This is a genomic window from Dryocola baronae (assembly GCF_051297175.1).
Taxonomy (GTDB): domain Bacteria; phylum Pseudomonadota; class Gammaproteobacteria; order Enterobacterales; family Enterobacteriaceae; genus Dryocola.
Window position 1 is genome coordinate 1607683 of record NZ_JBINNY010000001.1, and the last position, 56887, is coordinate 1664569.

Consider the following 56887-nt stretch of genomic DNA (forward strand, 5'->3'; position numbering starts at 1 on the left):
GCTGAAGCAGACGATGTTCCCGGATTTGCTGAAGTAAGCGTAAAGCACTAAAAAAAACCCGCCGAGGCGGGTTTTTTGTTTTCTTAGTCTGCGCGGCCCATAGAGCGCTTTTCGGCGATATGAATGCGGATTTTCTCACCGGTCACCATATATTCCGGCACCTGAATAACAAGGCCGGTGGACATGGTGGCAGGCTTGGTGCGGGAGCTTGCTGAAGCACCTTTAATGCCGGGCGCGGTTTCAACGATTTCCAGGTCTACCGTCTGCGGCAGTTCGAGCGCCAGCAGCTGGCCGTCCCAGGTCAGAACCTGCATGTCCGGCATGCCGCCTTCCGGGATGAACTGCAGCTCGTCTTCGATCTGGTCTTTGGTAAAGATATACGGGGTGTAATCTTCTTTATCCATGAACACGTATTCGTTGCCATCGATATAGGAGAAGTCAACGAAACGGCGGGTCAGGGTAATGGTGTCGACGATATCGTCGCCCTTAAAGCGCTCTTCGACTTTCTGGCCGGTGCGAACGTCAGAAAAACGCATTTTGTAAAGGGTTGCCGCGCCGCGTGCGCTTGGGGCCTGGATATCGATATCTTTCACAATCAGCAGCTTGCCGTTGTAATTCAGTACCATACCTTTTTTGATTTCGTTAGCTCTTGCCATCGATGTTTCCTGTGAAATTTGAGGAGCGAAAATATTGCGACAAATTACTCGCGAGGTGCACTTCAGGCAAGCGGAATTCATCGCCCGTGCGACAAGCTTTGCGACAAAGTATAAATAGCATAGTAAAGCCCGTGCGGGACTGATACAGTCCGCCCATTAGCCAGCCCACCGGAGTATTGCTGATGGACTGTCGTCCTGACTGCGGCGCCTGCTGTACCGCACCTTCTATATCAAGTCCGATACCCGGCATGCCCAACGGCAAGCCCGCCAATACCCGCTGCGTTCAGCTTGCCGACAACCTGATGTGCAAGATATTCACTTCGCCTCTGCGGCCGAAGGTTTGCGCCAGCCTGCAGGCCAGCCGCGAGATGTGTGGCACCACGCGGCAGCAGGCGATGGCGTATCTGATTTATCTTGAGGCGGCGACCGCCCCCTAAACGTCCTTAATGCGCAGCATGCACCAGGCCGTAACGACAATCATGGCCAGCGCAATAAAGAAGACGGTGTGATAGTTCCAGATTTCAGCCACCACGCCCGCCAGTGAACCGGCGATGATCCAGCCCACTCGGGTTGTATTGGTGTACAAGGTTGTGGCCGCACCCGCCTGGCCCGGCATCAGATCCTGGAAGTACAGCATCCCAATCCCCGCTAGAATCCCGATAAATATTGCGTTCAGCAGCTGTAGGCCAAGCAGCATGTATTCGTTATGCAGCGTCAGCATGCCGACGTAGAACAGCAGCCCCGCGACCAGCGCGATACGCATCAGGAAGCGCTTCCCAAAACGTTTGGCGTAATAGCCCGCAATCAGCATGGTTGGAATTTCCAGCCCAGCGGCGGTGCCCATCATCACGCCAGCCAGCTTCTCGGGCAGATGCAGCTCATGAATGATGTAAAGCGGCATATTGATGATGTACAGGCTGTTGCAGCCCCACATCATGGTGCAGGCGACAAACAGCAGCAGTGCATCACGGCGGTTGCGGCGCGGCGCTTCAAGCTTAGCGGTTGTGGCAAGCGGCTCTTTGCGCATCGAGGGCAGGAACAGCCAGACCATCAGGCTACAGACGACAAACGCGAAGGCGGCGCTGAGATACATGGTGGTGAAGCCGAAGCCAAGAGCGAGCGCATAGGCGATTGGCGGGCCGATAACCCAGGCCAGCGACACCTGCGCGCGCAGTATCGAACTGAACATGACGGCTTCGCGGCCCGTGCGGTCGGCGTGTTCGCGGGCAAGGGCGAACATCTGCGGGTTGGCGGTCGAGCCGAAGCTGCTTAAGAAGACGCCCACAAAAAGCAGGACAAAATAGTTACGGTTCCAGGCAAACAGCACGCACGCCAGGGCACCCAGAAGGCAGCAGACGAAAATCAGCGATTTGCGATCGCCTTTGCGATCCGAACGCCCGGCCAGAAACTGGCTGACCAAAATGCCGATAACGGCGCTGCCGGTGAAGAAGAAGCCAACCATCGCCGGACGGACGTGGACCTCCTCGCTCAAAAACAGGCTTAGCGTCGGAGTTTGCAGGGCACCAGCAATACCGGTTAAAAAAGCTACAATCAAAAAGGCGGAAGACGTCAGATCAAGTGGCTTACGGCCCGCGGCAACTGGGGTGTTTTGCATGAGATAAGGATCGTTTGATAGGGAACGCGCGGAGTTTACGCGCCTTAGCGGCAAATAAACAGTCGTTAAAATCAAACGCAACACGAAAAGTCAAAACGGTGTTCCACATCGCTCATAGCGAATGCTGAAGTCTTGCTGATAGTCATTCCGTGCTGTTCAGCTATTGGCGAAAGATTTAAGGAAAATGTGCGTAATCTCTAAATTTCGACACGCAGATCTTGCCAGTAATGTTGAAAATATCCACACTACTTGAAACGTTTCAGCGTCGTCTTATTTTCAAACAGGAGTGGGGTGACGCTTTTTTTCTCACATTAGCTGAATCGTTTCAATTCAGCAGGAGAGGGAACCATGTTTCAGTTGTCTGTTCAGGATATTCATCCCGGCCAAAGCGCCGGGAACAAAGAAGAGGCTATCCGCCAGGTTGCCGCTGCGCTCACGCAGGCGGGCAACGTTAGCGAAGGCTATGTAGACGGCATGCTCGCACGCGAGCAGCAAACCGCAACCTACCTCGGCAATGGCATCGCCATTCCACACGGCACCACCGATACCCGCGATCTGGTGCTGAAAACCGGCGTTCAGGTTTACCAGTTCCCGCAGGGCGTGGAATGGGCTGAAGGCCAGAAAGCCTACGTCGCCATCGGCATTGCGGCAAGCTCCGACGAACACCTCGGCCTGCTGCGTCAGCTGACGCACGTGCTGAGCGATGACGCGGTTGCCGAGCAGCTTAAAACTGCCACCACCGCCGAAGAGCTTCGCGCACTGCTGATGGGCGAAAAGCAAAGCTCCGCGCTGCTGTTCGACAACTCCCTTTTAGCGCTGGACGTGACCGCAAACGACCTGATGACGCTGCAGGCGCTGAACGCTGGCCGCATCAAGCAGGCGGGCGCGGCTGACGCTGCTTTCGTAAGCCAGGTTATCTCCAGCAAACCGCTGTACCTCGGGCAGGGCATCTGGCTGAACGACAGCACCGAAGGCAACCTTGCCAGCGCGGTGGCTATCAGCCGTCCGGCAGCAACCTTTGAAACCGAAGGCGAGCCGGTTTCCCTGCTGATGACCGTGGCCGTCGCCGACGACCAGCCGCTGCAGGTGCTTAATCGCCTGAGCGATATGCTTATCAACAACAAAGCCGAACATCTGCTGAAAGCCGATGCCCCAACTTTGCTGACGCTGCTGACCAGCGACGAGCTGCCGGCTGAAAATCTGCTGACCGAAGAGTTCACCATTCGCAACGAGCACGGCCTGCACGCGCGTCCGGGCACCGTTCTGGTTAACACCATCAAACAGTTCACAAGCGAGATCACCGTCACCAACCTCGACGGCTCCGGCAAACCGGCCAACGGGCGCAGCCTGATGAAAGTGGTCGCGCTGGGCGTGAAAAAAGGTCACCGCCTGCGCTTTACCGCTCAGGGCGATGACGCACCACAGGCATTGCAGGCCATCGGCGATGCCATCGCTGCCGGTCTGGGCGAGGGGGCAGCATGACCAGACGCGTAGCAACCATCACCCTGAACCCGGCCTATGACCTCGTGGGTTATACCCCGGAAATCGAACGTGGCGAAGTGAACCTGGTGCGCACCACCGGTCTGCACGCCGCGGGTAAAGGCATTAACGTTGCCAAAGTGCTCAAAGATTTAGGCATCGACGTCACCGTTGGCGGCTTCCTCGGTAAAGACAACCAGGACGGTTTCCAGCAGCTGTTCAGCGAGCTGGGCATTGCTAACCGTTTCCAGGTGGTGCAGGGCCGTACCCGCATCAACGTTAAGCTGACCGAAAAAGACGGTGAAGTGACCGACCTCAACTTCTCCGGCTTTGAAGTAACGCCGTCAGACTGGGAGCGCTTTGTTGCCGATTCCCTGAGCTGGCTTGGCCAGTTCGATATGGTCTGCGTGAGCGGCAGCCTGCCTGCTGGCGTTACGCCCGAAGCCTTCACCGACTGGATGACGCGCCTGCGCAGCCAGTGTCCGTGCATTATCTTCGACAGCAGCCGCGAGGCGCTGGTAGCAGGTCTGAAAGCCGCGCCGTGGCTGGTGAAGCCTAACCGCCGCGAGCTGGAAATCTGGGCCGGTCGTAAACTGCCCGACATGAAAGACATCATTGAAGCCGCGCACGCGTTACGCGAGCAGGGCATCGCACACGTCGTTATCTCGCTGGGTGCCGAAGGCGCGCTGTGGGTTAACGCTTCGGGCGAATGGATTGCTAAGCCACCGGCTTGTGAAGTTGTCAGCACCGTTGGTGCCGGGGATTCCATGGTTGGCGGCCTGATTTACGGCCTGTTAATGCGTGAATCCAGCGAGCACACCCTGCGCCTGGCAACGGCCGTAGCCGCACTGGCGGTGAGCCAGAGCAACGTTGGTATCACGGATCGCACGCAGCTGGCCGCCATGATGGCCCGTGTCGACCTGAAACCGTTTAACTAACAGCAGGAGAGGAACAATGAAAACGCTGCTGATTATCGATCCTACGCTTGGCCAGGCGCGCGCGTACCTCGCGAAAACCCTGCTGGGTTCCGCGGCTCAAAAAGCGCATCTGACGATTATCGACAACCCTAACGAAGCCGAACTGGCGATCGTCGTGGGTAACGCCATTCCTGCGGATACCGCGCTGAACGGCAAAAACGTTTATCTCGGTGATATCGACCGTGCGGTGCTGCACCCTGAGCTGTTCTTAAGCGAAGCAAAAGCCAAAGCCAAACCGTACACCGCGCCAGCGGTCGTTGCGGCACCGGCTGCGGCTGCTAAAGGCCCGAAACGTATCGTTGCGGTCACCGCTTGCCCAACCGGCGTAGCGCACACCTTTATGGCTGCTGAAGCCATTGAAACCGAAGCGAAAAAACGCGGCTGGTGGGTGAAGGTTGAAACGCGCGGCTCCGTCGGTGCAGGCAATGCCATCACGCCTGAAGAAGTTGCCCAAGCGGATCTGGTTATCGTAGCGGCCGACATCGAAGTGGACCTGGCGAAGTTTGCCGGTAAGCCGATGTACCGCACCTCTACCGGTCTGGCGCTGAAGAAAACCGCGCAGGAGCTGGATAAAGCCGTTGCTGAAGCTAAGCCTTACGAAGCGACCGGCCAAAGCGCTGCGTCTGCAAAAGAGGGTAAAAAAGAGGGCGCTGGCGCTTACCGTCACCTGCTGACCGGCGTTTCCTACATGCTGCCGATGGTGGTTGCGGGCGGCCTGTGTATCGCGCTTTCCTTCGCATTTGGTATCGAAGCCTTTAAGGTGCCGGGCACGCTTGCTGCGGCGCTGATGCAGATTGGCGGCGGTTCAGCCTTCGCGCTGATGGTGCCGGTTCTGGCGGGCTACATTGCATTCTCCATTGCGGACCGTCCAGGTCTGACTCCGGGCCTGATCGGCGGTATGCTGGCGGTTAGCACCGGTTCTGGCTTTATCGGCGGCATTATCGCCGGTTTCCTTGCGGGTTACGTGGCGAAGACCATCAGCACCAAGCTGAAGCTGCCGCCAAGTATGGAAGCGCTGAAACCTATCCTTATTATCCCGCTGATTTCCAGCCTGATCGTTGGTCTGGCGATGATTTACCTGATCGGTACGCCGGTTGCGAAAATCCTTGAAGGCCTCACCCACTGGCTGCAAACCATGGGCACCGCGAACGCGGTTCTGCTGGGCGCAATCCTCGGCGGCATGATGTGTACCGACATGGGCGGCCCGGTGAACAAAGCGGCATACGCGTTTGGCGTTGGCCTGCTGAGTACGCAAACCTACGCCCCAATGGCGGCCATTATGGCGGCGGGCATGGTTCCACCGCTGGCGCTTGGCCTGGCGACTCTGGTTGCGCGTCGTAAGTTCGACAAAGCGCAGCAGGAAGGCGGCAAAGCGGCGCTGGTGCTCGGTCTGTGCTTCATCACCGAAGGGGCGATTCCGTTCGCAGCGCGTGACCCAATGCGCGTTCTGCCTTGCTGTATCGTAGGCGGCGCGGTGACGGGCGCTATCTCGATGGCGGTTGGCGCTAAGCTGATGGCACCGCACGGCGGCCTGTTCGTACTGCTGATCCCAGGCGCAATCACTCCTGTACTGGGTTACCTGATTGCGATTGTTGCGGGTACGCTACTGGCAGGTTTGTCTTACGCGTTCCTGAAACGTCCGGAAACCGAGCTGGCTGCCAAAGCCGCATAAAGCCTGAGTTTTCCCTTAAACGCCTCCGGTTCTCGCCGGGGGCGTTTTGCTTTCCAGTTCTGGAAAGCCTCGCTTACATCCTCATTAGTTACGCAAATGTTGCTAAATGAACCATGTGGTTCAATGCTTAGTACATGCCCAGACTGCTCCCGAGGAAAATATGCAGCGTTCAATAGCCACCGTTTGTGTTGCCGGCACTCTGCCCGAAAAGCTACACGTCATTGCCAGGGCGGGCTTCACCGGCGTCGAAATCTTCGAGCCGGACCTTGAAGCCTATCAGGGCGACGTCAGCGACATCGCCTGGCTTACCAAAAGCCTTGGCCTACAGGTGATGCTTTACCAGCCGTTTCGAAATTATGAAGGCATGCCGGAAGATAACATTCGCTCAAGCCTTGATCGGGCGCGCAGAACCTTCGAGGCCATGCACAAGCTTGGCTGCGGCCAGCTGCTGCTCTGTAGCAACGTCGATGAGCAGAGCAGCGAAAACCGTGAAAAGCAGATTGCAGACCTGAGCCGAATTGCGGAGCTTGCCCAGCGTCATGACATCAAAATTGGTTATGAAGCGCTGGCCTGGGGCAGGCACGTCAACCGCTACGCGCAGGCCTGGGATCGGGTTAAGGCCGTCAATAGCCCGGCGCTGGGCCTGGTGTTGGACAGCTTTCACGTGCTGGCGCTCGGCGACGCGCTACGGCTGGAAAACATTCCGCTGGAGAAAATCTTTTTCGTGCAGCTTGCGGACGCTCCGCGTAAAAACCTCGACGTGCTGGAGTGGAGCCGTCACTACCGCAGCTTCCCCGGAACGGGCGATTTGCCGGTGCTGGAGTTTGCCAGAACGCTGGTGGACAAAGGCTATCGCGGCCCATGGTCGCTGGAGATTTTTAACGATAGCTATCAGGCGTCGCCCGCTTCAGAAATCGCGGCGGCAGGATTCGCGTCGCTCGAATGGCTGGAAGGCCAGCTCAGCGAAAGGCTGGTGAAGCTGGCGTAATATCATAGCGGATGGCGCAACGTCATCCGCAACCCTCTTATTTCATCAGTTCAGCAAAATCTTCCAGCATGGCCTGCGCGTCGGGCTTAATGCCCGTAAAGTGCTCGAAGGCACCCGCCGCCTGAAACACCACCATGCCGCCGCCGTTCATCGTTCTGCACCCGCGTGCTTTGGCAGCCAGCAGCAGCTCCGTTTCCAGCGGTACGTAAATCACCTCGGCAAGCCATTGCTCAGGATGTAAAAGCTGCGGGTCAACGGGCATGCCGGGATGACCGAGCATGCCAACAGGCGTCGCCTGCACCAGCCCGTCGCACTTGACCAATGCGGCCTCCGGGTTGCGGCAAAGCGACACCCGCGCCGCGCCGAACTGCCCGGCAAGCCTCGCCACAAGCGCCTCGCTGCGTTCGGTGTCCCGGTCATAAATCCACAGGCTGCCGGTGCCGAGCTGCAGCATGCCGTGCGCGACGGCAAATCCTGCGCCACCCGCGCCCACCTGCAGCACCTGGCCGGTCGATGCGCCGCGTAAAAAGTGCTGGAAGTTGCCGCAAAAGCCGCTGCAGTCTGTGTTGTAGCCAATCCGCCTGCCGTCTTTAAACACCACGGTGTTGACCGTACCAAGCGCTTCGGCCTCGGGCGAAAGGCTATCGAGATAAGGCATGATCGCCTGCTTATAGGGATGCGTGACGTTGCAGCCCGCATAGCCCAGGGTTTGCATGGCGGTTAATACTTCCGGGAGCCTGGATTCATCCCAGCCGCGCTCGGCAAAGTCAACAAGCGCGTAGCTACAGCGCAGCCCAAGGCGGCGGGCCTGAGCCTCATGAAGCCGTGGGGAAACGGATCCCTGAATGTCTCGGCCAATCAGGCCAAGCAGATAGAGCGGGGGGCGGGCTGAGGACGGGTTCATTTCATCTCCGGATTAACTGACTGAAGAGATAAAAATGAACCCGATGATTCGTTATGTAAAATTTTTGTTATTCAAACTGTGAGCGGTGAAGCATTCCCCCGCGCTGCGAGGGAGGGGATCAGGCGATCGCTTCTTCGTGCTGCTGCGCCTTCAGCCAGGCGATTTCTTCCGCCCAGATGTCCGGGTTGGTGGTTTCGAGGATCAGCGGGATGCCGTCAAAACGGCTGTCGCGCATCAGCCAGCTAAACGGCGTGTGGCCGATGTTGCCTTCGCCAAGGCTGTTGTGGCGGTCGACGCGGCTGGCAAATTCGCTTTTGGCATCGTTAAGGTGCATTCCGCGCAGGTACTGGAAGCCGACGATCCGCTCGAAGTCAGCAAAGGTTTTCTCGCAGTCTTCTTCGGTGCGCAAATCGTAACCGGCGGCAAAGGCGTGGCAGGTATCGATACACACGCCGACGCGGGATTTGTCCTCAACGCCGTCGATAATGGCCGCAAGGTGTTCAAAGCGGAATCCCAGATTGCTTCCCTGGCCCGCCGTATTCTCAATGACGGCGGTAACGCCCTGGGTTTTTTCCAGCGCGATGTTTATCGAGCGGGAGATGCGCGCCAGACACTCCTCTTCGGTGATTTGCTTGAGATGGCTTCCGGGGTGGAAGTTTAACAGCGTCAGGCCGAGCTGCTCGCAGCGCTGCATTTCGTCGATAAAGGCTTCGCGGGATTTCTCCAGCGCGTCCTCAACCGGATGGCCGAGGTTAATTAAATAGCTGTCGTGCGGCAGGATCTGGCCGGGGCCGTAGTTGTACTTCTCACAGGCGCGTTTGAAATTGCTGATAACGTCTTCGGTGAGCGGCGCGGCCCGCCACTGGCGCTGGTTTTTGGTGAACAGGGCAAAAGCGGTGGCTTCCAGTTCGTGGGCGCGAATGGCGGCGTTTTCCAGCCCGCCCGAGGCGCTAACGTGCGCTCCAATAAACTTCATCTTTCTCTCCTGTCAAAACCCGCTACCGGGAAACAGACAATGATAGCGGGTTATGGGGGAAATTTCTCTTATCAGGACATCAGGTGATAGACGCCCAGATTAATACCCGCACCGCCAATAATCAGCCAGATGAATAATACCAGCGCCATCAGCAGTGGGCGCACGCCGGCTTTTTTCAGCGCGCTGATGTGGGTTGTCAGCCCAAGCGCCGCCATCGCCATGGCGAGCAGGAAAGTATCCAGCGTGACCAGCGCGTTCACCAGCCAGTTTGGCAGCAGGTGGAACGAGTTGAACATTGCCACCACGATAAACAGCACCGCAAACCAGGGAATAGTGATTTTGCTGGCCTGCGCTTCGCCCGCAGGGGCAAGCTGTTTGACCCTTGCGGCAAGGAAAATCAGGAACGGTGCCAGCATCATCACGCGCAGCATTTTTGCAATAACCGCGGCGTTCTCCGTTTCCGGGCTAATTGCATGGCCCGCCGCAACGACCTGCGCCACTTCGTGCATGGTTGAGCCGGTATAGATGCCGAAGCTTTCAGGCGTGAACCACTGGGTGACGAACGGGTAAATCATCGGGTAGATGAATATTGCGAGCGTACCGAAGATCACCACGGTGGCCACCGCGACGGTCACTTTGCTGGCTTCCGCCTTCACAACCGGTTCGGTCGCAAGGATCGCCGCCGCGCCGCAGATGCTGCTGCCCGCGCCGATGAGCCAGCTGGTCTGTTTGTCGAGGCCAAACACTTTCTGACCAAGCCAGCAGGCGAGGGTAAAGGTGCTGGTTAACGTCAGGATATCGATAATCAGGCCGCTGGCACCGACGTCCGCTATTTGTGAAAACGTCAGGCGAAAGCCGTAGAGAATAATCCCCAGGCGCAATAGATGTTGTTTCGCGAAAAGCACGCCGCCGTCGCATTGTTGCCAGATTTTCGGGTACAGAGTATTGCCGATAACCATCCCACACAGAATGGCGAGCGTCAGCGCGCCGAGGCCAAGTCCGGCGACGGCAGGAATGTTGCCCATCCACAGCGCGAACGCGGTAATGGCGCCGGATAGCGCCAGCCCTGGCAGAAAATGCCACAGGGTGTGACGGTGAGCGGGAACGGTGAGTTCAGTCATAACCTTCTCCTTTGTGATGGCTAAAGGTTACGACCGGCTGGCTTAAAAATAAAATTGATTATATATTTATAATCAATCTGAATAAGTAATAAGAAGGGCCTTATGCATATCACCCTGAGGCAGCTCGAAGTGTTCGCCGAGGTATTAAAAAGCGGGTCAACGACCCAGGCTTCACAGATGCTGGCGCTTTCCCAGTCGGCGGTGAGCGCGGCCCTGGCCGACCTTGAAGGCCAGCTTGGCGTGCAGCTTTTCGACCGCGTCGGTAAACGGCTGGTGGTCAACGAACACGGGCGGCTGCTTTACCCGCGCGTGGTGGGGCTGTTGGAAAACGCGGGCGAAATAGAGCAGCTGTTCCGTGAAGATAACGGTGCCATTCGCGTTTACGCCAGCAGCACCATCGGCAACTATATTCTGCCGGAGATGATTGCCCGCTACCGCCGCGACTTCCCCTCATTGCCGCTGGAAATGAGCGTCGGCAACAGCCAGGACGTGATCAACGCCGTGGCGGATTTCCGCGTCGATATCGGGCTTATCGAAGGCCCGAGCCATATGACCGATCTGGTGGCCGAGCCGTGGCTTGAGGACGAGCTGGTGGTCTTCGCCGCGCCTTCCACGCCGCTGCTTAACGGCCCGGTGACGCTTGAGTCGCTCGCCGCCCAGCACTGGATTCTGCGGGAGAAGGGGTCGGGCACGCGTGAAATCGTCGATTATCTGCTGCTTTCTCACCTGCCGCAGTTTCATCTGGGCATGGAGCTGGGCAATTCCGAAGCGATTAAACACGCGGTGCGCCACGGGCTGGGCATTAGCTGCCTGTCGCGCCGGGTAATAGAAGAGCAGCTGGAAACCGGCTCGCTGGTGGAGGTCGCCGTGCCGCTGCCCCGGCTGGTGCGCACGCTTTATCGCATTCATCACCGCCAGAAGCATATCTCAAAGGCATTACAGCGTTTTTTGCGTTATTGCGAAGGGTAGAGCGGTAATATCGCCGTAATATGTCGGATGGCGCTTCGCTTATCCGACCTACGAAACCGCAGGCGCTATCCGCCGAAATCACTATAAAGAGGTAGCGGAAAAAACGAATTATAAGTGCTTTACTTATAATCCAACGCCGATCATGAAGCTCTCTTATAACCCTGGCATTTCTGCTAACGAGGCGCGGTTGTTTTGTTACAATCGCGCCTCATTTTTTGGAAGGACCGCAATTTTCTATGGTTTCTCAAGATAAAACCACACAAGCGCCTGGCTTACGTCGTGAGCTAAAAGCGCGCCACCTGACGATGATCGCCATCGGCGGTTCCATCGGTACGGGGCTTTTTGTCGCCTCTGGAGCGACCATTTCTCAGGCGGGCCCTGGCGGCGCGCTGTTGTCCTACATGCTGATTGGCCTGATGGTGTACTTCCTGATGACCAGCCTGGGCGAGCTTGCCGCGTATATGCCGGTTTCAGGCTCCTTTGCCACCTACGGGCAGCAGTACGTGGAAGAAGGCTTCGGCTTCGCGCTGGGCTGGAACTACTGGTACAACTGGGCGGTGACCATCGCCGTTGACCTCGTTGCCTCGCAGCTGGTGATGAACTACTGGTTCCCGGACACGCCGGGCTGGATCTGGAGCGCGCTGTTCCTCGGCATTATGTTCCTGCTCAACTACATCTCCGTAAAAGGCTTCGGCGAAGCGGAATACTGGTTCTCGCTGATTAAAGTCACCACCGTCATCATCTTTATCATCGTTGGCATCATGATGATCGTGGGGATTTTCAAGGGCGCCGAGCCTGCGGGCTGGAGCAACTGGACTATCGGCGACGCGCCGTTTGCGGGCGGCTTCTCCGCCATGATCGGCGTGGCGATGATCGTCGGCTTCTCATTCCAGGGCACCGAGCTTATCGGCGTGGCGGCCGGTGAATCCGAAGATCCGGGCAAAAACATCCCGCGCGCCGTGCGTCAGGTGTTCTGGCGTATCCTGCTGTTCTACGTTTTCGCGATTCTGATCATCAGCCTGATTATTCCTTATACCGATCCGAGCCTGCTGCGCAACGACGTCAAAGACATCGGCGTTAGCCCGTTCACCCTGGTGTTTGAACATGCGGGCCTGCTGTCTGCGGCGGCGGTAATGAACGCGGTTATCCTGACGGCGGTGCTGTCAGCGGGTAACTCCGGCATGTACGCGTCAACCCGTATGCTCTACACCCTGGCCTGCGACGGCAAAGCGCCGCGCATTTTCTCGAAGCTTTCCAAAGGCGGCGTTCCGCGCAACGCGCTTTACGCGACCACCGTGATTGCCGCGCTGTGCTTCCTGACCTCTATGTTCGGCAACCAGACCGTCTACCTGTGGCTGCTTAACACCTCCGGGATGACAGGGTTTATCGCCTGGCTTGGCATCGCTATCAGCCACTATCGCTTCCGCCGTGGCTACGTGAAGCAGGGTTTTGACATTAAAGATTTGCCGTACGTGTCGGGCTTCTTCCCGCTGGGGCCAATCTTTGCCTTCGTGCTGTGCCTGATTATCACGCTGGGCCAGAACTACGAAGCCTTCCTGTCGGATAACATCGACTGGGGCGGCGTGATGGCGACCTACATCGGCATCCCGCTGTTCTTGATAATCTGGTTCGGCTACAAGCTGGTGAAAGGCAGCCGTTTCGTGAAATACAGCGAAATGACCTTCCCGGCGAGCTTTAAGAAGTAGGGTAGTTTTGTCGGGCGGCGTCTACGCCTTACCCGACATACAAAACCGAGGCCGTAGGGTGGATAAGCGAATGCGCCATCCACCGAGGGTATCGGATAGGCCGACCAACAAACTCTTAAAGGGCGCGACTATCGCGCCCTTTTTTATTTCGCTCGATATCATGCATACCCGCCATTCATCTTTTGCAACAATTGAATTGATAAGCATTATCGTTTGATTTAAGGTTGTCGCCAGATTTTGCTAAAGGTAAAGATTTCATGAGTACCGCCACCGACCCGATGCCGCAGGAAGGAAAATCTGCCGCGATTATGGGGCGTTATCAGCTGGTCCTGCGCCATCGCTATTTGCTGATGTTCGCGCTGGTGCTTGCCATCCTCGCTTCGCTGCTGCTGGACTTTACTCTTGGGCCTTCAGGCCTGCCGCTCGGCACGCTGTGGCAAACGCTAATCGACCCGGCCCATGCCGATGCCGGGACGCGCGTCATCGTCTGGGATATCCGCCTGCCGTATGCGCTGATGGCGCTGCTGGTAGGCATGGCGCTTGGCCTTGCCGGCGCCGAGATGCAAACCATCCTTAATAACCCGCTCGCCAGCCCGTTTACCCTCGGGGTTTCATCTGCTGCGGCGTTCGGCGCGGCGCTGGCCATCGTGCTGGGTATCGGTATCCCGGGCGTGCCGGATCAGTGGTTTATCTCCGCCAACGCCTTTGTTTTTGCGCTGTTTGCCGCGCTGCTGCTGGACGGCGTGACGCGCTGGACGCGGGTTGCTTCCTCGGGCGTGGTGCTGTTCGGCATCGCGCTGGTGTTTACCTTTAACGCGCTGGTGTCGATGATGCAGTTTATCGCCAGCGAAGACACGCTACAGGGGCTGGTCTTCTGGACGATGGGCAGCCTGGCGCGCGCCTCGTGGGACAAGCTCGGCGTGCTGCTGCTCGCGTTTGCCGTCGTGCTGCCCGTTTCGATGATGAGCTCGTGGAAGCTTACGGCGCTGCGCCTCGGCGAAGACCGCGCGGTTAGCTTCGGCATCGACGTTAAGCGCCTGCGCCTCGCAACGCTTCTGCGCATCAGCATTCTGTCCGCGCTTTCGGTCGCTTTTGTCGGCCCGATTGGCTTTATCGGCCTGGTCGCGCCGCACATCGCGCGCATGATGTTCGGTGAAGATCACCGCTTTTATCTGCCGGGCAGCGTGCTGGTTGGCGCGCTGGTGCTGTCTCTGGCGTCGGTTGCGTCGAAGAACATCGTGCCGGGGGTCATTATTCCGGTGGGGATCGTCACGTCGCTGGTCGGCGTACCGTTCTTCCTGAGCATTATTCTGCGCAACCGGGGGAACGTCTGATGCAGGGGCTTGAGATTAAAGGCTTCCACGCCGGTTACCCGAAACGCAAAATTATTGAAGATTTGAACGTTCCCGCGCTGCCGCGTGGGAAAATCACCGTGCTGCTGGGGCCAAACGGCTGCGGCAAGTCCACGCTGCTGCGCTCGCTCGCAGGTTTGAACCGCGCGCAGGGGCAGCTGCTGCTTGATGGCGAAGATCTGATGGCGCTGCCGTTTGCCAAACGCGCTGAGCAGGTGGTTTACCTGCCGCAGTCGCTGCCGCAGGGCGTTCATCTGCACGTGCTGGAATCGATTATCGTGGCGCAGCGCGCCTCCGGCGGCAGGCACAGCCCGCAGGGTGAAGCGCAGGTGATGACGCTGCTCGAGCAGCTTGGCATTTCGCATCTGGCGTTAAGCTATCTCGATCAGCTCTCCGGCGGGCAAAAGCAGCTGGTGGGGCTGGCCCAGTCGCTGATTCGCCGCCCGTCTTTGCTGCTGCTCGACGAGCCGCTTAGCGCGCTGGATTTGAACTACCAGTTCCACGTTATGGATTTAGTCGCCCGCGAAACCCGCCTGCGCAATATCGTCACCGTTGTCGTGGTTCACGATATTAATATCGCCCTGCGCCACAGCGAAAACGTGCTGATGCTGCGCGACGGTCAGTTGGTTGCCTGCGGCGAGCCGGAAGAGGTGATTACCCCGGCAAGCCTGGCCCAGGTCTATGGCGTGAAGGGAAGAATTGAACGCTGCTCCCAGGGCGTGGCGCAGGTGTTAATCGACGGTTTAGTCGAAACGCCAACCGTATAAAAATCGAATAAGCAGTACCGCAGCCGTCCGCCAAAGTAGTGGACGGCGCAACAAGGAATGTGAGCGCATTCATCGCAGTAATTTGTTGTATTTACCTCATGGAGAGAAAGGAATGTTAAGGTTGAATCCCATCGTCCGGGGAGGACTGTGCGCGTCGGTAATCAGTATGGCTTTTCCTGTTGCTGCTGAAGAACGCGATGACAAGCGTGACGACACTATCGTCGTAACCGCTTCGGCCAGCGAACAAAACCTCAAGGATGCGCCTGCCAGTATCAGCGTCATCACCCAGGAAGACCTGCAAAAGAAACCCATCCAGAACCTGAAAGACGTGCTCCAGGAAGTGCCCGGCGTGCAGCTGACTAACGAAGGCGACAACCGTCAGGGCGTCAGCATTCGCGGTCTCGACAGCAGCTATACGCTGATCCTCGTCGACGGCAAGCGCGTCAACTCCCGCACTGCGGTCTTCCGCCACAACGACTTCGACCTCAACTGGATCCCGGTTGACGCCATCGAGCGAATCGAAGTGGTGCGCGGCCCGATGTCCTCGCTGTACGGCTCGGACGCGCTGGGCGGCGTGGTGAACATCATCACCCGTAAGGTGGGCAAGGCCTGGCACGGCACCCTCTCGCTGGATTCAACCATTCAGGAAAACCGCGATCGCGGGGATTCCTATAACGGCAACTTCTTCACCAGCGGCCCGATCGTTGACGATCTGCTCGGCGTGAAGGTGTACGGCAATCTCGGCAAGCGCGAAAAAGACAAGCAGGAGCCGTCCAGCACCAGCAAAACGGGCGAAACGCCGCGTATCGAAGGCTATACCGCGCGCGGCGTCAGCACCGAGTTTTCCTGGACCCCGACCAGCGACCAGGACATCCTGTTTGGCTACGGCTTCGACCGCCAGGACCGCGATTCCGACTCCCTGAACCAGAACCGCATGGAGCGCCAGGACTACTCGATTTCCCACAACGGCCGCTGGGATTTCGGCAACAGCGAACTGCGTTTCTACGGCGATAAAATCGATAACCTGAACCCGGGTAACAGCCAGCCTATCACCGCGCGCAACAACAGCCTCGACGGCAAGCTCGTGCTGCCGCTGGGCGAGATTAACCAGCTGCTGACCTTCGGCGGCGAGTGGCGTCACGACAAGCTTAGCGATCCGGTCAACCTGACGGGCGGCAACAGCTCGGACACCTCCGCCAGCCAGTACGCGCTGTTTGTGGAAGACGAGTGGCGCATCTTTGAGCCGCTGGCGCTGACCACCGGCCTGCGCATGGACGACCACGAAACCTTCGGCGACCACTGGAGCCCGCGTGCCTACCTCGTGTATAGCGCAACGGATACCGTGACGGTAAAAGGCGGCTGGGCGACGGCCTTTAAAGCGCCATCTTTACTGCAGCTTAGCCCGGACTGGACCAGTAAATCCTGCCGCGGCTCGTGCCAGATTGTCGGTACGCCAGACCTGAAACCGGAAACCAGCGAAAGCTTCGAGCTGGGCCTGTACTACGCGGGCGATGAAGGCGTGCTCGACGGCGTAACGGGGAGCGTGACCGCCTTCCAGAACAACGTCGACGACATGATTGATATCAACCGCACGTCCAGCCGTACCGACGCGCCGAACTACCCGAACTTCGTTGGTTTCGATAAGAACGGCAACCCGATCTTCAAATACTACAACGTTAACAAAGCGCGCATTCGCGGCGTTGAAACCGAAGTGAAAGTGCCGTTTAACGACCAGTGGAAGCTGACGCTGAACTACACCTATAACGACGGGCGCGACCTGAGCGGCGGCGGCAACAAGCCGTTGCAGACGCTGCCGTTCCACACCGCAAACGGAACCCTGGACTGGGCACCGCTCGACGACTGGTCGTTCTACGTGTCCGCTAACTACACCGGGCAGCAGCGCGCCACCACCGACGGCGCCGCTTCGCCTGGCGGCTACGTTATCTGGAACACCGGCGCCGCATGGAAAGTCACCAAGCAGGTCAAGCTCCGCGCGGGCGTGCTGAACCTGGGTGATAAAGACCTGAATCGCGACGACTACAGCTACAACGAGGACGGTCGTCGTTACTTTATGGCGATGGATTATTCGTTCTAGTTTTACCCCTCTCCGTAAAAGGGAGAGGGGATCTCTTTTCTCCCTCTCGGGGGAGAGGGTCGGGGTGAGGGCGGTTCGTAGGAGCCGTAGGGCGGATAAGCGCATGCGCCATCCGCCATTAACTCGATGCTAAACCAAATGCTCCGCGTGGAACCGCAGATGGTCCTCCACGAACGTCGCAATAAAGTAGTAACTATGGTCGTAGCCCGGCTGCACGCGCAGGGTTAACGGCCAATTTTTTTGCCTGGCGACTTCCGCAAGCTGCGCGGGCTGGAGCTGATCCGCGAGGAACTGATCGCCATCTCCCTGATCGATAAGCGTCGGGAGGGCGTGTTCTGAGTTTGCCGCCATCATCAGGCAGCAGCTATCCCATTCCTGCCATCGGCTTTCATCCGTTCCCAGGTACGCCGAAAACGCCTTTTGGCCCCACGGCACGCGGGTTGGGTTGACGATGGGCGCAAAGGCCGACACCGAGCAGAAGCGCCCCGGATTTTTTAACGCCATGACGAGCGCGCCGTGGCCGCCCATAGAATGGCCGAAAATAGACGCCTTTTCGCTAATGCTGAAGTTCTCTGCGATTAACGCCGGCAGTTCGTCACGCAGGTAGTCGTACATGCGGAAGTTATCCGCCCACGGCTTTTGCGTGGCGTTGAGATAAAACCCCGCACCCTGGCCCAGGTCGTAGCTGTCGTTATTCGGCACGCTTTCGCCGCGCGGGCTGGTGTCGGGCATGACCAGCACGATGCCCAGTTCCGCAGCAACACGCTGCGCGCCCGCTTTAGTGGTGAAGTTTTCGTCGTTACAGGTCAACCCTGACAGCCAGTACAGCACCGGTGGCGGCGTAGTGCGCGGCGGAGGCAGAAAAATACTGAACGTCATCGGGCAGTTGAGTACCGCGGAATCGTGGCGCCAGCGCTGCTGCCAGCCTTCAAAACATCGGTGTTCTTCGAGCAGTTCCATCAGGACGGTTCCTTAAATTTATTCAGGATCGTTGAACAATTTTCACTTCACCCCAGTCTAGCCATGCGGCATCATGCTGACAACGATCGTTTAACAATTGGAGTCGGCGTGGCGGCAAGAATCGCGTTAACGGGTTTTCTGGTGCTAGTGGTCGCGATGGGCATTGGCCGCTTCGCGTTCACCCCGCAGGTCCCGCTGATGATTACCGAAGGGCAGCTGACGCTGACCAGCGCCGGTCTGGTTGCCGCCATCAATTACCTCGGCTATCTGGTTGGCGCGTGGGACGCGATGCGCGCACGTCAACATGTTGAGCTGCGGCTGCTGGTGGGCGTGTGGGGCGCGGTGATTCTGACGCTGCTTTCTGCGGCCGTCGATACGGCGCTGCTGCACGCGCTGCTGCGTTTTTTGCTCGGCTGGGCAAGCGGCTGGGCGATGGTGCTTATCGCCGCCTGGAGCAACGAAAAGCTCGCGCACCTCGGCAGGCCTGGCCTGAGCGCCGCGGTGTTTGCCGGGCCGGGCGCGGGGATTTTTATCAGCGGCCTGTTGAGCGTGGGGATTCATAGCCTCGGCCTGGAAGCGAGCCAGGCGTGGCTGGTTTACGGGGTGCTGGCACTGGCATTCGTTCTGCTTATCGCACGCAACCTGCCGCGCAGGGGCGAGCTGCATCGGCCGGAAACCGCGCCCGAACCGCTGGTGCTTACCGCACCGCTCAAGCGCCTGGCGTGGAGCTACAGCCTGGCAGGATTCGGCTACATTTTGCCCGCCACATTTCTGTCGCAAATGGCGCACGCGCGCTTCCCGGACAGCGTTTTTGCGCAGTTCGTCTGGCCGATTTTTGGCGGTGCGGCGGTGATCGGTATCGGTCTCGGGATTGTCAGCCGCCGTTTGCTGCACAGCAATCAGCGCCTGGCGCTGGTGCTCTGGCTACAGGCGCTGGGCGTCTTTGCCTCCGACGCCATTCCCGGCATGACCGGGCTGGTGTTGGGCGCGCTCCTGGTCGGCGGCGGGTTCCTGTGCGCGGTGCAGCTTGCGTTACAGTACGGCCGGGAAATGGCACCGAAGCACACGCGCTACCTTGCCGGGCTGCTGACCACGGGTTACGCCGTCGGCCAATTAGTCGGGCCCGCGCTGTCGGCGCTGTCCACCGCGTTAACGCATCGGCTTGAGCCCGCGCTTTACGTTGCCGGGGTGGCATTACTTATCGGCGGCGGGCTGGTCTGGAAAAGGTATTGACGATTTCAATAATTATCCCCCGCACCACTGGATTATGCGGGCGCGCTCCCGCACAATAAGCGCACACTCTGCCCCACGTAGGGCAGGGGTTAGTTACACCTGCCGGAGAAAACAGCATGTCTACACTCAGTAAAGAAGCCGCTTTGGTTCACGAGGCTTTGGTTGCGCGCGGTCTGGAAACGCCGCTGCGTCCTCAGCTACGCGAGCTGGATAATGAAACCCGCAAACGCGAGATCGCCGGCCATATGTCGGAAATCATGCAGTTGCTGAATCTTGACCTGAGCGACGACAGCCTGATGGAAACGCCGCATCGCATCGCCAAGATGTACGTCGATGAGATCTTTTCCGGCCTGGATTACGCCAACTTCCCCAAAATCACCGTCATTGAAAACAAAATGAAGGTTGATGAGATGGTGACGGTGCGTGACATCACGCTCACCAGCACCTGCGAACACCATTTCGTCACCATCGACGGCAAAGCGACCGTAGCGTACATCCCGAAAGATACCGTGATTGGCCTGTCTAAAATCAACCGCATCGTGCAGTTTTTCGCCCAGCGCCCGCAGGTGCAGGAGCGCTTAACCCAGCAGATCCTGATTGCCCTGCAAACCCTGCTTGGCACCAACAATGTGGCGGTATCTATTGATGCGGTCCATTATTGTGTCAAGGCCCGTGGGGTGCAGGACGCGACCAGCGCCACGACGACCACGTCGCTCGGCGGATTATTCAAGTCCAGCCAGAACACACGCCAGGAATTCCTGCGCGCCGTCCGTCACAGCTAATCTCCGAACAGGCAGGAACCATGGACAGAAACGTCACGCTGGATTTCGTCCGTGGTGTCGCCATTCTTGGCATCCTGCTGCTCAATATCGTGGCCTTCGGTTTGCCGAAGGCGGCGTATATCAACCCCGCCTGGTCGGGGTCGGTTTCCGTAAGCGATGCCTGGACCTGGGCTACGCTCGACCTCTTCGCCCAGGTTAAATTCCTCACGCTTTTCGCTCTGCTGTTCGGCGCTGGCCTGCAAATGCTGTTACATCGCGGCAAACGCTGGATACAGTCGCGCCTCACGCTGCTGGTGCTCCTCGGGTTTATTCACGCTTTGCTGCTGTGGGACGGCGATATTCTGTTGGCCTATGGCCTCGTGGGGCTGGTCTGCTGGCGCATGATCCGCGATGCGCCGGGAACGCGGCAGCTCTTCAATACCGGCGCGCTGCTGTATCTCACCGGCGTGGGCGTGCTCGTACTGCTCGGGTTTATCTCCGGCGATACGCCGAATCGTTCCTGGGTGCCGGACGCCGCAAACCTGCAGTATGAACAGTGGTGGAAGGTGAACGGCGGCGCGGAAGCGATCAGCAACCGCGTCGATCTGCTTTCTTCTAACCTGCTGGCCCTGGGGGCGCAGTACGGCTGGCAGCTGGCGGGCATGATGCTGCTCGGTGCCGCGCTGATGCGCAGCGGCTGGCTGAAGGGCCAGTACAGCCTGCACAACTACCGCCGAACGGGCGCGTGGCTGGTGGCAATAGGCATGCTGATCAACCTGCCGGGCATTTACGCCCAGTGGCGCGTGGGCTTTGACTACCGCTGGTGCGGCTTTCTGCTCCAGGCACCCCGCGAGCTGAGCGCGCCGTTCCAGGCCATCGGCTATGCCGCGCTGGCGTTCGGCTACTGGCCGCAGCTCTCGAAGCTGCGCTTGGTGGCGGCCGTCACCTTCGTGGGGCGCATGGCGCTGTCGAACTATATTCTGCAAACGATTATCTGCACCACGCTATTCTTCCGCTTCAATTTATTCATGAAGTTTGACCGCTTAACGCTGCTGGCCTTTGTCCCAGCGGTGTGGGCGGTGAACATCGTCTTCTCGGTCATCTGGCTGCGCTATTTCCGCCAGGGGCCGCTCGAGTGGCTGTGGCGTCAATTGACCGCACGCGCCGCAGGGGTATCCCTCAAGCATTCAACAAGATAATGATATACATCACAAACGTTAACGAATTGTATGTAACCGTTTTCATGACTGTGATCGTCTTCACGTAAGCCCGCCCCCGACTCACCGCAAAATAGCCTCCTTGCTAAAAACAGGGTGCAGCTATGAGACCTACTCTTACACCGGCCTGGTGTCTTCTATGATCACCATCCGTGATGTTGCCCGTATCGCCGGCGTTTCCGTGGCGACGGTATCCCGCGTGCTCAACAACAGCGCGCTGGTCAGTGCTGAAACCCGTGAAAGCGTGATGCGCGCCGTCGCCGAGACAGGATATCGCCCTAACGCAAACGCGCAGGCGCTGGCCACTCAGGTCAGCGACACCATCGGCGTGGTGGTGATGGACGTGTCCGATCCCTTCTTTGGCGCGCTGGTAAAAGCGGTGGACGTTGTTGCGCAGCAGCACAACAAATACGTGCTGATCGGCAACAGCTACCATCAGGAAGAAAAAGAGCGCCACGCCATCGAAGTGCTGATCCGCCAGCGCTGCAACGCGCTTATCGTTCACGCCAAAGCCCTGAGCGACGCCGAGCTTGGCGAATTTCTCGAACATATTCCCGGCATGGTGCTGATCAACCGCATCGTGCCCGGCTACGCCCACCGCTGCGTCGGCCTTGATAACGTCAGCGGCGCGCTGATGGCGACGCGCATGCTGCTTAATCAGGGGCATCAGCGCATCGGCTATCTGGCCTCAAGCCACAGCATTGAAGATAACGACCAGCGCCGGGAAGGGTGGCTGCGCGCGCTGGGCGAGCAGGGGATTACGCCGCCGGAAAGCTGGATTGGCGTTGGGTCGCCGGACATGCAGGGCGGGGAAGCGGCGATGGTAGAGCTGCTGGGCCGCAATTTGCAGCTTAGCGCCGTGTTCTCCTACAACGACAGCATGGCGGCAGGCGCGCTTACTGCGTTGAAAGATAACGGGATTGTCGTGCCGCATCACGTCTCGGTTATCGGCTTTGACGACATTCCCATCGCCCGTTACACCGACCCACAGCTCACCACCGTGCGCTATCCGATTGTTTCAATGGCCCGCCTGGCCACCGAGCTGGCGTTACAGGGCGCGGCAGGAACGCTGGACGCTGACGCAACGCACTGTTTTATGCCGACTTTAGTCCGCCGTCATTCGGTCGCGCCGAAGCAAATTGTGGGGCCGATCACTCTCTGATTAAAGACTTAGATGTAACCGGTTTCAATCTGTGAGTAAATTCACAGTTAATTAACATTACGCTGTCTATGATGACAGCGTTTTATAGGCTGAAACTATATGTAACGGTGACTAATCAGTTTCACCACAGGTATCAGGCCAAAAACACCGCATAAAATGCAGTTCAGGATCGTTACAGAACACGGAAGAGTAATTATTTTAGGATAATTTTCGGCATTCAGTAACGTTTTCATAACATTGCTGCCCTGCCTTAATCTCAATAAGAACTACCCTGCAAAAAACCGGAGATACCATGAATAAGAAGGTTTTGACCCTGTCCGCTGTTATGTCTTGCATGTTGTTTGGCGCTGCTGCTCACGCCGCTGATACTCGTATCGGCGTGACGATCTACAAATACGACGACAACTTCATGTCCGTCGTGCGCAAGGCGATTGAAAAAGACGCTAAGGCGAGCCCGGACGTTGAGCTGTTGATGAACGACTCGCAGAACGACCAGTCCAAACAGAACGACCAGATTGACGTACTGCTGGCGAAAGGCGTGAAGGCGCTGGCGATCAACCTGGTTGACCCGGCTGCAGCAGGCACGGTTATCGAAAAAGCCCGTGGTCAGAACATCCCAATCGTGTTTTATAACAAAGAACCTTCGCGCAAGGCGCTGGATAGCTACGACAAGGCTTACTACGTCGGCACCGACTCCAAAGAGTCCGGCATTATCCAGGGCGACCTGATTGCGAAACACTGGGCGGCAAACCCGGCCTGGGATCTGAACAAAGACGGTCAGGTGCAGTTCGTGCTGCTGAAAGGCGAGCCGGGCCACCCGGATGCTGAAGCGCGCACCACTTACGTCATCAAAGAGCTGAACACTAAGGGCCTGAAAACCCAGCGGCTGCAGTTAGATACCGCCATGTGGGACACCGCTCAGGCGAAAGATAAGATGGACGCGTGGCTGTCCGGCCCGAACGCTAACAAAATCGAAGTGGTTATCGCCAACAACGATGCGATGGCAATGGGCGCGGTAGAAGCGCTGAAGGCGCACAACAAATCTTCTATTCCAGTCTTCGGCGTGGATGCCCTGCCGGAAGCGCTGGCGCTGGTGAAATCTGGCGCAATGGCCGGTACCGTGCTGAACGATGCTAACAACCAGGCAAAAGCCACCTTCGATCTGGCGAAAAACCTGGCCGCTGGCAAACCGGCGGCTGAAGGCACCAACTGGAAGATTGAGAACAAAATCGTTCGCGTTCCATACGTCGGCGTTGATAAAGACAACCTGGCGCAGTTCGAAGGCAAATAAGACAGACCGTTCTTGCCGGGCGCGCGGTGCGCCCGGCAGGCACCTTACGCTCAGTGACACTCTCGCAGCCAGGTATAACTATGGTCAGCAATCAGACATCTTCGCCTGAATACTTGTTGGAAATGACCAACATCAACAAGTCATTCCCCGGCGTTAAGGCACTGGATAACGTCAATTTAAAAGTACGTCCTCATTCCATTCACGCATTAATGGGGGAGAACGGCGCGGGTAAATCGACGTTATTAAAATGCCTTTTTGGGATCTACAGTAAAGATTCCGGCAGCATCCTTTTCCAGGGGCAGGAAGTAAACTTCACCAGCACTAAAGAGGCGCTGGAAAACGGTATTTCCATGGTGCACCAGGAATTAAACCTGGTATTACAGCGTACCGTGATGGACAACATGTGGCTGGGGCGTTATCCAACCAAAGGCGTGTTTGTCGATCAGGATAAAATGTATCGTGACACCAAAGAAATATTCGACGAGCTTGATATTAATATCGACCCACGCGCGCGTGTCGGTACGCTTTCCGTTTCGCAGATGCAGATGATTGAAATTGCCAAGGCTTTCTCCTATAACGCCAAAATCGTTATTATGGACGAGCCAACGTCATCGCTTACGGAAAAAGAAGTTTTCCACCTGTTTAGCATTATCCGCAAGCTAAAAGATCGCGGCTGCGGCATTGTTTATATCTCGCATAAAATGGAAGAAATCTTCCAGCTGTGCGATGAGATCACCATTTTGCGCGACGGGCAGTGGATTACCACCCAGCCGCTCGAAGGGCTGGACATGGATAAAATCATCTCCATGATGGTGGGCCGCTCGCTGAACCAGCGCTTCCCGGATAAATCCAACGTGCCGGGCGAAGTGATTCTGGAAGTGCGCAACCTTACCTCGCTGCGCCAGCCGTCGATTCGCGACGTTTCCTTTGATTTGCACAAAGGCGAGATCCTCGGTATTGCCGGTCTTGTCGGGGCAAAACGTACCGATATCGTGGAAACGCTGTTTGGCATTCGCGAAAAATCCGCCGGCACCATTATGCTGCACGGCAAAAAGATCAATAACCATTCGGCGAACGAGGCGATCAACCACGGCTTCGCACTGGTGACCGAAGAGCGCCGCTCGACAGGGATTTACGCCTATCTGGATATCGGCTTTAACTCCCTTATCTCGAATATTCGTAACTACAAAAATAAAATCGGCCTGCTCGACAACACGCGGATGAAAAGCGATACCCAGTGGGTTATCGACTCGATGCGCGTTAAAACTCCGGGGCACCGTACCTCTATTGGTTCGCTTTCCGGTGGGAACCAGCAGAAAGTGATTATTGGCCGCTGGCTGTTAACCCAGCCGGAAATATTAATGCTTGACGAACCTACTCGCGGTATCGACGTAGGCGCGAAATTTGAAATTTATCAGCTGATTGCTGAGCTTGCCAAAAAAGGGAAAGGGATCATCATTATTTCGTCCGAAATGCCGGAGTTGTTAGGGATTACAGACCGTATTCTGGTAATGAGCAATGGCCTCGTTGCGGGAATTGTAGATACTAAAACAACCACGCAGAACGAAATATTACGTCTTGCGTCTGTGCACCTTTGATAATTTAGGGGCTATTAAAATGAGTGCGTTAAATAAGAAAAGTTTGCTAACTTATCTGAAAGAAGGCGGCATTTATGTCGTTTTGCTGGTGCTGCTGGCGATTATTATTTTCCAGGATCCAACGTTTTTAAGCTTGTTGAACTTAAGTAACATCCTTACCCAGTCTTCGGTGCGTATTATTATCGCCCTCGGCGTCGCGGGGCTGATTGTTACCCAAGGTACCGACCTTTCCGCCGGTCGCCAGGTGGGCCTTGCGGCGGTGGTTGCAGCGACGTTGCTGCAGGCCATGGATAACGTCAATAAAGTATTCCCCGACATGCACAGCCTGCCGATTCCGGTCGTGCTGCTGATCGTCTGCGCGATTGGCGCGGTTATTGGCCTGGTTAACGGCATTATTATCGCCTACCTGAACGTGACGCCGTTTATTACCACGCTCGGCACCATGATCATCGTTTACGGCATCAACTCCCTGTACTACGACTTCGTGGGCGCGTCGCCGATTTCCGGTTTTGAATCGCACTTCTCGACGTTTACCCAGGGCTTTATTGCGCTCGGCAGCTTCCGCCTTTCTTACATCACCTTCTATGCGCTGTTCGCCGTGCTGTTCGTTTGGGTGCTGTGGAACAAAACCCGCTTCGGTAAAAACATTTTCGCCATCGGCGGCAACCCGGAAGCGGCAAAAGTTTCCGGCGTAAACGTTGGCCTGAACCTGATCATGATTTATGCGCTGTCCGGCGTGTTCTATGCCTTTGGCGGTATGCTGGAAGCGGGGCGTATCGGCTCGGCGACCAACAACCTCGGCTTTATGTATGAACTCGACGCGATTGCGGCGTGCGTGGTCGGCGGCGTGTCGTTCAGCGGCGGCGTGGGTACGGTCATCGGCGTGGTAACCGGTGTCATCATCTTCACCGTTATCAACTACGGACTGACCTACATCGGCGTGAACCCGTACTGGCAGTACATCATCAAGGGCGCGATCATTATCTTCGCGGTTGCCCTGGATTCATTGAAGTACGCTCGTAAGAAGTAATTTTGTAGATGTCGGGTGGCGCGATGCTCACCCGACCTACCAAAATTTGTAGGGTGGATAAGCGTATGCGCCATCCACCAAAAACCCCGCTATTTCTTCTCTTTCTTCTGCATTTCCAAAAGCTGCTCTGGCGTCACCGCGGGATAGGCCTGCGCGTTTTCAGGGACTTCGTGCTGGGCTGGAATCGGCACGAGCGGGCCGAGGAAGCGGGGTTCGCGTTTGAAGATATACACATCCGCCAGCGCGCCCAGCCGTGCGCCAAATTCCCGCGTGCGGACGGTGAGCATATTCTTCGGCGACGGCACCGCGTAGCACTGCGCCTGAATCCCCATATGCAGGGCGATAAACAGCGCGCGTTCGCAGTGGAAGCGCTGGGTGATAATGATGAAATCGTTGGTATCGAAAACCTTGCGGGTGCGCACGATGGAATCAAGCGTTCGGAAACCGGCGTAATCCAGCACGATGTCGGCAGGATCGACGCCGCCCGCGATGAGGTCTTTGCGCATGGTCATCGGTTCGTTATAGCTGCTCTGCGCGTTGTCGCCGCTTAAAAGCAGGTAGTTGACCTTGCCGCTGTTGTAGGCGTTGAGCGCGCCCTGAATGCGGTACTTGTAATACTGATTGATGACGCCGGTGCGGTAATACTTGGCGGTACCGAGCACGACGCCGACCTGGCGATAGGGCAGGTCCTGTAGCTCGTCGTAAACGTAGGGGGCGGTTTTCCAGCTCATCCACCGATCGAGGCCAAGCGCGGTCAAAGCAATCAGGCCGATAAGGACTAACAGGCTATAAAACAAGCGCTTCAACATGGACTTACGGGCTCAACGGTGGGAGGAAATTTTACTCAAGGCTACTTTACCCTGGGGTTAAGAGCAAGAATCGGCGGACTGGTTGAAGTAAATTTCAACAATAGCCGTGTGGAAATCAGGCGGATGCGGGCACCCGCCTGAATAAGTTAACCCAGCAGGGTGCGATCGATATTCTGGCAGCCCAGCGCCTTGAGCGTCGCGGCCGTTGCGTCCCACTGGGTCAGCGGGGCATCGGCGCGCTCTGCCAGCACCGCGCGCTGGATGTCGCTGTAGTCGTAGCCGGAAAGGCTCAGCAGGTTCAGCGCGGCCTGCAGCGGAGGCAGCGACGGGTTGAACGCGGCGTTTTCAGCGTAGCTCCCGGAGATGATTTTGCCGTCGCGTAGCTCAAGCGCCACGCCCGCTGGCGCTTTGCTGTAAGGCGCGTGGCTGCGGTTCGCGGCAACAATTGCGGCCTGGTTTAGCTCATCGCCCTGGAGGGCAAAACCGTGGTCAACGTCGTCCAGCAGCAGCGTGCTTATCTCAAGATCGCGCGGACCGAAAGAATCGGGCAGGTAGTCGCCGAGCGTTGCCGGCCTGCGGCCAGGAAGGTTGATTTGCAGCTTCACGCCGCTGTTTAGCTCGTTCATAAACTGGCGGCAGTGGCCGCACGGCGTGTAGTTAACGGTCACGGAAGCGAGGCCTTTTTCACCGCGCATCCAGGCGTGGGTGATGGAGCTTTGCTCGGCGTGAACCGTTTGCTGCATGGTGGTGCCAGCAAATTCCATATTCGCGCCGAAATAGAGATTACCGCTGACGCCTCGTGCAACGGCACCGACGTTGAAATTAGAGAGTTCCGCACGGGCACATGAGGCAGCAAGCGGGAGCAGCGCGAAAGCCAGCGCATCATCATCCAGGCCCGTCTGCTTTTTCAGCGCCTCTACTTCCTGCGCGCCGAACATGGCCGGGAAATGGTCATCGGCGAGCAGGGATTGCAGGGCCGCCTGCAGCGAAGCCGGGAGCTGAGTGAAAGCAGCATGAAAACGAGAACGCATGTTTCTTAGCCTCTAATAGGTATTGGAGCCGTAGTGTACGGCGCTATAGAGGCTTTATATGTGATCCGTATCTAATTGCAAATGCAACGAATGAAATAAAAAATGAAAATGCGCGATCTCTCGCAAGTTTTAACGAAACAGCGCCAGAATCACCGGGAAAAGGAACGGGGCGATAAGCGACGTCATGATCCCGCAAATCACCAGCGCCAACGAGCTAAACGCGCCTTCCTGAAAATCAAGCTCGGCGCAGCGGGCGGTGCCCAAAGCGTGAGAGGCCGTGCCCATCGCCAGGCCGCGTGAAGCCTTGGTGGAAATACGCATTAGGTTCAGCAGGCTGTGGCCGAACACCGCGCCCAAAATCCCAACGAAGATCACGCAAACCGCGCTGATGGCCGGGATGCCGCCGATGCTGCCGCCTACGGCCATCGCAATCGGCGTCGTCACGGATTTTGGCAGGACGGAGGCCGCAATCTCAGGCGTTGCCCCCATGTACAGCGCAATGGCGGTACCGCTTATCATCGCCACCATGCTGCCGATAAAGCAGATTGTGATGATGGATTTCCAGCGCGCCCGGATCTGGTGCAGCTGCTCATAGAGCGGAAAGGCGAGTGCCACGACGGCGGGTTGCAGCAGGTCATTCAGCACCTCGCTGCCCTTAAAGTAGCTCGTGTAAGACACGCCGGTGAAGATCAGAATAGGGATGATCACCACCATCGAAACCAGCAGCGGATTGAGCAGCGGCGATTTAAAACGCGCGCCAAGCCTGCGTGCGCCAAAAAACACCAGCAGCGTTAACGGCAGGGACCACCAGATAGATTGCATCATTTTTTGTCAGCCTCGCTCTCACCGACAATCTTGCGTTCGCCGTGAACGAGATGGGAACTCCAGCTCACGATAATAAGTACCACCAGCGTGCTGATAAAACAGGACACCACCACCGGGCCAAACTGCGCCTTCAGCACCTCGTAATACTGCATAACGCCAACGCCTATCGGCACGAACAGCAGCGCCATATAGCGAATCAGCAGGTGGCAGCTGGGCTTGACCCACTTCGCGGGCATGATTTGCAGCGACAGCAGCACGAATAAAATCAGCATGCCGATAATGCTGCCCGGAATGGCGATAGGAAGCAGTGACGCGATAGCGATACCGGCATATAAGCACAGGTAAATTAAGATAAAAGACCGCAGATACTGCCAGACAATGGTGAGTGTGTTACGCATGGAGATGACCCTTTAAGAAACGCATTCATCATACAATTAAACTTAAAATTGTGCTACCGATCACATCATGACTTATGAGCATACCAAATATTCCAGAAATGAAGGTTCCAGAATTGATTGGGCAATTAGACAGGGAAATAAAAAAGGCGACCTGAGAAGGTCGCCTTAACGTGCATGGGCAGGCATGCGTAGCGCCGCCCGCCGGAGGTCAATCGCTTAGTTCAAGCGTACCGGCATACCGGAACGGTCTTTGATCGCCTGATCCACCACGTTGGTGTCAACGTCCGGCTGAGCGGTAATCGCCGTCACGCTGCTGGTCAGATTGATTGGCACAATCTCGTCAGAGTTGAACTGCGCTTCGGTGGTGGACAGCGGGTTGTGAACCTCGATGTAGCGCGTGCCGTCTGGCTCAACGGTGGCTTTCACCGGCTCATCAATAAACTGTACGCGGGTGCCGACCGGCACGTTCTCGAACAGGAACTTGATGTCTTCGTTACGCAGACGCACGCAGCCGTGGCTGACGCGCAGGCCGATACCAAAGTTGGCATTGGTACCGTGAATAGCATACAGGCGGCCAATGTACAGCGCGTACAGGCCCATAGGGTTGTCCGGACCGGCTGGCACTACGGCTGGCAGTGGCGTACCGGCTGCCGCGTATTCCGCGTGCATTTTGGCCGTTGGCGTCCAGGTTGGGCCGGCTTTTTTACGCTCTACTTTTGTCGTCCAGTTGATCGGGGTGTCTTTACCCAGCTGGCCGATACCGATAGGCAGCACGATAACCGTGTTGGTGTCTTTCGGATAATAGTAGAGGCGCATTTCAGCGCTGTTAATCACGATGCCTTCATGAACGGTATCCGGCAGGATGAGCTGCTGCGGAATGTTCAGGATGGTGCCAGGCTTTGGCAGATACGGATCGACGCCTGGGTTGGCTTCAAGCATGTTGGAAAGACCCATCTGGTACTGCGCTGCAAACTCTTCCAGCGGCGCGGTGCTACCTTCAGGAATGGTAATGACCTGGTTTTGACCAATCAGACGGCTGCCATCGGTTGGCAGGGGATAGGTCACGGCGGAAGCTGTTTTGCTAAAAGACACGACAGCCACAAATGCCAGTAAAATCGAGCGTAATTTTATATTCATGTTGTGCGAAGTATTTATGGCCACACAGGCTAGTTGGTTAGGAATCAGATGGGGTTCAGCCGCGCATTATATGTGCATTGCATCTTTCTGGGAAATCAGATGTGGATTAAATCACACTTTTTTCACATTGATTACATAATAGACAATACATAAGCAACGCGATCCTCATGCGCACTTATGGCATACTGTGCCCGATATCACAAATTACATCACTTCTTTTATCAGGACATCTTTGTGCTAGTTTCCAGTAACGTCACTATGCAGTTCGGCAGTAAGCCGCTGTTTGAAAACATCTCCGTCAAATTTGGCGGCGGCAATCGCTACGGCCTGATTGGCGCTAACGGTAGCGGTAAGTCCACCTTTATGAAGATCCTCGGCGGTGATTTAGACCCGACCCTGGGCAACGTATCACTCGATCCGAACGAGCGCATCGGTAAGCTGCGCCAGGATCAGTTCGCCTTTGAAAAATTCACCGTGCTCGACACCGTGATCATGGGCCACGCAGAACTCTGGGAAGTAAAAGAAGAGCGCGACCGCATTTACGCGCAGCCAGAGATGAGCGAAGAAGACGGCTATAAAGTTGCCGATCTCGAAACCAAATATGGCGAAATGGACGGCTACACCGCAGAAGCTCGCGCGGGTGAACTGCTGCTGGGCGTCGGCATTCCGGTAGAACAGCATTACGGCCCGATGAGCGAAGTCGCACCCGGCTGGAAGCTGCGCGTGCTGCTGGCGCAGGCGCTGTTCTCAAATCCGGACATCCTGCTGCTCGATGAACCGACGAACAACCTCGATATCGACACCATTCGCTGGCTGGAAACCGTGCTCAACGAGCGCAACAGCACCATGATCATCATCTCGCACGACCGTCACTTCCTGAACATGGTTTGTACCCACATGGCGGATCTGGACTACGGCGAGCTGCGCGTGTATCCGGGCAACTACGACGAGTACATGACGGCGGCAACCCAGGCCCGTGAACGCCTGCTGGCCGACAACGCGAAGAAAAAAGCCCAGATTGCCGACCTGCAATCCTTCGTCAGCCGCTTTAGCGCCAACGCCTCGAAATCACGCCAGGCGACCTCACGCGCCCGTCAGATTGACAAAATCAAGCTCGACGAAGTGAAGGCCTCCAGCCGTCAGAACCCGTTCATCCGTTTCGAACAGGACAAGAAGCTGTTCCGCAACGCGCTGGAAGTGGAAGCGCTGGCGAAAGGCTTTGATGAAGGCCCGCTGTTCAAAGGCGTCAACATGCTGCTCGAAGTGGGTGAAAAACTCGCGGTGCTGGGCACCAACGGCGTGGGTAAATCCACCTTCCTGAAAACCCTGGTCGGCGAATTAGCGCCGGACGCGGGTGCCGTAAAATGGTCCGAAAACGCGCAGATCGGCTACTACGCGCAGGATCACGAATACGAGTTTGAAAACGATCTCACCGTCTTCGACTGGATGAGCCAGTGGAAGCAAGAGGGCGACGACGAGCAGGCGGTGCGCAGCATCCTTGGCCGTCTGCTGTTCAGCCAGGACGACATCAAAAAACCAGCCAAAGTGCTTTCCGGTGGTGAAAAAGGCCGCATGCTGTTCGGCAAGCTGATGATGGAACGCCCGAACGTGCTGGTAATGGATGAACCTACCAACCACCTGGACATGGAATCCATCGAATCGCTGAACATGGCGCTGGAAATGTACCCGGGCACGCTGATCTTCGTTTCTCACGACCGTGAGTTCGTAAGCTCGCTGGCGACCCGCGTCATTGAAATCACGCCTGAGCGCGTCATCGACTTTACCGGCGGGTACGAAGATTACCTGCGCAGTAAAGGGATTGATGGTTAAAAGAAAAAACCGCCGAATTCGGCGGTTTTTTTGCAGCGATGTCGGATGGCGCTAACGCTTATCCGACCTACAGCTTCCAACTCTCCTGCGCCACGCCGTCCACCACCAAACGCCGTGTCTCGCCCGCAGGCAGCGTCAGCGTCAGTTCTTTCCACGCCGGTTGATAATGGCCTTTGCGGCTGAACGTCACGCTGATTTCCTCGGCGGAGCAGGCAATTTCCCAATCCAGCCACAGCGCATTGCCTTCTTTATATCCCCAGGACTCGCCGTCGTCTTCAAACAGGCTGCCGTGCGAAACGCCCGTGCCGCGTAGCGGGAAGATTTTCAGCTCGCGCACGTCGTCGGCTTTGGCATCCACGTGCGTAATGCGCGCGCTGTGCGGCAGGGCTGCACCGGCGCGAACCAGCAGCGGCAGGCGCTCAAGCGGGGCGTCGAGCACAACGTTTTGCCCGCCGCTAAACCACTGGCCGGTGTAATAGTCGTACCAGCCTTCGCCGTTTTCCGGCAGCCAGACTTCGCGCAGGCGCTGCCCCGGCTCCACGACGCTTGCCACCAGCAGATCGCGGCCCAGCATAAAGTCATCGCACTCGTCGAAGGTTTTCGCGTCGTGCTCGTGATCGAGGAACGTCGGGCGCAGCATCGGCTCGTCGTCGGCGTGGGCCTGCCACAGCAGGGTGTAGAAATACGGCAGCAGGCGGTAGCGGGTTTCGATGGCGCTGCGGATGGCGGGCGTAATCGCCGGGTACATCCACGGCTCGTTCACCGTCTGGTCGTCGTTCCACGAGTGGATGGTAAAGCGCGGGTGCATCACGCCGTTTTGTACCCAGCGCACGAACAGCTCGGCGTCCGGCTTATCGCCCGAGAAACCGCCGACGTCGTGGCCAACGTTATACAGCCCGGACAGGCTCATGCCGACCCCCATGCGGGTGTTATAGCGCAGCGTGTTCCAGCTGGTGCGGTTGTCGCCGCTCCATGTCTGCACGTAGCGCTGCATCCCGGCGCAGCCGGAGCGCGAAATCAGATACGGGCGTTTTTCCGGCGCAAAGGCCTGCTGCGCTTCCAGCGACGCGCGCATCATCAGCAGCGGCATCACCGGGCGGATATTCTTGATGGCGATCTCTTCGCCAAAGCCGTGGCAGCGCGCTTCGCCGTCCCACACTTCGTATTCGTTATTGTCGTTCCACGTCGAGTCGATGCCCATTTCTAGCAGCTGCGTGGTCACGCCGTTTTGCCACCACTTCACCGTTTCCGGGTTGGTGAAGTCGAGGTGCGAACCCTCGTCGTCCCAGAAGCTCGAACGCTCCGGGCTGTTGTGCTCGGAATCCTTAATAAACAGGCCGCGCTCCGCGACTTCCGAATAGCGCGGGTGGTCCTGCAACAGGCACGGCTTGATGTTCGCCGCAAGCCTGATCCCCGCGTCGTGGAACGCCTGGCTCATCGCCTTCGGCTGCGGCACCTTGTCGTAGTTCCAGTTAAAGACGTAGCGCTTGTTGCCGATCGACGTGTAGCCCGACGACAGCTGGAACGAATCGCAGGGGATCGCGTGCTCGTGGCACAAGCGGATAAAGCCCAACAGCTGCTGCTGCGCGTCCGGCGCGTCGGTGTAGTGCATGGTCGAACCGCTGTAGCCGAGGCTCCATTTTGGCCCAAACAGCGTCTTGCCCGTCAGGCGCACAAAGGCCTTGGTGACGTCCAGCACGCGCGGCCCGAGGAACAGGTAGTAATCGACGTCGCCGGATTCCGCCTGCCAGCGGCGGTAGGGCAGGTGGTAGTTATCGATTTCGTTACCGAGGTCCAGCCAGCAGCTGCTCAGGTTGTCGTAGAACATCCCGAAGCTGACGTCCGGGCGGCGGGTAATGGTAAAGGGAATATGCTTGTACAGCGGGTCGGTGGACTCGGCGTTATAGCCCATCGCGTCCAGGTTTCGCATCTCATAGCGCTTGCCGGTACGGGCGAGCGGGCCGGCCTTCTCGCCCAGGCCGTAATAAGCTTCTTCTTTATAGAGGCGTTGATAGTGTGCCACGCCGTCGCCGTGGGCGTTTAGCTGGTACGCGCTGGTCGGGCGGTCGCTCGCCAGCATCTGCCAGTCGCCCGCCTCGGTTTTGTATTCCCACTCCAGCCACAGCGGCCGGTGGACGGTCACGCGCAGCTTATCGGTGCTGACGAGCAGCGTGTCATCGCGCTCTTCCACCGTAAAGCCCGGCAGCGCGAAGCCCGCAAGGCTCTCACGGTCGCGGCCTTCCCACGGCACATCGCTTTCCGGCGCGATGCTCCAGGTGCGGTTCAGCGCCAGCCCGTTATCGCGCTTGATCAGCACGCGGAACATTCCCTGCTCCAGAACAAACAGGTTCAGGCGATGCCTGCCGTCCACGCAGAGTTCAACGTGGTTGGCGTCAGAATTCAGTAGTGTCCAGTTCTTCAACGTTTTCATCGTTCATAATCCATCTATCAGGCGCGCTTGGTGCGGCGTTCAGCAATAAAAGAAACCAGGAATACGGCGCCAATCAGGTCAAAGAAGCCCATGGCGATAAACAGCGGGTTGTAGCCAATTTTGTCGGCGGTCACGCCAATCAGCAGGGAGAAAAGGAAGCTTGCGATCCAGGCCGCGGAGCCGCGCATGCCGTTGACGGTCGCCATCTGGCCTTTATCAAAGGAGTCCACCACCAGGGCGCTCAGCATGCAGGAGATGATCTGGTGCCCGAAGCCGCCGACGGAAATCAGCGCGATGGTGACATAGGGATCTTTGGTGATGGCGACCAGCGCCAGGGAAATCATCAGAAACGCGCCGGTGACCGAGCTTGCGACGATCGAGTTGGTGCGCGAACAGCCAAACCAGCGGGTATAAAGCTTGGTCAGATAGCCGCTTGCCACGCTGCCGAGGTCAGCGGCGAGGAACGGCAGCCAGGCGAACATGGCGATCTGCTTGAGATCCATGCCGCGCTCGCTTGCCAGATACAGCGGCACCCAGAAGCTCAGCACCGCCCATGCCGGTTCAGCCATAAACGCGGGGATGGCGATACCGTAGAAGCGTTTGTTCTTACCAACGGTTTGCATCGCCTTTAAGAAAGGCATTTTGACGGCGGGCGGCTCGTTATCCTGCTTGATGAACGCCAGCTCTTCCTTGCTGAGGTTCGGGTGCTGCTCCGGGTTGTGGTAGAACAGCCACCACAGCACGACCCACAGCATCGCCAGCACGCCGGTAAACATAAACGCGCCCTGCCAGCCAAAAGAAGCGTGGGCAAAATAGATAATCGGCGGCGCGAGCATGGCACCGATTGAGAAGCCCACGCCAGCCCAGCCTGCGGCAATTGGACGCTCCTTCTTCGGGAACCATTCGCCGATGGTCTTGGCGTTCGCAGGCGTGGCGGCAGCTTCCGCGCCGCCCATAAAGAAGCGCAGGATGGCGAGCTGCAGCCAGCTGCCCGCACCGGCGTGCATCATGCAAACGACCGCCCAAACCCCGGCGCACACCAGGAAGCCGAGCTTCAGGCCGATAACGTCGATGAGCCAGCCGCAGATGGGCTGGAAAAGGGTATAGGCGAGCTGGAAGGCCCCGACTATCCAGGAATATTGTTCGGTAGTAATGCCGAGGCTGCTTTTTAATTCTGGGGCGAGAATGCCCAGCGAGTTGCGTGTGATGTAGTTGACGGTAACGCCTAATAAAAACAGTACCAGAACCCACCAGCGCAAATTGCGAACGGTGCGTTTGGCCTTCACAGCCGTCACGTCCTGATTGATGCCATGACTCATGTCGTTCTCCATCTTGCAGAGTATCTATCGGAATTGGTATAACAACCTTTGGATGCGATGAATTTTATAACTATATGATTATTAGTATTTTTATTGATTATCTGTCGAAAGCGGTTGTGTAAACCTGTTCGACAAATTGAGCCTAAATCAGTTATAAAAGAGCCAAAAGTGGATTTGATGCAAAGATTTTCATGAGCGATGGAATATCAGAAATGAAACGGCAAAATTACACGGATTGAAGCCAAATTCAGAGCTATGAAAATTTTTTCATTTGCAAAATGGGCGCAGATCACAGAATGAGTAAAAAGCTAAAAATCGCCGAAATTGCGGCGCAAACCGGGCTTTCAATCAGTACCGTTTCACGCGTGCTGGCGGGAAAGGCGAACACCAGCGAAGCCGCCAGGCAGCGGGTGTTGTCCTGCGCTGAGCAAAAAGGCGTCTTACAGGGGATGGCGGCAGGCAGGCTGCTGCTCAACAGCCTGGTTGTCTTCGCCCCGCAACGGGCGTTTGAAGAACGGCTCGACGTGTTCTACTACCGCGTAATCCAGGGCGTCAGCAAGGCGCTGGCCCCTCACGAAGTGCGGCTGCGCTACTGCGCGCTGGAAGAGCATGACTGCGACGCCAACCTGTTCTTAAGCAAAATGAACGAGGCGGAAACGGAAGCGGCGATCCTGCTGGGCATTGACGATCCGCACATTCACGATCTGGCGGCGGATCTCGGCAAACCCTGCGTATTGATCAACAGCCGCGATCGCAAAATGCGCCTGCCGGGCGTCGCGCCCGATCACCAGCTCATCGGCGACTACGCCGCAAGCTACCTGTTCGAACAGGGCCACAAATCCGTGGTGAATCTGCTCTGCCTGCGCCGCTATACCATGGAGCTGCGGCTCGCGGGAATACGCGACGCGTGGGAGGCCAATAACCTGCGCTTTGACGACGGCGAGCACCTCATCACGGCGCAGAGCTTCAGCGCCAAAGAAAGCGAAGAGCTTATCGACAATTTTTTGGCAAAAACGCCGCGCCACCTGCTGCCCACCGCGCTGCTGGTGGGCGGCGATTTTATGGCGGCAGGGGCGGTCAGCGCGCTGCAAAAGGCCGGGCTGCGCGTGCCGCACGACATTTCTGTCATGAGCATCGACGGCTTTAACCTGGCGGCAATCCACGACGTGCCGCTAACCTCCGTTCACGTTCCGCGCGACGAGCTGGGCGAAGAAGCCGTGCATATCCTCCAGCAGCGCCTGATTCGCCCGCAGGCGCCGGTAGGCAACCTGCTGCTCAACGGCACGCTCGCGGTACGCGATTCGGTGCGCCGCATCCGCCCGAACAAAAGCCATGCGGCGGTGCGAAGCGACGGACTTTATGATGAATAAACCTGGCGTCCCCCTCCACCAAGGGGGACGCACCCATCACGACTTCTTCAGGTCGATGCTTAAAATCCTTTCTTTTGCACCCTCGACAAACACGTCCGGGTCCCATTCGCGGTTAAAGCCTTCTTTGATGCCGATATATAGCGTGTCCAGGTCAGACGACAGCGCCATCTGATTAGGGTAAACCGGCATGTGGAATTCGCGCGTAACGGCGTATTTTTTCGCATCAACGACGCTTATCGTGCCGCTGGTGAAGTTGGTGACGTACAGCTCGTCGTATTTCGGGTTGTATTTCACCGCGTTGGTGCCCGCCCCGGTATGCACGTACCCGAGCTGCCTGCCGTCGCGCAGATCGAACACGTACAGCCCGTCGTCGGTGCCGGTTCTGTCCTCATGATCGAAGACGACGACAAACAGGCGGTGCGACGCCGCGTCCACCGCCAGGTTCTGCACGCTGGTGATTTTTGGGCTTGGGTCTTTATAGCTGATGGTGCGCACCAGCGCGCGGGTTTTACCGTCGATTTCGTTGACGTAATCCTTGCCGCCGACGTAAATCTTCTGCGTTTTCTCATCGATTGTCAGGCCGTAGGCGGTGCCTTTATAGGCATCTTTCACTTCGCCGATCGGCGCAAGGGTGGTGCCGTCCAGCATCAGCAGCTTGTGCACCGGCTTCATGCCGTCGGCGGTTTTAAGCATATTGCTGTAGCTGACAAACAGCGTGTTGGACGCCCTGCTGTAGACCATATGCCGGAGGTGTTCAAAGCGCGAGTCGGCGGCGTTTGCCGCCTTAAAGCTCAGCTTCTCGCTGGTTTTCAGCAGCCTGCCGGTCGCAGTATCCACAAGGCTAATGCGCAGGGTGGCGGCCTGCGTATGGCCGACGTACAGGCGGTGCTGCGGCGCGTCGATAGCCAGGGAGAACGCGCGGGCGGGCATTTCGATGCGGCTGCTGATTTTTAGCGTCGCCGGGTCGAAGGCGTATAAAAAGCCTTTGTTTGCTTCACGATTCACGCGGTCGGTCGCGGCGGCGAACAGCTGGTTATTTTCGCCATCCCAGGCAAGCTCATAAACGCCTTCATTCGCCTCCTGCAAATAGTTGGTTTTCATGGCAAAGCGCGCGGGCTCACGCGTTGGCGCGTCGATGGCGTATGCCGCTACGGGCAGCAGACCGGCGAGGAAGACCGCGCCGAGCGTTCCGGCAAAGGGTAATCGAATCATTTTCCGTTCCTTATGATGAAAAGTGATGACAAGGTTTTGCGTTAAAAACGAATTTCGCCGCCGAAGATATAGGTGCGCCCGCGCGCGGTGGTGTTAATCGTTGAGCCATCTCTGGCGTTATCGAGGCTCTGGTTCATGCGGTTGAGCGCTTCGGAATAGTCGCGGTTGGTCAGGTTCTGCACGCTGAAGCGCAGCAGCACGCTGTCGGTCATCTGGTAGCTGCTGTAAAGGTCGATAATGGTCGGGATATCCGGCATGTCCTCCTTCGGCACGGTATTGGTATCAATGCTGATGCCCTCGGTGCTCAGGCGTTTGGATTTGCCGGTAAATTTAATCAGGCTGCCGACAGTCAGCTTCTGGTCGAACAGGCGGCCCCCGATATCGACGGTGGCGTAGCTGTCGGGCAGATCGCTGAGATCGCTGTAGGCGAAGCTGTAGATCGTGCTGGCGATGGAGGTCGGCTGGTCGGTGTGCTGCTTGCTCCAGGAAAGGTTAACGTAGGCGTAGCCAATATCGTATCCGGCTTCGATTTCGTAGCCTTTGGTCGTCACCGGCGAGGTGGCGTTGGTGTAGACGTTGGCGTTAAAGCTGGCGGATGAATTGTCGATATCCTGGCAAAGCGACCCGTCGTAGCACAGCAGGAATGACTCGCTGGTGATGTAGTCCTTAATGCGCGACTCATAGGCCAGCGCCTTCAGGTGGAAGCTGTCCTGCTCGCTGAACAGGCCTTTCTGATTGACGTTAAACCCGGCCTGCCATGTGTCGGCTTTTTCCGGCTTGAGGAACGGGTTCATCGACGCGCCGCCTTCGTTGGCGAAGAAAACTTCCTGCACGTTCGGCGCGCGTGACGAGCGGCTCCAGCTTACGAAAGGCTGTAACCAGGGCAGAACCTGGGCCGACAGCGTGACGGATGGGTTAATCGCCTTGTCGTCCAGGCTAAGGTTGGCCTCGCCCTGCGGGAAGCACTTCTCGTTATCGTCGCAGGCGGGTTTGTAACCCTGCACCTGGCTGCGGGTGTAATTCAGGTTGAGATCCAGCTCGTAGATGCTCTTATTGAGCGTCAGCCCGGTGTACAGCGAGGAAATTTTCTGCTTGCCCGAAGGCGCAAAGGCATTCCTGTCGGTCACGTTATCCTGCTCAAACCGGCGGGTGTAGCGCGTGTCCATCAGCTTGCCGCCGAACAGGAAGGTAAAGTCGGTATCGGCGAAATTAAAGCGGCTGGTGTTGCTGATATCCAGCGCGTTGGATTTGTTGGTCGTCGAAGAATTATTAAAATTATAAAGCGACTCTGGCTTATAGTTCTGATTGCCGCGGCTGGTGCTGGCGAGCAGGTTTAAATCAATCAGCTCATTGAGCGGCGCATAATTATAACGCAGGTAATAATCATCGCTGGTAATTTCGCGGCGGGTAAAGGCGTTGTCATAATTCCTGCCGGAGAACTCAATTTTATTAAACGGGTCGAGGTTAACGTTAAGTTTATAAAGCTGCGAGCGCGGCTCCTGGCGCAAATATTTATTGTCTTCGCCGATGAAATCCTCGCTGCTGCGCCCGCCGCCGTTTTTGTAGGTGGCGTAGGTGCGGCTGCCGCTGATGCCCACCAGCGCGCCAAGGCCGCCGCCGTTGCCGAAGGTATCGGTTTTCCCGGCCACGGCGACCATCCCGGTGCGGCCGAGGCCGTTATCCCCGACGGAAAAGCGCGAAAGCAGGCCGGTCTGGCGGCCCTCGGCTATCACGTCGTCAATGCCGATGGTGCGCATGTTGGCGCTGCCCGCCAGCGCGTTGACGCCCTGCGAACCGGTGCTGGTGCCGCGTGAGATATCCACTTCGGCAAGGAAGTTCGGGTCCAGCAGCACGCCTGCGGCGGTATTCGCCCCGCCGTGGTAGCTGGCGGGAGCCATGCCAAAGTAGGTCTGCGTCACGCCATCAACCATGGTGTTGACCCGGCCCAGCCCGTTCATGCCGCGAATATTTACGCTGATGGAACCCTGCAGCGGATCAAGCTGGGTGTAGGTTCCCGCCATGCTGCGCAGCGAGGCATCGAGGCTTTGCAAATTGTTATTCAGGCTGCGGGAGCTGTACGCGCCGGGGCGGTAATAGGTCTCTTCGGACGAGCCGACCTGGTTTTTATCGGCGAGCGGATTATCGGTAACGCTGAGAGGCGAAAATACCGACTCACCGCTGGTTTGGGCCGCGGCGGCACTCCCCTGGATAATAAGAGCCCCGGTCAACAGTCCCCGGACGAGAGGTGATGTAGCCATAAACAAATCCTTTTTTAATTCCAAAGCAAAAGATGGCTATTCTGCCGACGCTTAATGCTTTTCAGCCGCGCGGCAAAAATACCCATAATAAAAACCTGATAGTTATCGAAAGGCTGGCTTATATTGGCTGGCTGCGCTTTCAGGCGTTATTTAACTACGTAGAAGACTTATTGTTCGGCGTGCAATAAAGCGTGACGTTTATATTTTTAACAGGCCGAACTCCACCGGCAGGGTGACATTTTGCATCCCGTTCTTAAGGATCTCTTTTGGCGGCGGCGGCAGCGGTCGCGCGTTTTCCACCGCCGCCAGCGCCGCACGGTCAAGCGACAGCGTGCCGGACGACGAAACCAGCCGCGCGGTGAGAATATCCCCGCGTTCGTTGACGCTAAAGGCGATCACGGCGGTGCCCGTGCGGTTGCGCTTTCTGGCGTCTATCGGGTAGTTTCGCTGACGGTTGATTTTGCCCTTCACCAGCGATTCCCAGTTCATTTTGCTGTCGCTGGCGTGCAGGGAATCCGTATCGATCGGCGCGGCGTTGCGCTGCGTTTGTACGGCCTGAACCGGGGGCGCTGCAAGGCTTGTGATGGTGGAATTGCCTTTCTCTTCCCGCTGTTCCCGCTGGGATTTTTTCAAAACCCTGGTTTTCCTGTGCGGCCGGTGCTCCGGGGCCGCCGCCGCCAGCTTCAGCTCCGCATCGTCCTGCACCCGCAGCTTCGGCATCTCTTTCTCGCGGGCGGTTTCTTCCTCCGCCATCGCCTCCACTTTTCTTTGCTGGCTAACGCCCGGCGGCAGCGCGGGCTGGATCAGGGCAACTTCAAACTCGGGCGAGAACTCCACCATCACGGCCGCCGCCGTCGAATCGGTTTTCTTCTGCGCAAAATGAACGATGAAGGGTGCCGCGATCGCCAGATGAAAGGCTACGCTGGCAAGCGTTCCGCCAATCGCCGGGCGTTTCATCGCGCTGAGCCCTGCGCTTTAGGGGCGAACCAGATGTAGTCGGCCTGCACGGCGGTGAGCGTTGTTCCGGCGGTGGACAACATCAGCACCACCGGCGGTTCCGCCCCCAGATCCGCCAGGTGCAGCGGAACGCCAATGTCTTTGGTGGCGTGATAGCCGCCCGCAATCAGCAGGGCAGGGCGCGGGGCGTTCATCAGTTGGCTTGCCATAAACCGGTCGCGCTGCTGCTGAATAGCCATCATCGCCTTCACCTGCTCGCCGTCGATTTGCCCGTCGTGCATCAGGTAGATAATGGCCGACAGCGCCTTGTGAACCTCGGGGCGCGCCGAACGTTCGCCTTCCGGGAAGACGGGATGCGTGTAAAGTTCTTTAACCCGCTGGCGGGTAATGTTGGCGGACAGCAGCGGATAATCCCCCTGAAGCGCGGTCATCGTCACGCCGCGATAAAGCGCCCACGGCCAGCCGCCGTTCCAGCGTAATGTCTCCTGGATGCGGGATTCGCTCACCGTCGTTCCCGACCTTAGCGCCTGCTTAACCTGATTGACGGACCCCTGCTGGTCGACGGTCAGCATTTCCATCAGCACGCTGCCCTGCGGGCGCTTCTTCTGCAGGTTTTCCAGCAGCCATCGTTCAACCTCGTGGTGAACTGCGTTGGTGTGCTCCTCGCCGACGATAACCGTTTGCGCGCTGCTCAGCGCGTTCAGCAGATGTTCGGGCGTCAGGCTGGCGCCCGTTTTTGCATCCTGAACCAGCGTGTAGGGCGGGGGATTGTCGGCACCCGCGGCGGTTTTTGCCGTTGGCGCGGACTGACAGGCCGCAAGCGCGAGGCAGCAGCCCACCGCCAGAGATCTCAACGAAATATCCATTTTAGTCATAAGGTTATATTTTTTGCCCTTCAACCGCAGGCTTTCCATAGGGGAGTTGAAAACGTCGGATTATATTTACAAATACGAATGATTATCAAGATCATTCGTATTTACTTAGTGAATAATAGCGTGCGAACGAAGTGGAGTTGGCTTTCGGAAGGAGGGGGGGAACCGAAGGGAAAGCGTCCGGCACGGCTAAAGCGGGCCGGAGGCGTTAGTTAACCGCAAACCTCGCACTGCGCGAAGCGCGGCAGCTTCATCTCGCGGAACTGGCAGCTCATCGCGTCGTACATCACGATTTTACCCGCCGCCGGCGTACCGTAGTTTGCCAGCAGCTTGATGGCCTCCATCGCCTGAAGCGAGCCGATCACGCCGACCAGCGGGGCCATGACGCCCGCCTCCACGCAGGTGAGCGCGTTTTCACCGAACAGGCGGCTTAGGCAGCGGTAGCACGGCTCGCCGGGCTCATACGTAAAGACGCTGATTTGGCCTTCCATGCGGATTGCCGCGCCGCTGACCAGCGGGACTTTTGCCGCGAAGCAGCACTGGTTCAGCTGGTTGCGGATGGTGACGTTATCGGTGCAGTCCAGCACCAGATCGTGTTTCGCCACTTCTTCCGCCAGCCGTGTTTCATCCAGCAGCGCGTTGAGCGGCGTGAGGGAAATATGCGGGTTAATCGCCGCCAGCGCGTCCCTTGCGGAATCAACCTTCGGCTGCCCGATGGTCGCATCGCGGTGCAGGGTCTGGCGCTGAAGGTTCGACAGCGCCACGGTATCGAAGTCGAGCAGCGTAAGATGCCCGACGCCCGACGCCGCCAGATACTGCGCGCAGGCGCAGCCCAGCCCGCCGAGCCCGACCACCAGCACGCGCCCGGCCTTCAGCCGCTCCTGCCCGTCGAAATCAAAACCGCGCAGGATAATCTGGCGGTTGTAGCGCAGCATTTCGCCGTCGCTAAGCTCGGCCGCCATCTTAGCCTCCAAACAGCGCGTTGAACGGCTCGATTTCTACCGTTTCGCCCGCTTCCACGTTGCCGCGCTCGCGCTCGAGGACGATAAAGCAGTTTGCCTGGCTAAACGAGCTGAAGATATGCGAACCCTGGTGGCCGGTGCTCAGCACTTCAAGCTGGCCGTCTTCCCCGGTGCGCATGATGCCGCGCTGGAAATCCAGACGCCCCGGCGATTTTTTCAGCCTGCCGACGGTGCGCGCGCGCAGGCGTGGCGGCAGGGCGTTGCCCTTCTGGCCGCTCAGTTTTGCCAGCAGCGGCTGCACGAGCTGATAGAAGGTCAGCGCCGCAGACACCGGGTTGCCCGGCAGGCCGCAGAACCAGCTGTTTTGCAGGCGGCCAAAGGCAAAGGGTTTGCCCGGCTTGATGGCCAGCTTCCAGAAGCCGACCTCGCCCAGCTCTTCAAGAAGCTGCCTGGTATAATCCGCTTCGCCGACGGACACGCCGCCGCTGCTGATGACCACGTCGGCCTGCTGGTCTGCCTCGATAAAAGCGTCGCGCAGGGCGTCCGGGTCGTCTTTGATGATGCCTAAGTCGATGACTTCGCAGCCGAGCTGGTCGAGCATCAGGTGCACCGCGAGGCGGTTGGTGTCGTAGATCTGACCTTCCGCAAGCTTCTGGCCCGGCAGCTGTAGTTCATCGCCGGTTGAGAAAACGGCGGCGCGCACGCGGCGCTGCACCGTGACGTCGGCGATGCCCAGCGAGGCAATTAGCGGCAGCTCGGCGGCGGTAAGCTTTTTGCCCGCGGGCAGCACCGCCGCGCCGGAACGAATATCTTCCCCGCGCAGGCGGATATTCTGGCCTTTTTTCACCGCCGCGTTGAAGCGCACGCCGCTTTCGGTGACCTCCGTTTCTTCCTGCATCACCACCGCTTCGGCACCCGGCGGCACCGGCGCGCCGGTCATGATTCTGACGCAGGTGCCCGCAGGCCACTCGCCGCTAAACGGCTGACCGGCAAAGGCCTTACCGGCAACGGGCAGCGCGCCGCCCGCAGCAATATCCGCCATCCGTACCGCGTAGCCGTCCATCGCAGAGTTGTCGAAGCCCGGGACATCCATCGGCGACGTGACAGGGTTGGCGGTAATGCGTCCGGCCGCCTGCAACAGCGGGATGGTCTGCGTTTCGGTGACAGGCACAATGCGCGAAAGCATCTGTTCGAGAGCGGTTTCGAGGGGGATCAGCCCGGCGGTAAATTCCATGAAAACTCCTGCGGCGGGGGCAAAGTAAGGCGCACATTATGGCAGAAAAAGCCCGTTGGCTGAATGTTCCATTATAGGTAGGGCGGCAAGTCAATTTTCTTTACAACACATTTACGTCTTTCTATATTCAAAAATCGTATCAATGATTCATAACTATTCTGATATCTATAGAAAAATCATTTTGGTGGATGACGCGGCGCTAATCCACCCAACGCCAGGACAGGGCCATGTCGTTATGAACAAAGCGGTAATTGCGATTCACGGTGGGGCAGGCGCAATCACCCGCGCGCAGCTAAGCGTTGAGAAAGAGCAGCTTTACATCAACGCGCTTTCAGAAATCGTCGAAGCCGGGCAGGCGATACTGGACGCCGACGGCAGCGCGCTGGACGCGGTGACCGAGGCCGTGCGCCTGCTTGAAGAATGCCCGCTGTTCAACGCCGGAACCGGCGCGGTATTCACCCGTGCGGGCACGCACGAGCTTGACGCCTGCATTATGGACGGCAACTCGCTCGACGCGGGCGCGGTTGCGGGCGTCAGCCACATCCGTAACCCCATTCTTGCCGCGCGCGAGGTGCTGGAGCACAGCCCGCACGTCCTGCTGATAGGCGAGGGGGCCGAAACCTTTGCCGAAGCCCAGGGGCTGGAGCCGGTTTTGCCAGAGATTTTCTCCACGCCGGAACGCTGGGAACAGCTTCAGCGCGCGCAGCTTAACAACCACACCGTGCTTGACCACGACGGCGGCGAGCCCATCGATCCCGACAGCAAGTTCGGCACCGTCGGCGCGGTGGCGCGGGACAAGTTCGGCAACCTTGCGGCGGCGACCTCAACCGGCGGCATGACCAACAAAATGCCGGGCCGCGTGGGGGATTCCCCCATCGTCGGCGCGGGCTGCTACGCCAATAACGCTAACGTCGCCGTGTCGGCAACCGGCACCGGCGAAGTCTTTATGCGCACGCTTGCCGCCTACGACATCGCCGCGCTGATGGAGTACGGCGGGCTGAGTCTGCACCAGGCCACGGAGCGCGTCGTGATGGAGAAACTGCCCGCGCTCGACGGCAGCGGCGGCGTTATCGCCATCGACCGCGAAGGCAACGTGGCGCTGCCTTTCAACAGCGAAGGGATGTACCGCGGCTACGGCTACGTCGGGGATGCGCCCAGCGTAGGAATTTATCGCGACCAGGAGCACTGATGCCGCACAGTGATGAACTGCCAGAAGACCGGGTGCTCGGCGTTGAGGCGCTGAACATCCGCTTTCGTCAGGAAAAAACGTACACCGAAGCGGTGCGCAATCTCTCATTTGACCTGAAGCGCGGCGAAACGCTGGCGATTGTCGGCGAATCCGGCTCCGGCAAGTCAGTGACCGCGCTTGCGCTAATGCGCCTGCTGGAGCAGTCCGGCGGGCTGGTGGACAGCAAAAAATACCTGCTGCGCCGCCGTAATAAACAGGTTATCGAACCCTACGCGCTTGGCTCCTCGCAGATACGCAGCGTGCGCGGCGCGGATATCGCGATGATCTTCCAGGAACCGATGACCTCGCTCAACCCGGTGTTCCCGGTGGGCGAGCAAATCGCCGAGTCTATTCGCCTGCACCAGGGGTTGGACGGCAAAGCCGCCCTGCTCGAGGCGCAGCGCATGCTTGAACGCGTGCGCATCCCGGAGGCGAAGGCCATTCTTAACCGCTATCCGCACCAGCTTTCCGGCGGCATGCGCCAGCGCGTGATGATCGCCATGGCGCTTTCATGCCGCCCGGCGGTGCTGATTGCCGACGAGCCGACTACCGCGCTGGACGTGACCATACAGGCGCAAATCCTCCAGCTTATCCGCGTGTTGCAAGAGGAAATGGAGATGGGCGTCATCTTCATTACCCACGACATGGGCGTGGTGGCGGATATCGCCGACCGCGTGCTGGTGATGTATAGCGGCGAAGCGGTGGAAACCGGCACCGTAGAACAGATATTTCGTGCGCCCGTTCATCCTTATACCAAAGGGCTGCTGGCGGCGGTGCCGCGCCTCGGCTCGATGAGCGGTTCCGACCTGCCGCGCAAATTCCCGCTGGTGAACCCCAAAGATCCCGATCGTCACGAGCCGGAAACCGAGCAGGATACTATTCCAGAAGGATCTGCGCCGGTTTTACAGGTGCGCGATCTTGTGACCCGCTTTGCTATCCGCAGCGGCATTTTTAACCGCGTGACGAAGCAGGTTCACGCCGTCGAAAAGGTGAGTTTTGACCTTTGGCCCGGCGAAACGCTGGGGCTGGTGGGCGAGTCCGGCAGCGGTAAATCCACTACCGGGCGCTCGCTGCTGCGGCTGGTAGAAACGCAGGGCGGCAGCATTAACTTTAACGGCCAGCGCATCGACACCCTGCCGAACGCGCAGATGCAGCACGTGCGCAAAGACATTCAGTTTATCTTCCAGGACCCGTACGCCTCGCTGGACCCGCGTCTGACGGTCGGCTATTCCATCATGGAGCCGCTGCTGGTGCATAACGTTATGCCGAAAGCGGACGCCGAGAGGCGCGTAGCCTGGCTGCTTGAACGCGTGGGCCTGCTGCCCGAGCACGCCTGGCGCTACCCGCACGAGTTTTCCGGCGGCCAGCGGCAGCGTATCTGCATTGCCCGCGCGCTGGCGCTCAACCCGAAGGTGGTGATCGCCGACGAATCCGTGTCCGCGCTCGACGTATCGATACGCGCGCAGATAATCAACCTGCTGCTCGATTTGCAGCGCGATTTCGGCATCGCGTTTCTGTTTATTTCTCACGATATGGCGGTGGTGGAACGTATCTGTCACCGCGTGGCGGTGATGTACCTCGGGCAAATCGTCGAAATCGGCCCACGGCGCGCGGTGTTTGAAAATCCGCAGCACCCTTATACCCGCAAGCTTATGGCCGCCGTTCCGGTTGCCGACCCGGCGCACCGTCGCCCGAAACCCGTTTTACTGTCCGACGAAATTCCAAGCGCCACGCGACCGCTTGGGGATGAACCGCGCGTTGCTCCGCTGGTGGCCGTTGGCCCCGGGCATTTTGTTGCCCGGCACCCCATCGGCAGCCATGAAAACTCTATTTAGGCAGGGATAATCAGGAGAATAACAAGATGACATCAAACACAACTAAGCTTTGGCTGGCGGCGGGACTCGCATCCTCGGTGCTTGCCGCACCGGCCTTTGCCGCCAAAGACGTCGTGGTGGCCGTGGCGTCCAACTTCACCACGCTCGACCCGTATGACGCCAACGACACGCTCTCGCAGGCGGTGGCAAAATCGTTCTACCAGGGGCTGTTTGGCCTCGATAAAGACATGAAGCTGCAAAACGTACTGGCGGACGGCTATACCGTGTCCGACGACGGGCTGGTGTACACCATCAAGCTGCACCCCGGCGTGAAGTTCCAGGACGGCACGGATTTCAACGCCGAAGCGGTGAAGGTTAACCTCGACCGCGCCAGCAACCCCGAAAATCATCTCAAGCGCTACAACCTCTACAAGGCGATTGCCAAAACCGAGGCGGTGGACGCCACCACGGTAAAAATCACCCTGAAGCAGCCGTTCTCGGCGTTTATCAATATTCTTGCCCACCCGGCCACGGCGATGATTTCGCCCGCCGCGCTGAAAAAATACGGTAAAGATATTGGCTTCCACCCGGTTGGCACCGGCCCGTACCAGCTCGACACCTGGAATCAGACCGATTTTGTGAAGGTGAAAAAGTTCGGCGGCTACTGGAAGCAGGGGCTGCCTAAGCTCGACACCATCACCTGGCGGCCGGTGGTAGATAACAACACCCGCGCGGCGATGCTGCAAACGGGCGAGGCGCAGTTCGCCTTCCCGATCCCCTACGAGCAGGCGGGCGTGCTTGAGAAAAACGATAAGTTAGATCTGGTGGCCTCGCCGTCAATCATGCAGCGCTACATCAGCATGAACGTGACGCAGAAGCCGTTCGATAACCCGAAGGTGCGCGAGGCGGTCAACTACGCCATTAACCGCCAGGCGCTGGTAAAAGTGGCCTTTGCCGGTTACGCCACCCCGGCGGAAGGCGTCGTGCCGCCGTCTATCGACTTCGCGGAGAAATTCAAACCCTGGCCGTACGATCCCGCCAAAGCGCGCGCGCTGTTAAAAGAGGCCGGCTTCCCGAACGGCTTTGAAACCACGCTCTGGTCGTCCCACAACCACAGCACGGCGCAAAAAGTCCTCCAGTTCACCCAGCAGCAGCTGGCGCAGGTGGGCATTAAGGTGAAAGTCACGGCGATGGACGCCGGGCAGCGCGCGGCGGAAGTTGAGGGCAAGGGGCAAACCGAAAGCGGCGTGAGGATGTTCTACACCGGCTGGTCGGCCTCGACGGGCGAAGCGGACTGGGCGCTGTCGCCGCTGTTCGCCTCGCAGAACTGGCCGCCTACGCTGTTCAACACCGCGTTTTACAGCAATCCGCAGGTGGATAAAGACCTCAGCGAAGCGTTGAAAACCACCGACCGCGAGCAGAAGGCTAAGCTCTACAAAGACGCGCAGGACACCATCTGGAAAGAGTCCCCGTGGGTGCCGCTGGTGGTGGAAAAACTGGTTTCCGCGCACAGCAAAAACCTTACCGGCTTTTACGTGATGCCGGATACCGGGTTTAGCTTTGACGATGCGGATTTAAAGTAGTGGCCGGGCGGGAGAACTATTTTCGCCCTCACCCTAACCCTCTCCCCCAGGAGAGGGGATTAACGGCTTTCTTCCTTCTACGGGAGAGGGGATTGACGGCTTTCCCCCTCTCCCTTGAGGGAGAGGGCCGGGGTGAGGGGGTAAACGCTAATGTTTAACTACTTCCTCAAACGCCTGCTGGGCCTGATCCCCACGCTGCTGATCGTTGCGGTGCTGGTGTTCCTGTTCGTGCATATGCTGCCGGGCGATCCCGCGCGGCTGATCGCCGGGCCGGAGGCGGACGCCCAGGTTATCGAACTGGTGCGCAAACAGCTCGGGCTGGATCTGCCGCTGTGGCAGCAGTTCTGGCACTTTATCACCAACGTGATTCAGGGTGATTTCGGCACCTCGATGGTCTCGCGCCGTCCGGTTTCCGAAGAGATCGCCAGCCGCTTTATGCCGACGCTGTGGCTGACCGTCACCAGCATGGTATGGGCGGTGATTTTCGGCCTGTTTACCGGCATTGTCTCCGCAGTGTGGCGCAACCGCTGGCCGGACAGGCTGAGCATGACGATCGCCGTGTCGGGAATTTCCTTCCCGGCGTTCGCGCTCGGCATGCTGCTGATGCAGGTCTTTTCCGTCGAGCTGGGCTGGCTGCCGACCGTGGGCGCGGATACCTGGCAGCACTACATTCTGCCGTCCATCACGCTCGGTGCAGCGGTCGCGGCGGTGATGGCCCGCTTTACCCGCGCGTCCTTTGTTGACGTGCTGCAAGAGGACTACATGCGCACCGCGCGGGCCAAAGGGGTGAGCGAAACGCTGGTGGTGGTGAAGCACGGCCTACGCAACGCGATGATTCCGGTCGTCACCATGATGGGCCTGCAGTTCGGCTTTCTGCTCGGCGGCTCGATCGTGGTGGAGAAAGTCTTTAACTGGCCGGGGCTGGGCCGCCTGCTGGTGGATTCGGTGGAAATGCGCGACTACCCGGTGATTCAGGCGGAAGTCCTGCTTTTCTCGCTGGAATTTATTGTTATCAATCTGGTGGTGGACCTGCTCTACGCGGCCATTAACCCAGCAATCAGGTACAGGTAAGGATGCGACTTTTTAACTGGCGACGCCAGGCGGTTCTTAACGCGATGCCTATCGTGCGGCCCGACTCGGTGCGCACCCCGTGGCACGAATTTCTGCGTCGGCTGCGGCGGCAGCCGGTGGCGATGATTGCCGGGGCGTTTGTGCTGCTGCTGATCGTCGTCGCGCTGGTCGCGCGGTGGATTGCGCCCTTTGATGCTGAAAACTACTTCGACTACGACAGGCTTAACGACGGCCCGTCGATGCTGCACTGGTTCGGCGTGGATTCGCTGGGGCGTGACATTTTCAGCCGCGTGCTGGTCGGTGCGCAGATATCGCTCGCGGCGGGCGTGTTTTCAGTGCTCATTGGCGCGCTCATCGGCACCTTCTTCGGCCTGCTGGCGGGCTATTACGAAGGCTGGTGGGACAGGGTGATCATGCGCATCTGCGACGTGCTCTTTGCCTTCCCCGGCATACTGTTAGCCATCGCCGTTGTCGCGGTGCTGGGCAGCGGTATGGCGAACGTTATTTTTGCGGTGGCGATTTTCAGCATTCCGGCCTTTGCCCGCCTGGTGCGCGGCAACACGCTGGTGCTCAAGCATCAGACCTTTATCGAATCGGCGCGCAGCATCGGCGCTTCGGACTGGACGATAATCTTCCGCCATATTTTGCCGGGCACGGTGTCGTCGATCGTGGTCTATTTCACGATGCGCATCGGCACGTCGATTATTTCGGCGGCGAGCCTGTCGTTTCTGGGGCTTGGCGCGCAGCCGCCGACGCCGGAGTGGGGCGCAATGCTCAATGAAGCGCGTGCGGACATGGTGATCGCGCCGCACGTCGCGCTGTTCCCGAGCCTTGCGATTTTCCTGACGGTGCTGGCGTTTAATCTGTTAGGCGACGGCCTGCGGGACGCGTTGGACCCGAAGATTAAGGGGTGAGGGTGAAAAAATGGTGGAAGGCGCTCGCGCTTATCCACCCTACGGATGCGGTTCGGTAGGGCGGGTAAGCGTTAGCGCCACCCGCCGCGAGGTCAGTTAAACCACCGCACCCCAAAGGTCATATTCGTCCGCGTTTTCAACCTTCACGCGCACCACGTCGCCTGGCTTGACGTTGGTTTCGCCGTTCAGGTACACCGCGCCGTCGATTTCCGGAGCGTCCGCCATGCTGCGGCCAATCGCGCCTTCTTCGTCCACCTCATCGATGATAACCAGAATTTCGCGGCCCACTTTTTCCTGCAGGCGTTCGGCGGAAATCTGCTGCTGCAGCTGCATAAAGCGGTTCCAGCGCTCTTCCTTCACCTCTTCCGGCACCTGATCCGCCAGTTCGTTGGCGGTGGCACCTTCCACCGGGCTGTATTTGAAGCAGCCAACGCGATCCAGACGCGCTTCCTTCAGGAAGTCGAGCAGCATCTGGAAATCTTCTTCGGTTTCGCCAGGGAAGCCGACGATAAAGGTTGAGCGCAGGGTAAGCTCAGGGCAAATCTCGCGCCACTGCTTGATGCGCTGTAGCTGGCGGTCAACGCTGCCGGGACGCTTCATCAGCTTGAGGATGCGCGGGCTGGCGTGCTGTAACGGGATGTCGAGATACGGCAAGATTTTGCCTTCGGCCATCAGCGGGATCACGTCGTCAACGTGTGGATACGGATAGACGTAGTGCAGACGGGTCCACACGCCGAGCTTAGAAAGCTGTTCGCACAGGCCGACCATGCTGGTTTTCACCGGCTCGCCGTCGTAGAAGCCCGTGCGGTGTTTAACGTCAACGCCGTAGGCCGAGGTGTCCTGCGAAATGACCAGCAGCTCTTTGACCCCTGCGGCAACCAGACGCTTGGCTTCCGCCAGCACGTCGCCAATCGGGCGGCTGTCGAGGTCGCCGCGCATGGAAGGAATGATGCAGAAGGTGCAGCGGTGGTTGCAGCCCTCGGAAATTTTCAGGTAGGCGTAGTGGCGCGGGGTCAGCTTCACGCCCTGTTCCGGCACCAGGCTCAGGAACGGATTGTGCTTCGGCTTCGGCACATAGTGGTGAACGTGTTCCAGCACCTGCTCGTAGCTGTGTGGTCCGGTGATTTCCAGCACTTTAGGATGCACTTCGCGGATCTGATCCACTTTGGCACCCAGACAGCCGGTGACGATCACTTTGCCGTTTTCGTTAAGCGCTTCGCCGATCGCTTCGAGCGATTCTTGTACCGCGCTGTCGATAAAACCGCAGGTGTTCACGATGACCATATCGGCATCGTCATAGCTTGGGACTACGTCGTAACCTTCAGTACGCAGTTCGGTAAGAATTCGTTCTGAATCGACGAGGTTTTTTGGGCAGCCGAGGGAGACAAAGCCAATACGGGGTTGATGCATGGGTGTACGCTCACAAAGTAAACAGAAAAGAAAAACCGGGCGATTTTACACGGGTTTAGGGCGGGGCTCTACCGGTAGTTATCGGCGGCGTTCATTAATGTCTTTCCCGCCGTTTCCGACATCTCTTATTTTGCCTGCCGGGGTTCCAGGCTTTATTATCTCAGCCGTTTCGCTCAACCTTCACGACCTCACCCAAAAGGACTCATTCATGCGCAAAATACTGGCCTTAGCCGGCTCGGTTGCCGCCACGCTGTTGCTGTCTGGCTGCAACATTATTCCCACGCCGCTCAACACTCCGCCGGACACCGCGCAGAAGTTTGTCTGCGGCGGTGAGAAGCTGGCGCTGGACGGCGACTATGCCTGGTACAACGGCCGCCGTTACTCCTATCAGAATATGAGCGGCGGACAGGCGCTTTACCGCTACCACAGCAGCAATCTGGCGGTGAAGAAAAATGGCAATAGCCGTACCCTGGTGGTTGAACTGACGTCGAAGCCTTGTGTCGCGGCAAACTAAGCCCGCGCTGATAGCGTTTATTGGCGGCCTGCTTGCGGGCTGCGGAACGCTGTCTAACGTTGCGCCCGTCGCGGAAGTCCCGCAGCGGGCGCAGCGTGCCTGCGGTGATTCACAGCCGCGCGACATCAACGCATGGCTGCCGCTGATGGTTGAACAGCATTCGCCCGGCATGGTGGTCGGGGTGATTGACGCTCAAAATCAGCGTCGCTACTGGCGCTACGGCGTGACGGACCGCGAGCATCGCCATCCCGTTGATGAAAACACGCTGTTTGCGGTCGGGTCGCTCAGCAAGGGGATGACCGCCGAAGCCACCGCCGTGCTGGTCGCGCAGGGACGCCTGCGGTGGACGGATACCCTCGAAAAGCTGCTGCCGCCGACGATCCCGCTTAGCGAAGACGCGAAGAACATCACGCTGTTGCAGCTCGTTACCCATACGTCAGGCCTGCCGCGTCAGAATATGGATCTGCCGATGCTGACGGCGTTTATCCGCTATCTTTCCAGCGGCGAGAATTTTTACGCCCACCTCGATAGCGAGGACGTTGTGAACGACCTCGCGCGCTTTGTGAAGCCTTCAGGCGACGAGCCGCGCTATTCCAACCTCGGCTACGCGGTGCTCGACTACGTGCTGCGCTACCAGACGGGGGAGCGCGCCGACCGGCTGGTCGATAGCCTGCTGTTTGCGCCGCTGGGCATAAAGAACGCCAGCTTTACGCCGCAAAGGCTGAAGGCGTATCCGCTGCGGGCCATCGGCCACGCGGGCAGCCAGCCGAAGTTTGTGCCCACGGGCCAGGTCGTGCCGGACTGGCAGTTCACCGGCAACATGCTCGGCGCGGGCGGGCTGTACGCCAACACCGCCGACCTGCTCACCTTTGCCGCCGCGCATCTCGATCACACCGGCGATGCGACGCTGGACCGCGCGATGGCCGACGCCATGCGGGTCTATTTCCCGCGCGACAAAGAGGCGGCGAATATCGCCTGGGTGAGCGACACCTACGGCGAGCAAACCATTACCTATCAGGTGGGCTATATCGGCGGCTATTCCAGCTACGTCGGCATCGACCGCCAGCACCACCTCGCGGTGGTCGTTTTGCAGAACAGCTTTACCTGGCAGAACAACCTCGGCCACAGCGTGCTCCGCCAGATGTGGCGCGAGCAGAACCGCACCTCGACCTGCACTCGCTCTTCCACGATCTGAACGTCTGGCCCGCTGTGTAAAGGCGCTTGCGGTGGATCAAAATCCGGCGCAATAACGCCTTGTCTGCTTAAAAATTGACCATACTGTTAATGGGTATTATTGGTTCATAGCAAAGGGAGGAAAACGCATGTCCAGGAGCACGTGCAGGCGCGATCTTCTGCAAAAAATGATCGTCGCTAAAATCGACGTTTCGGCCTATCTCTCGCTGCGCCGGGCGAAAGGCTATATGTCGATCGTCGAGAATGAGCATCTGCGCGATAACCTGTTTGAGCTGAGTAACGAATATCGCGCAAAAATGCCGGAGATAAAGGCGCAGCTGCCGCCGCAGGAGCTGGCCTCGTTCGAACGGGGCATGGCGGCGGTGTCTTCCGCCGCCGTCTGTCTGATGACCGGCCGTCACGATTGTCCACGCTACATCGCCGTTGATGCCGACAGGCTGGAAAGCTGTCTCGACCAGCTTTCGCAAAGCCTGAACGGGCTGTTGGTCAGCCAACCGGCTATTAACGCGTGACCCAGGGGGAGGCAACTCCCCCAACCGCATTTTAAGGTTATGTAAAATTACCTCCTGCCTGACGCCCGGCGGCTACCCTTATCCTGTTAACCCACAAGGAGATGGCCCATGCCCCGATTCCCCTCTCGCGCGCTGCTTGCCGCAGGCCTGCTGCTTTCATCCGGCCTGCTTCACGCCGCGGACGTAAAGGTCGACGTGCTGCAAAGCAAGCTCGATCATCCCTGGTCGCTGGCGTTCCTGCCCGACAATAAAGGCATGCTGATTACGCTGCGCGACGGGCAGCTGCGCCGCTGGCAGCCGGGAGCCGGGCTTGGCGATCCGATTGTCGGCGTGCCGAAGGTTTGGGCACACGGGCAGGGTGGGCTGTTTGACGTGGTGCTGGCCCCCGATTTTGAGAAAAGCCGCAGGGTGTGGCTGAGCTTTGCCGAAGCGGGCAGCGACGACAAAGCCGGCACCGCCGTGGGCTACGGCACCCTGAGCGCCAATTTCGAACGCCTTGAGAATTTCAAGGTCGTTTTCCGCCAGCAGCCGAAGCTTTCCACCGGCAACCACTTCGGCGGGCGAATGGCGTTTGACGGCAAGGGGCACCTGTTTATCGCGCTGGGTGAAAACAACGAGCGGCCAACCGCGCAGGATCTCGACAAGCTACAGGGCAAGGTGGTGCGCCTGAACGAAGACGGCTCCGTTCCCGCCGACAATCCTTTCGCGGGCAGGCAGGGCGCGCGCGCGGAAATCTGGTCTTACGGGCACCGCAATCCGCAGGGGCTGGCCGTTAACCCGGCCAACGGCGAGCTGTGGCTGAACGAGCACGGCCCGCGCGGCGGCGATGAGATCAACATTCCGCAGGCGGGCAAAAACTACGGCTGGCCGATTGCGACCTGGGGCATCAACTACAGCGGGCTGCCGATCCCCGAGGCGAAAGGCGAGATCGTCGCCGGAACGGAACAGCCCGCCTACTACTGGAAGGTTTCCCCGGCGGTGAGCGGCATGGCGTTTTATAACGCCGACACCTTCCCGCAGTGGAAGGGCAAGCTGTTCATCGGCGCGTTGAAGGAGAAAAACCTGATTGAGCTGACGCTTGACGGCGACCGGGTGACCGGCCAGCAGCGGCTGCTTGACGACAGAAAAGAGCGCATCCGCGACGTGCGCGTCGGCCCGGACGGCTATCTCTACGTCCTGACCGACGATTCGGACGGGCAGCTGCTAAAACTTAGCCCGTCAGCTTAGCGGGATCATCACCACTTTTTGAAACGCCGGGCGCTGGGTCAGCTGCTGATACCAGCGCTGCAGGTTGAGGCGCGCCTGCCACTTCACGTCGAGGTTCAGCAGCGCGTAAATCGTTGGCCCGAGCGCGATATCCGCCGCGCTAAATTCTTCCCCGCCCAGCCAGGTCTGGTTTGCCAGCTCGTTATCCAGCATGGCGAACAGCCTGTCGCAGTGGGCGATGCTCTCCTCAATCAGTTTTTGATCGCG

At 58.3% G+C, this 56887-nt stretch carries 51 protein-coding genes (2 of these 51 running past the window's edge); 30 read left to right on the forward strand and 21 right to left on the reverse strand.

Features of this window, described 5'->3' with window-relative positions:
* A protein-coding gene (uxuA, locus tag ACSPHG_RS07535) for a mannonate dehydratase (RefSeq protein ID WP_435952867.1) crosses the window boundary here: on the forward strand, positions 1–37 show its 3' end. It extends 1157 nt beyond the left edge of the window; 37 of the gene's 1194 nt are visible here — the last part of the coding sequence; the start codon falls outside the window, past its left edge; its stop codon occupies positions 35–37.
* A 46-nt stretch (positions 38–83) separates the two neighbouring features.
* On the opposite strand, the gene yeiP is transcribed toward uxuA, so the two are convergent.
* A complete protein-coding gene (gene yeiP / locus ACSPHG_RS07540) occupies positions 84–656 on the reverse strand; it encodes an elongation factor P-like protein YeiP (RefSeq protein WP_324117339.1) in 573 nt (190 codons plus the stop codon).
* 182 nt (positions 657–838) lie between these two features.
* On the opposite strand from yeiP, the gene ACSPHG_RS07545 reads away from it, so the two are divergent.
* On the forward strand, positions 839–1093 hold the full coding sequence (locus tag ACSPHG_RS07545; protein WP_435952868.1) for a YkgJ family cysteine cluster protein: 255 nt from the start codon (positions 839–841) through the stop codon (positions 1091–1093).
* On the opposite strand, the gene setB is transcribed toward ACSPHG_RS07545, so the two are convergent.
* On the reverse strand, positions 1090–2271 hold the full coding sequence (gene setB / locus ACSPHG_RS07550) for a sugar efflux transporter SetB (RefSeq protein ID WP_435952869.1): 1182 nt from the start codon (positions 2269–2271) through the stop codon (positions 1090–1092). The two genes, ACSPHG_RS07545 and setB, sit on opposite strands and share 4 nt — an antisense overlap.
* A 348-nt stretch (positions 2272–2619) precedes the next feature.
* Between setB and fruB the strand changes: the two genes are divergently transcribed.
* The 4 genes from fruB to ACSPHG_RS07570 all read left to right on the forward strand — a co-directional run bounded on the left by fruB (position 2620) and on the right by ACSPHG_RS07570 (position 7387).
* Positions 2620–3753, forward strand: a complete 1134-nt coding sequence (gene fruB / locus ACSPHG_RS07555; protein WP_435952870.1) for a fused PTS fructose transporter subunit IIA/HPr protein — start codon at positions 2620–2622, stop codon at positions 3751–3753.
* The gene (fruK, locus tag ACSPHG_RS07560; protein WP_435952871.1) at positions 3750–4688 is read left to right on the forward strand and encodes a 1-phosphofructokinase; all 939 of its coding nucleotides are present in this window, start codon (positions 3750–3752) and stop codon (positions 4686–4688) included. The genes fruB and fruK overlap by 4 nt, the downstream gene beginning before the upstream one ends.
* A 16-nt stretch (positions 4689–4704) precedes the next feature.
* A complete protein-coding gene (gene fruA / locus ACSPHG_RS07565; RefSeq protein WP_435952872.1) occupies positions 4705–6399 on the forward strand; it encodes a PTS fructose transporter subunit IIBC in 1695 nt (564 codons plus the stop codon).
* 160 nt (positions 6400–6559) lie between these two features.
* Complete coding sequence (locus ACSPHG_RS07570) at positions 6560–7387, forward strand: sugar phosphate isomerase/epimerase family protein (RefSeq protein ID WP_435952873.1); 828 nt, start codon at positions 6560–6562, stop codon at positions 7385–7387.
* Between the two features lie 37 nt (positions 7388–7424).
* Here ACSPHG_RS07570 and ACSPHG_RS07575 read toward each other — a convergent pair whose 3' ends face one another.
* The 3 genes from ACSPHG_RS07575 to ACSPHG_RS07585 form a co-directional block, all read right to left on the reverse strand.
* On the reverse strand, positions 7425–8291 hold the full coding sequence (locus tag ACSPHG_RS07575; protein ID WP_435952874.1) for a shikimate dehydrogenase: 867 nt from the start codon (positions 8289–8291) through the stop codon (positions 7425–7427).
* A 118-nt stretch (positions 8292–8409) separates the two neighbouring features.
* A complete protein-coding gene (gene nfo, locus ACSPHG_RS07580) occupies positions 8410–9267 on the reverse strand; it encodes a deoxyribonuclease IV (protein ID WP_435952875.1) in 858 nt (285 codons plus the stop codon).
* A gap of 71 nt (positions 9268–9338) precedes the next feature.
* Positions 9339–10388 carry a YeiH family protein gene (locus ACSPHG_RS07585; RefSeq protein ID WP_435952876.1) on the reverse strand — a complete coding sequence of 350 codons (1050 nt, stop codon included), beginning with the start codon at positions 10386–10388 and terminating at the stop codon, positions 9339–9341.
* 102 nt (positions 10389–10490) lie between these two features.
* On the opposite strand from ACSPHG_RS07585, the gene yieE reads away from it, so the two are divergent.
* The 5 genes from yieE to cirA all read left to right on the forward strand — a co-directional run bounded on the left by yieE (position 10491) and on the right by cirA (position 17277).
* Positions 10491–11357: a DNA-binding transcriptional regulator YeiE gene (yieE, locus tag ACSPHG_RS07590; protein ID WP_435952877.1), complete on the forward strand. Its 867-nt coding sequence runs from the start codon at positions 10491–10493 to the stop codon at positions 11355–11357.
* A gap of 236 nt (positions 11358–11593) precedes the next feature.
* The gene (locus tag ACSPHG_RS07595; RefSeq protein WP_435952878.1) at positions 11594–13063 is read left to right on the forward strand and encodes an amino acid permease; all 1470 of its coding nucleotides are present in this window, start codon (positions 11594–11596) and stop codon (positions 13061–13063) included.
* A gap of 257 nt (positions 13064–13320) precedes the next feature.
* Positions 13321–14397 carry a FecCD family ABC transporter permease gene (locus ACSPHG_RS07600; protein ID WP_435952879.1) on the forward strand — a complete coding sequence of 359 codons (1077 nt, stop codon included), beginning with the start codon at positions 13321–13323 and terminating at the stop codon, positions 14395–14397.
* Positions 14394–15182, forward strand: coding sequence for an ABC transporter ATP-binding protein (locus tag ACSPHG_RS07605; protein WP_435955968.1), 789 nt, complete (start codon positions 14394–14396; stop codon positions 15180–15182). The genes ACSPHG_RS07600 and ACSPHG_RS07605 overlap by 4 nt, the downstream gene beginning before the upstream one ends.
* Before the next feature lie 112 nt (positions 15183–15294).
* A complete protein-coding gene (gene cirA, locus ACSPHG_RS07610) occupies positions 15295–17277 on the forward strand; it encodes a catecholate siderophore receptor CirA (RefSeq protein WP_435952880.1) in 1983 nt (660 codons plus the stop codon).
* A 129-nt stretch (positions 17278–17406) separates the two neighbouring features.
* Here cirA and fghA read toward each other — a convergent pair whose 3' ends face one another.
* Positions 17407–18237: an S-formylglutathione hydrolase gene (gene fghA, locus ACSPHG_RS07615; protein ID WP_435952881.1), complete on the reverse strand. Its 831-nt coding sequence runs from the start codon at positions 18235–18237 to the stop codon at positions 17407–17409.
* A 108-nt stretch (positions 18238–18345) separates the two neighbouring features.
* Between fghA and ACSPHG_RS07620 the strand changes: the two genes are divergently transcribed.
* The 7 genes from ACSPHG_RS07620 to mglC all read left to right on the forward strand — a co-directional run bounded on the left by ACSPHG_RS07620 (position 18346) and on the right by mglC (position 26529).
* Positions 18346–19470: a YbfB/YjiJ family MFS transporter gene (locus ACSPHG_RS07620; protein ID WP_435952882.1), complete on the forward strand. Its 1125-nt coding sequence runs from the start codon at positions 18346–18348 to the stop codon at positions 19468–19470.
* Between the two features lie 116 nt (positions 19471–19586).
* Positions 19587–20252: a GTP cyclohydrolase I FolE gene (gene folE / locus ACSPHG_RS07625; RefSeq protein WP_435952883.1), complete on the forward strand. Its 666-nt coding sequence runs from the start codon at positions 19587–19589 to the stop codon at positions 20250–20252.
* Between the two features lie 20 nt (positions 20253–20272).
* Complete coding sequence (gene yeiB / locus ACSPHG_RS07630) at positions 20273–21430, forward strand: DUF418 domain-containing protein YeiB (protein WP_435952884.1); 1158 nt, start codon at positions 20273–20275, stop codon at positions 21428–21430.
* 157 nt (positions 21431–21587) lie between these two features.
* Positions 21588–22610 carry an HTH-type transcriptional regulator GalS gene (gene galS / locus ACSPHG_RS07635; protein WP_435952885.1) on the forward strand — a complete coding sequence of 341 codons (1023 nt, stop codon included), beginning with the start codon at positions 21588–21590 and terminating at the stop codon, positions 22608–22610.
* Between the two features lie 292 nt (positions 22611–22902).
* A complete protein-coding gene (mglB, locus tag ACSPHG_RS07640) occupies positions 22903–23901 on the forward strand; it encodes a galactose/glucose ABC transporter substrate-binding protein MglB (RefSeq protein ID WP_435952886.1) in 999 nt (332 codons plus the stop codon).
* 80 nt (positions 23902–23981) lie between these two features.
* A complete protein-coding gene (mglA, locus tag ACSPHG_RS07645; protein WP_435952887.1) occupies positions 23982–25499 on the forward strand; it encodes a galactose/methyl galactoside ABC transporter ATP-binding protein MglA in 1518 nt (505 codons plus the stop codon).
* 19 nt (positions 25500–25518) lie between these two features.
* A complete protein-coding gene (mglC, locus tag ACSPHG_RS07650; protein WP_435952888.1) occupies positions 25519–26529 on the forward strand; it encodes a galactose/methyl galactoside ABC transporter permease MglC in 1011 nt (336 codons plus the stop codon).
* Between the two features lie 89 nt (positions 26530–26618).
* Here mglC and sanA read toward each other — a convergent pair whose 3' ends face one another.
* From sanA to ldtB, 5 genes are all read right to left on the reverse strand, one after another.
* Positions 26619–27338 carry an outer membrane permeability protein SanA gene (gene sanA / locus ACSPHG_RS07655; RefSeq protein WP_435952889.1) on the reverse strand — a complete coding sequence of 240 codons (720 nt, stop codon included), beginning with the start codon at positions 27336–27338 and terminating at the stop codon, positions 26619–26621.
* Positions 27339–27484: 146 nt separating this feature from the next.
* A complete protein-coding gene (gene cdd / locus ACSPHG_RS07660; protein WP_435952890.1) occupies positions 27485–28369 on the reverse strand; it encodes a cytidine deaminase in 885 nt (294 codons plus the stop codon).
* A 129-nt stretch (positions 28370–28498) separates the two neighbouring features.
* Complete coding sequence (locus ACSPHG_RS07665; RefSeq protein ID WP_435952891.1) at positions 28499–29194, reverse strand: CidB/LrgB family autolysis modulator; 696 nt, start codon at positions 29192–29194, stop codon at positions 28499–28501.
* Positions 29191–29592: a CidA/LrgA family protein gene (locus tag ACSPHG_RS07670; protein WP_435952892.1), complete on the reverse strand. Its 402-nt coding sequence runs from the start codon at positions 29590–29592 to the stop codon at positions 29191–29193. Before ACSPHG_RS07670 ends, ACSPHG_RS07665 begins: the two co-directional genes overlap by 4 nt.
* Before the next feature lie 216 nt (positions 29593–29808).
* Positions 29809–30729 (reverse strand): L,D-transpeptidase, encoded by a 921-nt coding sequence (ldtB, locus tag ACSPHG_RS07675; RefSeq protein ID WP_435952893.1) that lies wholly within the window; start codon positions 30727–30729, stop codon positions 29809–29811.
* A 234-nt stretch (positions 30730–30963) separates the two neighbouring features.
* Here ldtB and ACSPHG_RS07680 point away from each other — a divergent pair, with 234 nt between their 5' ends.
* Positions 30964–32559, forward strand: a complete 1596-nt coding sequence (locus tag ACSPHG_RS07680) for an ABC-F family ATPase (RefSeq protein WP_435952894.1) — start codon at positions 30964–30966, stop codon at positions 32557–32559.
* A 67-nt stretch (positions 32560–32626) separates the two neighbouring features.
* Here the strand turns inward: ACSPHG_RS07680 and ACSPHG_RS07685 are convergent, their stop codons facing one another.
* The gene (locus ACSPHG_RS07685) at positions 32627–34990 is read right to left on the reverse strand and encodes a glycoside hydrolase family 31 protein (protein ID WP_435952895.1); all 2364 of its coding nucleotides are present in this window, start codon (positions 34988–34990) and stop codon (positions 32627–32629) included.
* 17 nt (positions 34991–35007) lie between these two features.
* Entirely contained in the window at positions 35008–36309 is a 1302-nt protein-coding gene (locus tag ACSPHG_RS07690; RefSeq protein WP_435952896.1) for an MFS transporter, read from the reverse strand.
* A gap of 296 nt (positions 36310–36605) precedes the next feature.
* Between ACSPHG_RS07690 and ACSPHG_RS07695 the strand changes: the two genes are divergently transcribed.
* Positions 36606–37679 (forward strand): LacI family DNA-binding transcriptional regulator, encoded by a 1074-nt coding sequence (locus ACSPHG_RS07695; protein ID WP_435952897.1) that lies wholly within the window; start codon positions 36606–36608, stop codon positions 37677–37679.
* Positions 37680–37715: 36 nt separating this feature from the next.
* Here the strand turns inward: ACSPHG_RS07695 and ACSPHG_RS07700 are convergent, their stop codons facing one another.
* Both ACSPHG_RS07700 and ACSPHG_RS07705 read right to left on the reverse strand, forming a co-directional pair.
* Positions 37716–38891, reverse strand: a complete 1176-nt coding sequence (locus tag ACSPHG_RS07700; RefSeq protein WP_435952898.1) for a YncE family protein — start codon at positions 38889–38891, stop codon at positions 37716–37718.
* 41 nt (positions 38892–38932) lie between these two features.
* A complete protein-coding gene (locus ACSPHG_RS07705) occupies positions 38933–41149 on the reverse strand; it encodes a TonB-dependent receptor domain-containing protein (protein WP_435952899.1) in 2217 nt (738 codons plus the stop codon).
* 32 nt (positions 41150–41181) lie between these two features.
* On the opposite strand from ACSPHG_RS07705, the gene ACSPHG_RS07710 reads away from it, so the two are divergent.
* Positions 41182–41337, forward strand: a complete 156-nt coding sequence (locus tag ACSPHG_RS07710; RefSeq protein ID WP_435952900.1) for a hypothetical protein — start codon at positions 41182–41184, stop codon at positions 41335–41337.
* A 10-nt stretch (positions 41338–41347) separates the two neighbouring features.
* Here the strand turns inward: ACSPHG_RS07710 and ACSPHG_RS07715 are convergent, their stop codons facing one another.
* From ACSPHG_RS07715 to moeA, 4 genes are all read right to left on the reverse strand, one after another.
* Complete coding sequence (locus ACSPHG_RS07715) at positions 41348–42106, reverse strand: energy transducer TonB (RefSeq protein WP_435952901.1); 759 nt, start codon at positions 42104–42106, stop codon at positions 41348–41350.
* A complete protein-coding gene (locus ACSPHG_RS07720; RefSeq protein ID WP_435952902.1) occupies positions 42103–42960 on the reverse strand; it encodes a ChaN family lipoprotein in 858 nt (285 codons plus the stop codon). Before ACSPHG_RS07720 ends, ACSPHG_RS07715 begins: the two co-directional genes overlap by 4 nt.
* A 230-nt stretch (positions 42961–43190) precedes the next feature.
* Complete coding sequence (moeB, locus tag ACSPHG_RS07725) at positions 43191–43940, reverse strand: molybdopterin-synthase adenylyltransferase MoeB (protein ID WP_435952903.1); 750 nt, start codon at positions 43938–43940, stop codon at positions 43191–43193.
* 1 nt (position 43941) lies between these two features.
* The gene (gene moeA / locus ACSPHG_RS07730) at positions 43942–45174 is read right to left on the reverse strand and encodes a molybdopterin molybdotransferase MoeA (protein ID WP_435952904.1); all 1233 of its coding nucleotides are present in this window, start codon (positions 45172–45174) and stop codon (positions 43942–43944) included.
* A 235-nt stretch (positions 45175–45409) separates the two neighbouring features.
* Between moeA and iaaA the strand changes: the two genes are divergently transcribed.
* The 5 genes from iaaA (at position 45410) to gsiD (ending at position 51784) form a co-directional block, all read left to right on the forward strand.
* Positions 45410–46363, forward strand: a complete 954-nt coding sequence (gene iaaA / locus ACSPHG_RS07735) for a beta-aspartyl-peptidase (protein WP_435952905.1) — start codon at positions 45410–45412, stop codon at positions 46361–46363.
* A complete protein-coding gene (gsiA, locus tag ACSPHG_RS07740; protein ID WP_435952906.1) occupies positions 46363–48237 on the forward strand; it encodes a glutathione ABC transporter ATP-binding protein GsiA in 1875 nt (624 codons plus the stop codon). The genes iaaA and gsiA overlap by 1 nt, the downstream gene beginning before the upstream one ends.
* Positions 48238–48263: 26 nt before the next feature.
* Positions 48264–49799, forward strand: coding sequence for a glutathione ABC transporter substrate-binding protein GsiB (gsiB, locus tag ACSPHG_RS07745; RefSeq protein WP_435952907.1), 1536 nt, complete (start codon positions 48264–48266; stop codon positions 49797–49799).
* A 150-nt stretch (positions 49800–49949) separates the two neighbouring features.
* On the forward strand, positions 49950–50870 hold the full coding sequence (gene gsiC / locus ACSPHG_RS07750) for a glutathione ABC transporter permease GsiC (protein WP_435952908.1): 921 nt from the start codon (positions 49950–49952) through the stop codon (positions 50868–50870).
* 2 nt (positions 50871–50872) lie between these two features.
* Positions 50873–51784 carry a glutathione ABC transporter permease GsiD gene (gene gsiD, locus ACSPHG_RS07755; RefSeq protein ID WP_435952909.1) on the forward strand — a complete coding sequence of 304 codons (912 nt, stop codon included), beginning with the start codon at positions 50873–50875 and terminating at the stop codon, positions 51782–51784.
* Between the two features lie 96 nt (positions 51785–51880).
* Here gsiD and rimO read toward each other — a convergent pair whose 3' ends face one another.
* Entirely contained in the window at positions 51881–53194 is a 1314-nt protein-coding gene (gene rimO, locus ACSPHG_RS07760; protein ID WP_435952910.1) for a 30S ribosomal protein S12 methylthiotransferase RimO, read from the reverse strand.
* A 208-nt stretch (positions 53195–53402) separates the two neighbouring features.
* Here rimO and ACSPHG_RS07765 point away from each other — a divergent pair, with 208 nt between their 5' ends.
* From ACSPHG_RS07765 to ACSPHG_RS07780, 4 genes are all read left to right on the forward strand, one after another.
* Entirely contained in the window at positions 53403–53708 is a 306-nt protein-coding gene (locus ACSPHG_RS07765) for a hypothetical protein (RefSeq protein ID WP_435952911.1), read from the forward strand.
* Positions 53692–54903, forward strand: a complete 1212-nt coding sequence (locus ACSPHG_RS07770) for a serine hydrolase domain-containing protein (RefSeq protein WP_435952912.1) — start codon at positions 53692–53694, stop codon at positions 54901–54903. The genes ACSPHG_RS07765 and ACSPHG_RS07770 overlap by 17 nt, the downstream gene beginning before the upstream one ends.
* 127 nt (positions 54904–55030) lie before the next feature.
* Positions 55031–55414, forward strand: coding sequence for a biofilm formation regulator BssR (locus tag ACSPHG_RS07775; RefSeq protein WP_435952913.1), 384 nt, complete (start codon positions 55031–55033; stop codon positions 55412–55414).
* Between the two features lie 108 nt (positions 55415–55522).
* On the forward strand, positions 55523–56641 hold the full coding sequence (locus ACSPHG_RS07780) for a PQQ-dependent sugar dehydrogenase (protein ID WP_435952914.1): 1119 nt from the start codon (positions 55523–55525) through the stop codon (positions 56639–56641).
* Here ACSPHG_RS07780 and ACSPHG_RS07785 read toward each other — a convergent pair.
* Positions 56633–56887, reverse strand: partial view of a glutathione S-transferase family protein gene (locus tag ACSPHG_RS07785; protein WP_435952915.1) — the final stretch only. It continues 372 nt past the right edge of the window; only the last 255 of its 627 coding nucleotides appear in the window; its start codon lies off the right edge, out of view — the gene reads right to left on this strand; it ends in the stop codon at positions 56633–56635. The two genes, ACSPHG_RS07780 and ACSPHG_RS07785, sit on opposite strands and share 9 nt — an antisense overlap.

Excerpts from the sequence above, each read along its gene's own strand:
- ACSPHG_RS07765 (WP_435952911.1), top strand. The coding sequence starts at position 53,403 with ATGCGCAAAATACTGGCCTTAGCCGGCTCGGTTGCCGCCACGCTGTTG.
- ACSPHG_RS07600 (WP_435952879.1), top strand. The coding sequence starts at position 13,321 with ATGAGTACCGCCACCGACCCGATGCCGCAGGAAGGAAAATCTGCCGCG.
- ACSPHG_RS07685 (WP_435952895.1), bottom strand. The coding sequence starts at position 34,990 with ATGAAAACGTTGAAGAACTGGACACTACTGAATTCTGACGCCAACCAC.
- ACSPHG_RS07570 (WP_435952873.1), top strand. The coding sequence starts at position 6,560 with ATGCAGCGTTCAATAGCCACCGTTTGTGTTGCCGGCACTCTGCCCGAA.
- ACSPHG_RS07575 (WP_435952874.1), bottom strand. The coding sequence starts at position 8,291 with ATGAACCCGTCCTCAGCCCGCCCCCCGCTCTATCTGCTTGGCCTGATT.
- sanA (WP_435952889.1), bottom strand. The coding sequence starts at position 27,338 with ATGTTGAAGCGCTTGTTTTATAGCCTGTTAGTCCTTATCGGCCTGATT.
- folE (WP_435952883.1), top strand. The coding sequence starts at position 19,587 with ATGTCTACACTCAGTAAAGAAGCCGCTTTGGTTCACGAGGCTTTGGTT.
- yeiB (WP_435952884.1), top strand. The coding sequence starts at position 20,273 with ATGGACAGAAACGTCACGCTGGATTTCGTCCGTGGTGTCGCCATTCTT.
- yeiP (WP_324117339.1), bottom strand. The coding sequence starts at position 656 with ATGGCAAGAGCTAACGAAATCAAAAAAGGTATGGTACTGAATTACAAC.
- ACSPHG_RS07715 (WP_435952901.1), bottom strand. The coding sequence starts at position 42,106 with ATGAAACGCCCGGCGATTGGCGGAACGCTTGCCAGCGTAGCCTTTCAT.
- fruK (WP_435952871.1), top strand. The coding sequence starts at position 3,750 with ATGACCAGACGCGTAGCAACCATCACCCTGAACCCGGCCTATGACCTC.
- ACSPHG_RS07710 (WP_435952900.1), top strand. The coding sequence starts at position 41,182 with ATGGCTATTCTGCCGACGCTTAATGCTTTTCAGCCGCGCGGCAAAAAT.
- ACSPHG_RS07705 (WP_435952899.1), bottom strand. The coding sequence starts at position 41,149 with ATGGCTACATCACCTCTCGTCCGGGGACTGTTGACCGGGGCTCTTATT.
- galS (WP_435952885.1), top strand. The coding sequence starts at position 21,588 with ATGATCACCATCCGTGATGTTGCCCGTATCGCCGGCGTTTCCGTGGCG.
- ACSPHG_RS07775 (WP_435952913.1), top strand. The coding sequence starts at position 55,031 with ATGTCCAGGAGCACGTGCAGGCGCGATCTTCTGCAAAAAATGATCGTC.
- fruA (WP_435952872.1), top strand. The coding sequence starts at position 4,705 with ATGAAAACGCTGCTGATTATCGATCCTACGCTTGGCCAGGCGCGCGCG.
- ACSPHG_RS07545 (WP_435952868.1), top strand. The coding sequence starts at position 839 with ATGGACTGTCGTCCTGACTGCGGCGCCTGCTGTACCGCACCTTCTATA.
- moeA (WP_435952904.1), bottom strand. The coding sequence starts at position 45,174 with ATGGAATTTACCGCCGGGCTGATCCCCCTCGAAACCGCTCTCGAACAG.
- setB (WP_435952869.1), bottom strand. The coding sequence starts at position 2,271 with ATGCAAAACACCCCAGTTGCCGCGGGCCGTAAGCCACTTGATCTGACG.
- ACSPHG_RS07585 (WP_435952876.1), bottom strand. The coding sequence starts at position 10,388 with ATGACTGAACTCACCGTTCCCGCTCACCGTCACACCCTGTGGCATTTT.
- gsiA (WP_435952906.1), top strand. The coding sequence starts at position 46,363 with ATGCCGCACAGTGATGAACTGCCAGAAGACCGGGTGCTCGGCGTTGAG.
- ACSPHG_RS07690 (WP_435952896.1), bottom strand. The coding sequence starts at position 36,309 with ATGAGTCATGGCATCAATCAGGACGTGACGGCTGTGAAGGCCAAACGC.
- cirA (WP_435952880.1), top strand. The coding sequence starts at position 15,295 with ATGTTAAGGTTGAATCCCATCGTCCGGGGAGGACTGTGCGCGTCGGTA.
- ldtB (WP_435952893.1), bottom strand. The coding sequence starts at position 30,729 with ATGAATATAAAATTACGCTCGATTTTACTGGCATTTGTGGCTGTCGTG.
- fruB (WP_435952870.1), top strand. The coding sequence starts at position 2,620 with ATGTTTCAGTTGTCTGTTCAGGATATTCATCCCGGCCAAAGCGCCGGG.
- mglA (WP_435952887.1), top strand. The coding sequence starts at position 23,982 with ATGGTCAGCAATCAGACATCTTCGCCTGAATACTTGTTGGAAATGACC.
- ACSPHG_RS07670 (WP_435952892.1), bottom strand. The coding sequence starts at position 29,592 with ATGCGTAACACACTCACCATTGTCTGGCAGTATCTGCGGTCTTTTATC.
- gsiC (WP_435952908.1), top strand. The coding sequence starts at position 49,950 with ATGTTTAACTACTTCCTCAAACGCCTGCTGGGCCTGATCCCCACGCTG.
- ACSPHG_RS07700 (WP_435952898.1), bottom strand. The coding sequence starts at position 38,891 with ATGATTCGATTACCCTTTGCCGGAACGCTCGGCGCGGTCTTCCTCGCC.
- ACSPHG_RS07780 (WP_435952914.1), top strand. The coding sequence starts at position 55,523 with ATGCCCCGATTCCCCTCTCGCGCGCTGCTTGCCGCAGGCCTGCTGCTT.
- rimO (WP_435952910.1), bottom strand. The coding sequence starts at position 53,194 with ATGCATCAACCCCGTATTGGCTTTGTCTCCCTCGGCTGCCCAAAAAAC.
- gsiD (WP_435952909.1), top strand. The coding sequence starts at position 50,873 with ATGCGACTTTTTAACTGGCGACGCCAGGCGGTTCTTAACGCGATGCCT.
- ACSPHG_RS07665 (WP_435952891.1), bottom strand. The coding sequence starts at position 29,194 with ATGATGCAATCTATCTGGTGGTCCCTGCCGTTAACGCTGCTGGTGTTT.
- gsiB (WP_435952907.1), top strand. The coding sequence starts at position 48,264 with ATGACATCAAACACAACTAAGCTTTGGCTGGCGGCGGGACTCGCATCC.
- fghA (WP_435952881.1), bottom strand. The coding sequence starts at position 18,237 with ATGGAACTGCTCGAAGAACACCGATGTTTTGAAGGCTGGCAGCAGCGC.
- cdd (WP_435952890.1), bottom strand. The coding sequence starts at position 28,369 with ATGCGTTCTCGTTTTCATGCTGCTTTCACTCAGCTCCCGGCTTCGCTG.
- moeB (WP_435952903.1), bottom strand. The coding sequence starts at position 43,940 with ATGGCGGCCGAGCTTAGCGACGGCGAAATGCTGCGCTACAACCGCCAG.
- mglC (WP_435952888.1), top strand. The coding sequence starts at position 25,519 with ATGAGTGCGTTAAATAAGAAAAGTTTGCTAACTTATCTGAAAGAAGGC.
- nfo (WP_435952875.1), bottom strand. The coding sequence starts at position 9,267 with ATGAAGTTTATTGGAGCGCACGTTAGCGCCTCGGGCGGGCTGGAAAAC.
- ACSPHG_RS07695 (WP_435952897.1), top strand. The coding sequence starts at position 36,606 with ATGAGTAAAAAGCTAAAAATCGCCGAAATTGCGGCGCAAACCGGGCTT.
- yieE (WP_435952877.1), top strand. The coding sequence starts at position 10,491 with ATGCATATCACCCTGAGGCAGCTCGAAGTGTTCGCCGAGGTATTAAAA.
- mglB (WP_435952886.1), top strand. The coding sequence starts at position 22,903 with ATGAATAAGAAGGTTTTGACCCTGTCCGCTGTTATGTCTTGCATGTTG.
- ACSPHG_RS07595 (WP_435952878.1), top strand. The coding sequence starts at position 11,594 with ATGGTTTCTCAAGATAAAACCACACAAGCGCCTGGCTTACGTCGTGAG.
- iaaA (WP_435952905.1), top strand. The coding sequence starts at position 45,410 with ATGAACAAAGCGGTAATTGCGATTCACGGTGGGGCAGGCGCAATCACC.